Source organism: Acinetobacter sp. YH01004, assembly GCF_013420455.1.
Lineage (GTDB): Bacteria > Pseudomonadota > Gammaproteobacteria > Pseudomonadales > Moraxellaceae > Acinetobacter > Acinetobacter towneri.
The window spans coordinates 173,014-230,684 of record NZ_VOXZ01000003.1; the positions used below are offsets into that span (position 1 = coordinate 173,014).

General features: G+C 41.1%; 48 protein-coding genes and 2 pseudogenes (2 of these 50 only partly in view). 18 read left to right on the plus strand and 32 right to left on the minus strand.

The window, feature by feature from the left end; translation table 11 throughout:
• From FTT71_RS03600 to FTT71_RS03615, 4 genes are all read left to right on the plus strand, one after another.
• Positions 1 to 476, plus strand: partial view of a hypothetical protein gene (locus tag FTT71_RS03600; protein ID WP_131261508.1) — the 3' portion only. Its footprint begins 169 nt before the window's first position; 476 of the gene's 645 nt are visible here — the last part of the coding sequence; the start codon falls outside the window, past its left edge; its stop codon occupies positions 474 to 476.
• A 49-nt stretch (positions 477 to 525) separates the two neighbouring features.
• Positions 526 to 1,659, plus strand: coding sequence for an efflux RND transporter periplasmic adaptor subunit (locus FTT71_RS03605; RefSeq protein WP_004975519.1), 1,134 nt, complete (start codon positions 526 to 528; stop codon positions 1,657 to 1,659).
• Positions 1,660 to 1,722: 63 nt separating this feature from the next.
• Positions 1,723 to 4,827, plus strand: coding sequence for an efflux RND transporter permease subunit (locus FTT71_RS03610; RefSeq protein WP_180061165.1), 3,105 nt, complete (start codon positions 1,723 to 1,725; stop codon positions 4,825 to 4,827).
• Positions 4,828 to 4,950: 123 nt separating this feature from the next.
• Positions 4,951 to 6,666 (plus strand): proline--tRNA ligase, encoded by a 1,716-nt coding sequence (locus FTT71_RS03615; protein WP_179988582.1) that lies wholly within the window; start codon positions 4,951 to 4,953, stop codon positions 6,664 to 6,666.
• A gap of 58 nt (positions 6,667 to 6,724) precedes the next feature.
• Here the strand turns inward: FTT71_RS03615 and FTT71_RS03620 are convergent, their stop codons facing one another.
• From FTT71_RS03620 to apbC, 7 genes are all read right to left on the minus strand, one after another.
• Positions 6,725 to 8,131 (minus strand): hypothetical protein, encoded by a 1,407-nt coding sequence (locus FTT71_RS03620; RefSeq protein ID WP_167846168.1) that lies wholly within the window; start codon positions 8,129 to 8,131, stop codon positions 6,725 to 6,727.
• Between the two features lie 14 nt (positions 8,132 to 8,145).
• Positions 8,146 to 10,392, minus strand: a complete 2,247-nt coding sequence (locus FTT71_RS03625) for a DUF6160 family protein (RefSeq protein ID WP_180160706.1) — start codon at positions 10,390 to 10,392, stop codon at positions 8,146 to 8,148.
• A gap of 33 nt (positions 10,393 to 10,425) precedes the next feature.
• Positions 10,426 to 11,145, minus strand: coding sequence for a hypothetical protein (locus FTT71_RS03630; RefSeq protein WP_180160707.1), 720 nt, complete (start codon positions 11,143 to 11,145; stop codon positions 10,426 to 10,428).
• 13 nt (positions 11,146 to 11,158) lie between these two features.
• Positions 11,159 to 13,249, minus strand: a complete 2,091-nt coding sequence (locus tag FTT71_RS03635; protein ID WP_180160708.1) for a hypothetical protein — start codon at positions 13,247 to 13,249, stop codon at positions 11,159 to 11,161.
• A 242-nt stretch (positions 13,250 to 13,491) separates the two neighbouring features.
• Complete coding sequence (dcd, locus tag FTT71_RS03640; RefSeq protein ID WP_004975507.1) at positions 13,492 to 14,061, minus strand: dCTP deaminase; 570 nt, start codon at positions 14,059 to 14,061, stop codon at positions 13,492 to 13,494.
• 446 nt (positions 14,062 to 14,507) lie between these two features.
• A complete protein-coding gene (locus FTT71_RS03645; protein ID WP_070152620.1) occupies positions 14,508 to 15,101 on the minus strand; it encodes a LysE family translocator in 594 nt (197 codons plus the stop codon).
• Positions 15,102 to 15,473: 372 nt separating this feature from the next.
• Positions 15,474 to 16,727: an iron-sulfur cluster carrier protein ApbC gene (gene apbC, locus FTT71_RS03650; RefSeq protein ID WP_004975505.1), complete on the minus strand. Its 1,254-nt coding sequence runs from the start codon at positions 16,725 to 16,727 to the stop codon at positions 15,474 to 15,476.
• Positions 16,728 to 17,005: 278 nt separating this feature from the next.
• On the opposite strand from apbC, the gene metG reads away from it, so the two are divergent.
• Positions 17,006 to 19,063: a methionine--tRNA ligase gene (metG, locus tag FTT71_RS03655; protein WP_179996045.1), complete on the plus strand. Its 2,058-nt coding sequence runs from the start codon at positions 17,006 to 17,008 to the stop codon at positions 19,061 to 19,063.
• A 179-nt stretch (positions 19,064 to 19,242) separates the two neighbouring features.
• Positions 19,243 to 20,043, plus strand: a complete 801-nt coding sequence (locus FTT71_RS03660; RefSeq protein WP_228278934.1) for a putative phage abortive infection protein — start codon at positions 19,243 to 19,245, stop codon at positions 20,041 to 20,043.
• Between the two features lie 186 nt (positions 20,044 to 20,229).
• On the opposite strand, the gene FTT71_RS03665 is transcribed toward FTT71_RS03660, so the two are convergent.
• On the minus strand, positions 20,230 to 20,853 hold the full coding sequence (locus tag FTT71_RS03665) for a LysE family translocator (RefSeq protein WP_180044327.1): 624 nt from the start codon (positions 20,851 to 20,853) through the stop codon (positions 20,230 to 20,232).
• A gap of 357 nt (positions 20,854 to 21,210) precedes the next feature.
• Here FTT71_RS03665 and FTT71_RS03670 point away from each other — a divergent pair, with 357 nt between their 5' ends.
• From FTT71_RS03670 to FTT71_RS03690, 5 genes and pseudogenes are all read left to right on the plus strand, one after another.
• Complete coding sequence (locus FTT71_RS03670; protein WP_087545413.1) at positions 21,211 to 22,833, plus strand: oleate hydratase; 1,623 nt, start codon at positions 21,211 to 21,213, stop codon at positions 22,831 to 22,833.
• A 134-nt stretch (positions 22,834 to 22,967) separates the two neighbouring features.
• Positions 22,968 to 23,345: pseudogene (locus FTT71_RS03675) on the plus strand (IS4 family transposase); the annotation flags it as partial.
• A gap of 6 nt (positions 23,346 to 23,351) precedes the next feature.
• Positions 23,352 to 23,542: pseudogene (locus tag FTT71_RS03680) on the plus strand (HlyD family secretion protein); the annotation flags it as partial.
• A 67-nt stretch (positions 23,543 to 23,609) separates the two neighbouring features.
• Positions 23,610 to 24,482, plus strand: a complete 873-nt coding sequence (locus tag FTT71_RS03685) for a 1-aminocyclopropane-1-carboxylate deaminase/D-cysteine desulfhydrase (RefSeq protein WP_167846176.1) — start codon at positions 23,610 to 23,612, stop codon at positions 24,480 to 24,482.
• Between the two features lie 53 nt (positions 24,483 to 24,535).
• Positions 24,536 to 25,732: an NAD(P)/FAD-dependent oxidoreductase gene (locus FTT71_RS03690; protein ID WP_180160709.1), complete on the plus strand. Its 1,197-nt coding sequence runs from the start codon at positions 24,536 to 24,538 to the stop codon at positions 25,730 to 25,732.
• Between the two features lie 183 nt (positions 25,733 to 25,915).
• Here FTT71_RS03690 and FTT71_RS03695 read toward each other — a convergent pair whose 3' ends face one another.
• The 4 genes from FTT71_RS03695 to FTT71_RS03710 all read right to left on the minus strand — a co-directional run bounded on the left by FTT71_RS03695 (position 25,916) and on the right by FTT71_RS03710 (position 28,776).
• Complete coding sequence (locus FTT71_RS03695) at positions 25,916 to 26,083, minus strand: hypothetical protein (RefSeq protein ID WP_179988590.1); 168 nt, start codon at positions 26,081 to 26,083, stop codon at positions 25,916 to 25,918.
• A gap of 169 nt (positions 26,084 to 26,252) precedes the next feature.
• On the minus strand, positions 26,253 to 26,423 hold the full coding sequence (locus FTT71_RS03700; protein WP_004975491.1) for a hypothetical protein: 171 nt from the start codon (positions 26,421 to 26,423) through the stop codon (positions 26,253 to 26,255).
• Positions 26,424 to 26,518: 95 nt separating this feature from the next.
• Entirely contained in the window at positions 26,519 to 28,243 is a 1,725-nt protein-coding gene (locus FTT71_RS03705) for a mechanosensitive ion channel (protein ID WP_180079849.1), read from the minus strand.
• Positions 28,244 to 28,497: 254 nt separating this feature from the next.
• The gene (locus tag FTT71_RS03710; protein WP_004975487.1) at positions 28,498 to 28,776 is read right to left on the minus strand and encodes a hypothetical protein; all 279 of its coding nucleotides are present in this window, start codon (positions 28,774 to 28,776) and stop codon (positions 28,498 to 28,500) included.
• A gap of 201 nt (positions 28,777 to 28,977) precedes the next feature.
• Here FTT71_RS03710 and FTT71_RS03715 point away from each other — a divergent pair, with 201 nt between their 5' ends.
• A complete protein-coding gene (locus FTT71_RS03715) occupies positions 28,978 to 29,400 on the plus strand; it encodes a hypothetical protein (RefSeq protein WP_004975486.1) in 423 nt (140 codons plus the stop codon).
• 138 nt (positions 29,401 to 29,538) lie between these two features.
• On the opposite strand, the gene FTT71_RS03720 is transcribed toward FTT71_RS03715, so the two are convergent.
• Both FTT71_RS03720 and FTT71_RS03725 read right to left on the minus strand, forming a co-directional pair.
• Positions 29,539 to 30,159, minus strand: a complete 621-nt coding sequence (locus FTT71_RS03720; protein ID WP_180061258.1) for a hypothetical protein — start codon at positions 30,157 to 30,159, stop codon at positions 29,539 to 29,541.
• A 58-nt stretch (positions 30,160 to 30,217) separates the two neighbouring features.
• Positions 30,218 to 30,979, minus strand: coding sequence for a ferredoxin--NADP reductase (locus FTT71_RS03725; RefSeq protein ID WP_179994130.1), 762 nt, complete (start codon positions 30,977 to 30,979; stop codon positions 30,218 to 30,220).
• 85 nt (positions 30,980 to 31,064) lie between these two features.
• Between FTT71_RS03725 and gigC the strand changes: the two genes are divergently transcribed.
• Entirely contained in the window at positions 31,065 to 31,946 is an 882-nt protein-coding gene (gene gigC / locus FTT71_RS03730; RefSeq protein WP_004975482.1) for a LysR family transcriptional regulator GigC, read from the plus strand.
• A 34-nt stretch (positions 31,947 to 31,980) separates the two neighbouring features.
• Here the strand turns inward: gigC and FTT71_RS03735 are convergent, their stop codons facing one another.
• The 16 genes from FTT71_RS03735 to ndhC all read right to left on the minus strand — a co-directional run bounded on the left by FTT71_RS03735 (position 31,981) and on the right by ndhC (position 48,856).
• Positions 31,981 to 32,562 carry a cold shock domain-containing protein gene (locus FTT71_RS03735; protein ID WP_096901807.1) on the minus strand — a complete coding sequence of 194 codons (582 nt, stop codon included), beginning with the start codon at positions 32,560 to 32,562 and terminating at the stop codon, positions 31,981 to 31,983.
• Between the two features lie 86 nt (positions 32,563 to 32,648).
• Positions 32,649 to 32,942, minus strand: coding sequence for a cold-shock protein (locus tag FTT71_RS03740; RefSeq protein ID WP_004975478.1), 294 nt, complete (start codon positions 32,940 to 32,942; stop codon positions 32,649 to 32,651).
• A gap of 81 nt (positions 32,943 to 33,023) precedes the next feature.
• The gene (gene upp, locus FTT71_RS03745; protein WP_004975475.1) at positions 33,024 to 33,659 is read right to left on the minus strand and encodes a uracil phosphoribosyltransferase; all 636 of its coding nucleotides are present in this window, start codon (positions 33,657 to 33,659) and stop codon (positions 33,024 to 33,026) included.
• Positions 33,660 to 33,785: 126 nt separating this feature from the next.
• Positions 33,786 to 35,279 carry an NADH-quinone oxidoreductase subunit NuoN gene (nuoN, locus tag FTT71_RS03750; RefSeq protein WP_180044322.1) on the minus strand — a complete coding sequence of 498 codons (1,494 nt, stop codon included), beginning with the start codon at positions 35,277 to 35,279 and terminating at the stop codon, positions 33,786 to 33,788.
• A 3-nt stretch (positions 35,280 to 35,282) separates the two neighbouring features.
• Entirely contained in the window at positions 35,283 to 36,896 is a 1,614-nt protein-coding gene (gene nuoM, locus FTT71_RS03755) for an NADH-quinone oxidoreductase subunit M (RefSeq protein ID WP_004975471.1), read from the minus strand.
• Position 36,897: 1 nt separating this feature from the next.
• Complete coding sequence (gene nuoL, locus FTT71_RS03760; protein WP_096901802.1) at positions 36,898 to 38,793, minus strand: NADH-quinone oxidoreductase subunit L; 1,896 nt, start codon at positions 38,791 to 38,793, stop codon at positions 36,898 to 36,900.
• On the minus strand, positions 38,790 to 39,098 hold the full coding sequence (gene nuoK, locus FTT71_RS03765; protein WP_004975463.1) for an NADH-quinone oxidoreductase subunit NuoK: 309 nt from the start codon (positions 39,096 to 39,098) through the stop codon (positions 38,790 to 38,792). The genes nuoL and nuoK overlap by 4 nt, the downstream gene beginning before the upstream one ends.
• Complete coding sequence (gene nuoJ, locus FTT71_RS03770) at positions 39,098 to 39,616, minus strand: NADH-quinone oxidoreductase subunit J (protein WP_171062597.1); 519 nt, start codon at positions 39,614 to 39,616, stop codon at positions 39,098 to 39,100. Before nuoJ ends, nuoK begins: the two co-directional genes overlap by 1 nt.
• Positions 39,616 to 40,158 carry an NADH-quinone oxidoreductase subunit NuoI gene (gene nuoI / locus FTT71_RS03775; RefSeq protein WP_004975460.1) on the minus strand — a complete coding sequence of 181 codons (543 nt, stop codon included), beginning with the start codon at positions 40,156 to 40,158 and terminating at the stop codon, positions 39,616 to 39,618. The genes nuoJ and nuoI overlap by 1 nt, the downstream gene beginning before the upstream one ends.
• A gap of 18 nt (positions 40,159 to 40,176) precedes the next feature.
• Positions 40,177 to 41,196, minus strand: coding sequence for an NADH-quinone oxidoreductase subunit NuoH (gene nuoH, locus FTT71_RS03780; protein WP_004975457.1), 1,020 nt, complete (start codon positions 41,194 to 41,196; stop codon positions 40,177 to 40,179).
• A 3-nt stretch (positions 41,197 to 41,199) separates the two neighbouring features.
• A complete protein-coding gene (nuoG, locus tag FTT71_RS03785) occupies positions 41,200 to 43,884 on the minus strand; it encodes an NADH-quinone oxidoreductase subunit NuoG (RefSeq protein WP_131261530.1) in 2,685 nt (894 codons plus the stop codon).
• Between the two features lie 11 nt (positions 43,885 to 43,895).
• Positions 43,896 to 45,233 (minus strand): NADH-quinone oxidoreductase subunit NuoF, encoded by a 1,338-nt coding sequence (gene nuoF, locus FTT71_RS03790; RefSeq protein WP_004975453.1) that lies wholly within the window; start codon positions 45,231 to 45,233, stop codon positions 43,896 to 43,898.
• Positions 45,230 to 45,739, minus strand: a complete 510-nt coding sequence (gene nuoE / locus FTT71_RS03795; protein WP_004975451.1) for an NADH-quinone oxidoreductase subunit NuoE — start codon at positions 45,737 to 45,739, stop codon at positions 45,230 to 45,232. The genes nuoF and nuoE overlap by 4 nt, the downstream gene beginning before the upstream one ends.
• Positions 45,740 to 45,753: 14 nt before the next feature.
• On the minus strand, positions 45,754 to 47,541 hold the full coding sequence (nuoC, locus tag FTT71_RS03800) for an NADH-quinone oxidoreductase subunit C/D (RefSeq protein WP_004975450.1): 1,788 nt from the start codon (positions 47,539 to 47,541) through the stop codon (positions 45,754 to 45,756).
• An 85-nt stretch (positions 47,542 to 47,626) separates the two neighbouring features.
• Positions 47,627 to 48,304, minus strand: coding sequence for an NADH-quinone oxidoreductase subunit B family protein (locus tag FTT71_RS03805; RefSeq protein WP_004975447.1), 678 nt, complete (start codon positions 48,302 to 48,304; stop codon positions 47,627 to 47,629).
• Positions 48,305 to 48,310: 6 nt separating this feature from the next.
• Positions 48,311 to 48,856: an NADH-quinone oxidoreductase subunit A gene (ndhC, locus tag FTT71_RS03810; RefSeq protein ID WP_004975445.1), complete on the minus strand. Its 546-nt coding sequence runs from the start codon at positions 48,854 to 48,856 to the stop codon at positions 48,311 to 48,313.
• A gap of 440 nt (positions 48,857 to 49,296) precedes the next feature.
• Here ndhC and FTT71_RS03815 point away from each other — a divergent pair, with 440 nt between their 5' ends.
• The gene (locus tag FTT71_RS03815; protein ID WP_096901797.1) at positions 49,297 to 49,653 is read left to right on the plus strand and encodes a hypothetical protein; all 357 of its coding nucleotides are present in this window, start codon (positions 49,297 to 49,299) and stop codon (positions 49,651 to 49,653) included.
• Between the two features lie 124 nt (positions 49,654 to 49,777).
• Here FTT71_RS03815 and FTT71_RS03820 read toward each other — a convergent pair whose 3' ends face one another.
• Together FTT71_RS03820 and prpF are read right to left on the minus strand one after the other, a co-directional pair.
• Positions 49,778 to 50,713, minus strand: coding sequence for a polyprenyl synthetase family protein (locus FTT71_RS03820; protein WP_178866902.1), 936 nt, complete (start codon positions 50,711 to 50,713; stop codon positions 49,778 to 49,780).
• Between the two features lie 194 nt (positions 50,714 to 50,907).
• Positions 50,908 to 52,098 (minus strand): 2-methylaconitate cis-trans isomerase PrpF, encoded by a 1,191-nt coding sequence (gene prpF, locus FTT71_RS03825; protein ID WP_180044320.1) that lies wholly within the window; start codon positions 52,096 to 52,098, stop codon positions 50,908 to 50,910.
• Positions 52,099 to 52,419: 321 nt separating this feature from the next.
• On the opposite strand from prpF, the gene FTT71_RS03830 reads away from it, so the two are divergent.
• From FTT71_RS03830 to FTT71_RS03845, 4 genes are all read left to right on the plus strand, one after another.
• Positions 52,420 to 53,775, plus strand: a complete 1,356-nt coding sequence (locus FTT71_RS03830; protein ID WP_171287414.1) for an amino acid permease — start codon at positions 52,420 to 52,422, stop codon at positions 53,773 to 53,775.
• A 268-nt stretch (positions 53,776 to 54,043) separates the two neighbouring features.
• Positions 54,044 to 55,162 (plus strand): ABC transporter ATP-binding protein, encoded by a 1,119-nt coding sequence (locus FTT71_RS03835; RefSeq protein ID WP_180160710.1) that lies wholly within the window; start codon positions 54,044 to 54,046, stop codon positions 55,160 to 55,162.
• A 21-nt stretch (positions 55,163 to 55,183) separates the two neighbouring features.
• Entirely contained in the window at positions 55,184 to 56,200 is a 1,017-nt protein-coding gene (locus FTT71_RS03840; protein WP_180160711.1) for an extracellular solute-binding protein, read from the plus strand.
• 86 nt (positions 56,201 to 56,286) lie between these two features.
• On the plus strand, positions 56,287 to 57,671 hold the 5' portion of the coding sequence (locus FTT71_RS03845; RefSeq protein ID WP_180160712.1) for an iron ABC transporter permease. The gene runs 238 nt beyond the window's last position; the window shows 1,385 of its 1,623 coding nt (coding positions 1-1,385); its start codon is at positions 56,287 to 56,289; the stop codon falls past the right edge of the window.

Consider the following 57,671-nt stretch of genomic DNA (forward strand, 5'->3'; position numbering starts at 1 on the left):
TTAGTAGTAATGTGACACCTAATCATATTCGTCATGGTTATGAAGCATTAGACCGTAACATGCAAGTAATTCAGCGCGCACGTCCATACAACACCGAAACGGATATTAAAAAAGCCCCACAACGTGCTGCTCAAGCGTATCAAATGGAATCTGATCAGCGTTTGAAAAACGCCTATACCAATAGTCAAACTGCAATCACCAAACGTAATAACGCTTTAGCGCATATTAAAAAGCAAATTATTTTCCAACAAGAACAACTCAAACAGTTGCAAAACGACCGTATTACTTTTAAACGTCAAGAAATGGAATATTTACGCAAGGTCAAACCTGTGCCTGCACAACTAAAAACCAATTTGGACAATAACTTAAAAAACATCGAGCTTAAAAAAGATATGATTCAATCTTTACAAACAAGCTATCGAAATACACAAGCAGAATACGACAGAATTATTACTCGCTTAAAAGCACTTGAATAGTTGATTTGAATTACCTTGTCATTTTGGCAATCAATAAGGACAAATATGCATGCACATTGCACAGCGTATCGCAGTTAGGTTTAATCGGCAGCATTTACCCATTTTTCGTATCGGTGCAATCGGTTTATGTATTTTGCTGAGTGCCTGCCAAAAAACAGAAACTGAAAATAAAACAACAGTATCAGAAAAAATTGAACTCATTCAGCAAGATTTAGTGACACCACAACAAGGCAGCGCAATCAGTAAAACTGCCTTTACAGGCACAGTGCGTGCTGTGAATCAAAGCAGTATTCAAGCACAGGTGACTGCCACAGCAACCTCAGTCTATGTCAAAGTGGGAGATAGCGTACAACGTGGTCAAACCTTGCTACGCTTAAATAATCAGGATAATGCTGCGCGTTTAGCACAAGCTCGCGCCAATTTAGCTGCAACGCAAGCGCAAGCCAACCAAGCCCGCAACATGATGCAACGAAAAAAACGTTTGCTCGATCAGGGTTTTATTTCACAAGTGGAATATGAGCAAAGTCAGTTAGATTATCGTGCGCAAATGGAAAATGTACGCGCCCAACAAGCCAATGTCGATATTGCACTAAAAGCCGATCAAGATGGCACGATTACCAGTCCAATTCATGGTGTCATTACCCAACGTCAAGTTGAGCCTGGGCAAACTGTGGCTGCAGGACAAACCTTATTTGAAGTCGTCGATCCGAACCAATTAGAAATTCAAGCGAAATTACCAAGCGACTTACAAGCCGCACTCAAAATTGGTCAAAAAATTGAATATCAACTCCAAGGGCAAGCAAACACATTTAATGCACAAATTAGCCGCGTTTCCCCAGTGGCAGATTTAGCCAGTCGTCAAATTGAGTTTTTTGCAACCCCGCTTGAGCGTCTTCCCTCTTTAAGTATTGGGGCATTTGTGGATGGTTATATTTTAGCGAACACGACAATTTCAGGGCAAATCATCCCACTCAATACCATTCACGATATCCAAAACAAACCTTATGTTTGGGTGATTCGAGATCAAAAAATTGCCCGCGTGGATATCACAGTTTTAGAACAGCGCTATAGTGACAATACTGCTGTGATTCAAGGCTTACAGAGCAGTGATCTAGTCAGTCGAGTGGTGTTCAACCCCGATCAAATTCAGCAGCAGGTGATCATTCAAAATAACCCTCAATAAATTGAATTTCATCTCAATGCAGTAGTGCAGATGTCCAATAAATAAAAAATCAGGATCGTTGTTATGTGGTTTACCCGAGTTAGCGTCAAGTATCCCGTTTTTACCATCATGATGATGTTTTGTCTAATGGTGCTTGGCTTGGCTTCATGGCAACGTATGGGCGTGGAAGAATTTCCTGACGTCGATTTTCCGTTTGTAGTGGTTTATACCAGTTATCCGGGTGCATCACCTGAAACAGTTGAATCTGAAATCACCAAGAAAATGGAAGATCAGATCAACACCATTTCTGGACTCAAACAACTGGTTTCACAATCCAGTGAAGGGTTATCTACTATTATTGCCGAGTTTAATTTAGATGTTCCTTCGGCAGTGGCGGCACAAGATGTACGCGATAAAATTTCGTCTGTCAGTGCAGGGTTTCGAGATGAAATTCAAGACCCAGTGGTGGAGCGCTACGATCCAACTGCCAATGCAGTGATGTCGATAGTTTTTGAATCCTCACAAATGTCTTTGCGTGATTTAAGTTCCTATTTAGATCAACAAGTTGTACCGCAACTGCGCACTGTGTCTGGTGTCGGAACTGTTAATTTATTGGGTGATGCACAGCGACAAATTCGGATTGAGGTAGATCCACAAAAGTTAATGAGTTTTGGACTGGGTGTGGATCAGGTCATCAACACGCTCAAAGCTGAAAATATTGAAGTACCTGGCGGCACACTCAAACAAGCCAATAGTGAATTGGTGGTCGAAATCCAATCCAAAGTCATTCATCCTCTGGCTTTTGGCGATTTAATTATTGCCAATAAAAATGGTGCGCCAATCTTTTTAAAACAAGTTGCCACAATTCAAGACAGTCAGGCAGAGCTGGAAACCAGTGCATTTTTAAATGGGCAAACTGCGGTTGCTGTCGATATCTTGCGTAGTTCAGACTCTAATGTTATTGAAGTGGTTGATAACACCTACAAAACCTTAGAACGTATTCAGACCCAACTACCTGTAGGCATGACTGCAAAGGTCGTGGTGGATTCTTCTAAAGGGATTCGTGGCAGTATCCGTGATGTAGCGCGCACCATTATTGAGGGTGCGATTCTGGCAGTCCTGATTGTACTGTTGTTTCTTGGTTCATTCCGTTCTACCGCCATTACAGGATTGACCCTGCCAATCGCCCTACTCGGCACACTCACCTTTATTTGGGCATTTGGCTTTACCATCAACATGATGACCTTACTGGCGCTCTCGCTCAGTATTGGCTTATTGATTGATGATGCAATTGTGGTACGTGAAAATATCGTGCGTCATGCAGATATGGGTAAAGACCATGTCACGGCTGCTTTGGATGGTACTAAAGAAATTGGCTTGGCGGTTTTAGCAACTACCCTGACCATTGTGGCTGTATTTTTACCTGTGGCATTTATGGGCGGGATTATCGGACGCTTTTTCTATCAATTTGGTGTCACCGTCAGTACTGCCGTACTGATTTCCATGTTTGTCAGTTTTACGCTGGATCCAATGCTTTCTGCACACTGGGCAGAAAAAGCAAATCCGAATAAAAAACCTGGACGGGTAAAACGCTTCTTAAACTGGATTTCTAACAAACTCGACAATTTAAGTCATCATTATGAAAAACTTTTAAAATTAGCACTACGATTTCGCGTTATCACCTTATTGATTGCCGTGGGTTCATTATTTGCAGCACTCGGATTATCCAAACTGATTGGCACAGAGTTTGTACCTGTACCCGACAAAGGTGAAATTCGGATTAAATTTGAAACACCTGTAGATGCCTCGCTTGAATATTCACAAGCAAAATTAAAACAAATAGATCAAATCATCCGTCAACACCCTGAAGTACGTGCGACTTACGGAGCCATTAACAGCGTAACAGATCGCGGGAAAAATCATGTTAATTTGCGTGTAACTGTCAGCCCACGTAATGAACGTCAACAAACGCTAACCGAACTCAATAACGAATTTCGCCAGCGTCTACAAAGTGTTGCGGGCATCACCATCACCTCTGTCGCCTCTGCCGACGAAACAGTTTCAGGGGGGCAAAAACCTGTGATGGTGTCTATTAAAGGCCCTGATTTAGCAGAATTACAAAAAATCTCTGACCGCTTTATGACCGAAATTGCTCAGGTGAATGGTATTGTCGATTTAGAAAGCTCGCTAAAAGCTCCTAAACCTACATTAGGTGTTCATATTAACCGTGTCCTTGCCAGCGATTTAGGGCTATCAGTAAATCAAATTGCCAATATTATCCGCCCACTGATTGCGGGGGATGATGTCACCACTTGGCAAGATGAACGTGGTGAAACCTACGATGTCAATGTTCGACTTACAGAAAACCATCGTAGCTTGCCGAGCGATGTGCAAAATATGTATTTAACTTCAAAAAAAACTGATGCCAATGGACAAAATATTTTAGTGCCTTTGGCAAGTGTGGCGAAGTTTGAGGAAAGTTTAGGTGCAGCACAAATTAACCGTCGTGATTTAGCCCGTGAAGTTTTGGTCGAAGCCAATACTGCTGGACGTCCTGCAGGTGACATTGGTGTCGACATTCAAAAAATTCAGGATAACTTTAAATTACCCGCAGGTTATAGCTTCGACACTCAAGGCGCCAATGCTGACATGGCTGAATCTGCAGGTTATGCGCTGACTGCAATTACCCTATCTATTGTGTTTATTTATATCGTTTTAGGTTCACAATTCAACAGTTTCATTCACCCTGCAGCGATTATGGCTTCTCTGCCTTTATCGCTGATAGGGGTATTCTTGGCACTGTTTATTTTTAACTCGACCATGAACCTGTTTTCTATTATCGGTATTATTATGCTGATGGGGTTGGTCACCAAAAATGCGATTTTACTGATTGATTTTATTAAAAAATCCATGGATCAGGGCGAGTCACGTTATGATGCAATTATTGCTGCAGGGAAAACCCGTTTACGCCCTATTTTAATGACCACCAGTGCAATGGTGATGGGGATGGTGCCACTCGCACTTGGCTTGGGTGAAGGCGGCGAACAAAGTGCGCCTATGGCACATGCAGTCATTGGCGGTGTAATTACATCCACCCTACTCACCTTGGTGGTCGTACCTGTCATTTTCACTTACTTAGATGATTTTAAGAATTTTATGTTACGCCAAACGCGTAAACTGATTTCTTAAAATCTCACGCAAAGTCACACAATCGTTCGGGCTAAATTTTAACGCAAGTTTAGCCCGATTTTTATTGTATAATCTGGCTTTGAAAAAAATCCATTTAACGCTTCACTTTTTAGGACAGTTTCCATGCGCGCGAGTCGCTTTTTATTTGCTACGTTAAGAGAAACCCCAAACGATGCCGAGGTGATTTCTCACCAGCTGATGTTACGTGCGGGTATGATTCGTAAATTGGCTTCAGGTTTATATACTTGGCTGCCAATGGGTGTGCGTGTGCTAAATAAAGTTGAAGCCATTGTTCGTGAAGAAATGAATCGCGCAGGTGCTTTAGAAACTTTTATGCCTGTCACTCAGCCTGCCTCACTTTGGGAAGAATCAGGGCGTTATGTGCAATACGGTCCTGAATTACTACGCTTTAAAGATCGCCACGACAATCCTTTTGTACTTGGCCCAACACATGAAGAAGTCATTACCGATTTGGCGCGTAATGAATTAAAAAGCTATAAGCAATTGCCAATCAACTTCTATCAAATTCAAACTAAATTCCGTGACGAAATTCGCCCACGTTTTGGGGTAATGCGTTCACGCGAATTTATTATGAAAGATGCTTATTCTTTCCATACCGATCAAGCTTCTTTACAAGAAACCTATGATGTGATGTACGACACCTACTGCCGTATTTTCTCGCGCTTAGGTTTAGACTTCCGCCCAGTACAGGCAGATACAGGTTCTATTGGTGGTTCAGGTTCACATGAATTCCACGTTCTAGCTTCAAGTGGTGAAGATGATATCGCCTTCTCTACCGAATCTGATTATGCAGCCAATATTGAAATGGCTGAAGCTATTTTGGTGGGTGAACGTGCTGCGGCAACGCAAGAACTCAAAATTGTGGATACACCAAACCAAAAAACCATTGCGGAAGTTTCTGCATTTTTAGGCACAAATAGTAACCAATCAGTCAAAGCGCTCTTGGTTCAAGGTGTTGCAGATGAAACAGGTCAAGTGCCTGTGATTGCATTATTCCTGCGCGGTGACCATGAACTCAACGAAATTAAAGCAGAAAAGCATCCACAGATTGCAGCACCACTTACTTTTGCAACCGATGCACAAATTGCAGCGTTAGGTTTAACTGCTGGCTTTGTTGGTCCACAAGGTTTGGTTGAAAAAGGCATAACTGTGATTGTAGACCGTGCTGCATCAGTACTGTCTGACTTCGTTGCAGGTGCAAACCAAGTTGATCAACACGCAACAGGTGTGAACTGGGAACGCGATGCACAATATACTGAAGTTTACGATTTACGTAACGTCGTTGAGGGCGATCCATCTCCAGATGGCAAAGGAACTCTACAAATTAAACGCGGTATTGAAGTCGGTCATATCTTCCAACTCGGTACTAAATACTCTGAAGCGCTGGGCTGCAAAGTATTAGGTGAAGATGGCAAACCGTTTACTGTTACCATGGGATGCTATGGGATTGGAGTCACACGTGTCGTTGCCTCTGCCATTGAACAAAATTTTGATGATAAAGGGATTATTTGGCCTGCAGCCATCGCACCATTTGAAATTGCGATTGTACCAATGAACGCACATAAATCACCTCGCACATTAGAAGCAGCAGAAGCACTTTATGCTGAACTTCAAGCTGCGGGTTATGATGTATTACTGGATGATCGTAATGAACGTCCTGGGGTGAAATTCTCTGACCTTGAGCTTACAGGTATTCCGCACCGTATTGTGATTGGTGAGAAAGGTTTAGATGCAGGTACTTTTGAATATAAAGGTCGTCGTGATGCTGAATCTAGCAACCTAACGAAAGAAGAATTACTCATCAAAATTGCCAAATAAGATTGAAGACTGAGTATAAAAAATCCCGCACAAGTTGCGGGATTTTTTTCATTTGGGATTAGCAGAATTTCATACCACCATAACAGTTAGGGGTAACATTTTGGTTTTGTAAAACCTGATTATTAAGTGTTAATCTGGCTGGTTGACCCGTGTAATATCCTGTGTAACTACCAACATCGATATTCATTTTACGCTCGATTGGTGTACCAGCCAATGAACCTAATGCTTCTAACAAACTTACATCTACATTATGCTTATCTTGCATTAACTCAGAAGTTAATGCTTTTGCGACCTGTGGTAGTACTGCAGAAACATCTACCAAATCCGCAGTTGCCAAATAACCTAATTGCACTGGTTCCTTAAACGACATCCACCAACCTTGTTGTGCAATATCTTTTTCATCTGCACCCATCCACTGCACTGGCTTGCTTTGTAAAGATAAATATCCACCTGTTCCTGTCAGAGGAATATTGTGAATCATATTTAGGGCTTGGACAAAAGTAATATCCATATTCAAATTTTCTAATGTAGAACCCTTACTCATTTTAAAGAATGAGTGATCACCAACAGAACCAAACAATAAAGGAGGAAATGTGACATATAACTGGTCTTTTGAAAAGTCAGGTGTTCCATTTACATCACCAGTATATGTCCCAGACTCTGTTGCTGCTAGCGGAATAGAAGCTAATGTTGAACGGATACCCGTAACTATAGCGGACTCCATACGCTGACCAGTCACTACTGTTTCAGGCATCGTAAAATCAGCTCGCATCGATGGAACGGTAATCCCAGTATGTCCTTCTGCGCCAGGTTTACTTGTATAGACACGATCCTGCCCCAACGCAGTCAGTATCCCACTAATTTTTTGGTCAGAGGCATTACCAAATTTAGCTTCTTTAGTAAATGAATGCCCTTGCGTTTGTGCCATTTTCATATAACCACTGAAACTTTTAATCCCGTCATTTGGGTTTTGCACGTTATCTGTACCCAAAGTCAGTAGACCTAAAATTTCTTCTGCACCTAAGCGAAAACCAACCACTTCACGTGTTGACGCACTATTTCCACTAATCGCAAATTCAATAAATGGATTGGTAATTTGTGCACTGGTACCCGCACGTTCACCATTAAACTTTGGGTTACCTGTTGAATCATAGGATTCATTCAAACCACTTAACGAAATATTAGAAATATCAATATCACATCCCGCTTTACCACCAATCGCGTTATTTACACCGCCACAACCTAATTGTAGCGTTTTAATGTTGGCATTAAGCTCCATGAGTGCATCAACACTTAGTTTATAAAAATTTAACCCTTGCGATTGATCTGTCGCAGTCATCAGGTTCAAAAGTGCCTGACCTTGTACATGAGATAACTGATCATCATTTAAAGCCTGCATCGCTTGAGCAGAATTGAATGAAAAAGCTGTACTTAAAATAGATGCAACTAAAATTGTTTTTTTCATTTTATTTCTATCCTTTAGCGTGGCGTAATGCCCAATGTGCTGCGCATGGTTCCACCTGTAAGTGCGACAGATGCGATTTTCTGCATATTGCCATTGGTAGACATTGCAAAGTTTGTTTTAAAGGGTTGAGCAATATCATTTTTATAATTAAATTTCACTTGATTGTCTAAAGTGACCGTATCTGCACTGACGACGACTTTTCCTTTGACACCTAAATGACCTTCCATACGATTCAAGTTAATAGAAGACGTTTGAACAGTTTCATTATTCACTTGATCTTCATTAATCAAACTAAAATAACTACCTAAATTCTTCGGATCAGCCTGTTCTGTGCTATCTAGACTTCTAAACTTAAAGTTCGCATCAAAAGACAAAAAGTTTGAGTTCGGATTAGTATCGGTTGGATCCATTCCAGGAATTACCAACAATTCACCATTGCCATCTAATTTAAAAGCAATTGTGGTCAACACATCATCTTTCTTAGAGAAATTATCGTAAGGTACAAAACCACCGCATTTAGTTGATCCTGTGACGCAGTTGTATTTCGAACCTGGTAATTGTCCAATCGCTAACTCTGCTTTTGCTGCAACTAATAAATGATCTGCACGAATATAAATCCCTTCATCTTCATAACCAATCACACCGTCGGACTGAATTAATGCATCAATATTTCTTAAACCAGCATAATAGTTGACAGCTTCACCAGCATGCAGGCTGTCTTGCCCGTCAATTAAGATAATAGAAGTGGTACTTGGTAAGCCTGTTTTTGAATCAATGCCATAACCTTCGGTAGAAACAATAGCGTTATAACCAATTCCAGTTTTGTTCGTTCCATCATAAGGTGACAGATATTGTTTACCCGACAAGGCCACATTGGCATTTAAATTATAAATTGGAATCCCAATACCCCAAGAACCACCATCTCCTGTCAATTCATTTAAAGAGTTGTCAGAAATAATTCTAGCTTTGGCTGCAATAGACTGAAAGTCCATACCACGAACAGCGATCAGTGAGAACTGGTCACCTTCAAGCTTACTCGATAGCAACTGGTTTAAAATAGGACTGGTTGCACCAATAGTATTTTTAATATTTTCATTGACTAAAAAATTGAGGTTTTTCGCTTGTACGGTATTAATATAAATATCGCCAAAATCGATATAGGCATTTTTATTGTGTAAATTACCTTGTGCATCACGTGTGGTTAGCGGTCTTAAATTCGAAAATTCAACCGCATAACTGCCTTTTCCTGTGTGCCCAATTTCTAAAGTTGTTGGTAATTGCCCTGTGGCCAAACCTGTCGTATTTTGATTGGTAAAATCGGCAGATAAGCCCAAATGCAAACCACCTTGCCCCACCACAGTATCGTAGCCTGTAACTGCGGTATTTTTAGTTTCAATTACACCATTGACCTTATTCGAAACGTCAAAATTGGCAACATTTTTTTGATGCCCATTAAAAAACAATTTCGCATTGCTTACCGCACCTGATGCACCAAAGCGAATTAAATTTTTATCATCATAACGCAAGTCAATATTGACCCCAGGGTTAGTTGCATTTTGTCGGCTACTAGCAACATCACTCAGGTCTTTCACTCGTCCAAGATTCACAAAATGGTCGGTGGTGCCATTTTTAGTGGTAAAGACCAATCCCTCATCGGCATCAATGTACATATAGCCGTCAGTCGCAAAATTAAAGTTAAAATCATGCATAGATAATTCATGCTTACCTAAACCATGACTAATTTTGGCATTCTGTAACTGGAAGTTTAAATGTGCCGTTTCATTTTGATTGAATAAACCTGCTTTGGTTTCTAATAAAACTTTTAAAGGTGATTTAGTTTCTAAGCCGAACTGACCCAAGCTTTGTGTTTCTTTAGTACAACTATTTCCGACACAGTTTTTTTTGACCAAGTTTAAATCTGCAGTCGATTGAAAAGCATCAATGCTCGCATCGATACGCACACCTGCACCAACATCAGTTTTACCCACATCTAAAGCAAGCTTACTGATAATAGGCTGGTTATTCTGTCCTTTAATTTCTACATTATGTAAGCCTAGACCCAGTTGAGCTCCACCCACTAAATCAGGATCATACCAATTGACTTGATTAATCGTGGCTTTGGACATTTCATGGGTGATTACAATACCATCTTGCCCACTTACATCAGACAAATGCTGGTCTGCAATCAACTCTAAAGCATATACTTGTTGCGCACAAAGTACGCTCAATGTTAATAAATTTAACTGCATTATTTTTTTCATTTTTATTTCCCTATACTGTACTTAATCCTATATTCAACAACGGCTTGCTGCTGAACCTGTACAGTTGTAGCTAAATATTTTCACATTGCCAGACATGTGCATATTGCCGTGAATATTTAAGCCCATAAATCCTTTTTCAGCGCCCTGATCAAACAAAGGGACATCTTCTTGCTCAACTGGGCTATAACTACCATTTTGCTGATAATTTCTTCCTTGAAATTTGGTATATACCTCTGAATTTGCATAACCTTCATTTGCTCCCTGCCCTGTACCTGTTTCGATCGCCATGGTTGCAAAACCCAAATTTCTTATTTTTAATGGCTTATCATCATAAAACTTAAGCTGCATTGCCGTTTGTGGGTCATTTTTATGATTAATAATAGTCGTGCCATCTAAAGAAAATTTATCTATTTGTATGGTGCCTTGAATTTTTTTAAATACCAGCCACTTTTTATTGCCGTTATTATCTTCATGATTATTAGGTGCAATCGCTAAACGACAGAGCACATTATTGTCAGCACAATTTGCACTATAGCGATAATAAACCTCTGTAGGTTTTGTCCTGCCATTAAATTTTGAAATATTGCTGAGTTCTAAATTTTCAGCATATTCATGGTTTAACGATAGTGTCCAACTAAGGTCAGCACCACCTTGACCTGTAGCCTGCGTTAATTCATGATTTTCCAGTGCAATTAAATTGGCATGGGTCAAAGGACTACACATCAATGCAATACAAGACAGTTTTTTCAACATGATGATTCCCCTCTTATAGACCTGTCGTTTTAAATTTAAGGTGCTGAATCAGCACGCCATCAATTGCAACCGAACCTAGATTCTTAGTAGAACCATCTACACCCTTAAATACAACACCTGTGGCATCCGTATGATCTTTGGCACGTAACATATTATTTGGCAAGCGTTCTACAGTACCAATTGCAATACTACTATGCGTCGCATTACGTCCTTGATACATCGCAGCACTGTCATTGACATTGGCTTTTAGCGGTGTGCCACAACTCACCACATTACAGGTAGAACCTGTAAATGCTGTAGAACCTAAATACCCACCCTTTCCATCTTCATAATTTTGATAAATTTTATTGTAAATTTCAGGAACATTCGGAATACGTGTTACTTCTAGCACAATATTATTGCCCTCAGAACCAACCACAAAAGGCTGATACATATTCCCTAAAACTAAATTGATATTCGGACTGTATAAATACAAACCCTCTGTATCATGAAAAACTGGTGCCAATGAACCATCTATTGCTGGTGTGACCGCCGTTCCATCCAAAGTATCTGATTTTGCTGCTGTACTAATGCGGATTCCTTTACTATCTAAGTTTGAATCTGTGAAACTTAGATTCGCAGGATTATCATTGGTATTTAAACGCAATAAACTTGCCATACCCAATGTTTGATGATGATTTGGATTATCAGAGTCTAAAGTCTGAAATAGTCGCATTTGAGAACCATTTAGGCTTAAACCATTGGCAACAAACTGAGTACGTAAACGGTGCTCTTTATCTAAACCAGATTTTGGCGCCCCAGTGCTTGGATCCACCTCTGCACTTGAGTTCAACTGACGTGAAAAAATATCAGTCCAAAAGCCCAGTTTAATATTATTATCACTTTCAGTTGGCGTAGTAGTTGCGAGTGGTGCCTCTAGTGCTAAATAACCAACATCTTTTTCTACATTTTTAAATTGTTTAACTTTTTCTGTGCCTGCACGGAATAACCATGGGTTATCTGCTGAACCCCAGTTAAAGCCTTGATTGCTATAACGACTGCTTAATGAGTTATCACTTTTAGATAAGGCTAAACCATAAATAAAGACATCTGCTTTGGTTCTTAAAGATTGCACAGGAGAACCCGATGCAGCAATTGCCGCTGCCTGTTCAGCCGATTGTATAATTTGAGCATAAATTTCTGCCACAGCAGACTTGGCTGTATCTTCTGCAAGTTGACTCGCATTATATTTAGCCCGAATATCAGCCGATGCTGTTTCTTTGGTTATTTCAGCCTGTATTAATGTGTCTACTTGTGAGCCAACTTGGTCTGCTCGAGTAAAGTTGCCAAGCCCTTTATAAAAATCAGAATTCAATAAATCATTATTAGCTTCTGCCGACCGACTCCCATATAAAAGATCAAGCATTTCATAAGTGTTTGTAATAGCATATTCTTTTGCTTTCTTTTCATACTTTAAAACGCCAGTTGGATCCTCGCTAACTGGTCGTGTGGTATATGCAGTAGTTCCATCTTTTTTTAAACTCTTTCCAATCCCCGAAGTCCCATCCCTATAGTCTGCAAGACGTTGATTGTAATAATACTTGAGTGTCTCATTATTAAAAAAACCTTCACGAACATCAAATGTAAATGTTTCTTTTTTCGCGTCAACATCAGCTTCAATATTTTTAGTATATTCTTGATACAAAGTTGAATATTGATTTGTATAGGTTTGTTCATAAGTTGAACGGTAAGTTTCGTTATATTTATGCTCAGCCTTACCTTTTAAAACACTTTGATTATAAGTATTGTTATAAACCGTATGGTATGCACTTTCTGCCAACTGCACATAATTCTCCCCCGTCGGGATAATACGAATAAAGCCCGTATCATATTGACTAGGGTTTTCTAACCCACGTGCATAGCTCGACCCTGTAGATAGATCATTCGGTTGCTGAAACACCATTTTGAAGTCATCAAGGACTAAAGCAACCCCTTCGCCTGTGGTATTTGACAAAGAGTCATCGGAGAGTGCTTGTAAAGCATAACTCGGGTTCGTCAAAAATAAGCCTATAGCAGTGGCTAAGCAACGCTTACGAAAAGGGAAAGTAATTGCGTGTTCAGTCATCTCGACCTTCCTTTTATCTGATGCTCCGCATCTTTCTTTTATTTATCTATAGCTTGGCTATTTATTTGAGTGTTTTTATCCTTAAAAACGTGATTATGCCAAACCATTCTCATATTTAATTATGCTGAATATTTATGCAAATGCAAAACAAACTGGCTAAACAGCACAGCTTTCCGATGAATGAAAAAAAGCGAGCACATTGGCTCGCTTGTTCAACAGAAAAATTGTGATGGGTTAATCACTTATGCTTTAGGCAAGGTCACGCCTGTCTGCCCTTGATATTTACCACCACGGTCTTTGTACGAGGTTTCACAAACTTCATCTGATTCAAAGAACAACATTTGTGCCACACCTTCGCCTGCATAAATACGCGCAGGTAAGTTCGTGGTATTGGAAAACTCTAAAGTTACATGACCTTCCCACTCTGGTTCCAGTGGCGTCACATTCACAATAATACCGCAACGTGCATAGGTCGATTTACCTAAACACACTGTCAATACATTGCGCGGAATACGGAAATATTCAACGGTACGCGCCAATGCAAACGAGTTTGGCGGAATGATGCACACATCTGACTCAATATCGATAAAACTTTTTTCATCAAAGTTTTTTGGATCGACAATTGCGGAGTGAACATTGGTAAAGACTTTAAATTCACGTGCACAACGTACATCATAACCATAACTAGAAACACCATAAGAAATGAGTTTCTCGCCATTTTCGTCAAAGCGAACTTGGTTTTCTGCATACGGTTCAATCATGCCGTGTTTTTCGCTCATTTCGCGAATCCAACGATCAGACTTAATTGCCATTTATTTTCTATCCAAAATATGAATGTTTAACTGTGCTGTACTTTAACTGAAATCTAAGTTAATGAAAACCAGCCGTTTCCCTCACATCGCTTTTTTAAGTGCAATGATTAGGGGCTGTTGACAATTCGTCTATGTTTGCGACAACGCATATTTTTTAGCTGATATAAGGCATGGGACAGGAAATTTAGTCATTCTAAATGACTGGCACATAACGCAATAGCAGCAAAAAATATGCTTGTCCCCTTGCGCAGCAAACAAAGCAATGCTTTGTTCTCGCTCATGTGGCTAAAACTTTCTCAGATTGCGTTATGAAACTTGGCAATAGACCCACTATTCCCTGCGTTTCATGCCTGATCTGCTCAGTTTTAGCCTACAGCGCAAGCCATTTATGAAATGTCAACAGACCCTATTTCCAGTAGATACAACTTTTAGATACAACGTTGGCTTTATAGACTCAACAAAGCCGAATAACTTAAAGGAATTGAAAAGCTCAGCAACACAATAGAAGCTGTTTTTTGTAGATTGCACTGATTGAGCCAGCTAATTTTATTTTTAGCGAGCACCGAACCAATAAATGTCCAGAAAAAAGCAATCGGCACGATTAAACATAAAAATGCCAACATGTGTGCCACATAATAGTCTGCTTTTACCCATGCAATCGTTGGGAAAATTGCAGAGGCGAACAACAATGCTTTAGGATTCAGTAAAGTCGCTAAAAATAGCTCACTCGCACGGATCGTAGGTTGATTAAAGCTTTGCTCGACTTTAGCCGTGCGCCATAATTTAATCGCCAAGAAAATAATATAGCTTGCACTGAATAATTTTAGAATGGTGGGCAACAACGGGAGATGAGTAGACACCGTACCAATTAAGGCGCCCCAAAGTGTAATAGAAATCAAATAACCCAATGCTTCTGCTGGAATTAATCGGAAAGATTTGCGGATACCAACCTGAATACCTGATGATGCAAGCAAGGTATTGGTTGGCCCTGGTGTCAATAAAATTGTGATCACCAAACCGATAAAAAACCATGAAATCATGCATTGACCTCACTACTGAATGAGCGCAGATTAAAATAGTTCATTGCAATTGGCAAAAAGTATTTTGTAAGACAAATTCTTGATCAGTTTAACATTTTAAATTTATTATTTTATTCAATCACTTATATAAAAAATATTTTTTAATTAAATGGTAACTTATAAGTCATTTTATCTTAACATTTTTAAGGTATTTAGAGATTAAACACCATTAAATCAGATGCTTGTGTATTTTTTAATCAAAAAAAATAGCTCACCGAAGTGAGCCAAATTTTCAAAATATTGTGATTTAGCTTTTAAAGGTGAATCAGTCAAAATTTAAAGGATGATAACTTAATGACTGCAACTGCAATCATTCCAAGCTGAGATCCCTCACTAGAAAATACGATTCTGATCTTTTTCAGCTTTAGGCAGTTTTTTTGCAATTTGCTTGGCAATCGCAATGTAACTATCGGCAGCATCATCGCCTGCAATCACTGACGGCGTGCCTGCATCCACATTTTCACGAATACTGACATTCAATGGTAAACGTCCAAGCAACGGAATGTCATATTGTTCTGCCAGTTTATCGCCACCACCTTGACCAAAAATTTGTTCTTCGTAGCCGCAGTTTGAGCAGATATGGGTCGACATATTCTCAATTACGCCCATCACAGGAATTTGCACACGATTAAACAGCTCGATGCCTTTCACAGCATCCATTAAGGCAACATTTTGTGGTGTAGTCACAATCACCGCTCCCGTTACAGGAATACGCTGTGCAAGGGTCAGTTGAATATCCCCCGTTCCTGGTGGCATATCAATCATCAACACATCTAAATCTGGCCATAAGGTTTGATTAAAGAGCTGCATTAATGCACCTGTGGCTTTTGGTCCACGCCACGCTACAGGTGTATTGTGGTCACCTGTTAAATGTCCGATGGATAACACAGGCATCCCAAAAGCATCCAACGGTACAAACTGCTCGGCTTCAATCATTGGGGTTCTGCCTGCATTGCCGAGCATGGTCGGAATACTTGGACCATAAATATCGGCATCCAATACGCCAACTTTTAAGCCGAGCTTTTGCAAAGCTAAAGCCAAATTTACTGTAGTGGTAGATTTTCCAACCCCGCCTTTGCCTGAAGATACCAAAATTACGTTTTGAATACGCGGATGTTTCGGCACATCACGTTGGTGTGGCGCAGCTTTTTGAATCGGTGGATTATTCGGATCGGCTTCTTGCATTGAACTTTGGCCCGCAGCATCGACCACCGGTGGTAAATGAGATGTTGCAGTCTGTGTGGTCGATGTTGCGCAGCTTTCATCTTCAGCATGTTGATGCCCACAACTTTCTTTTTTCTGTCCAGATTTCTGCTGAATCACATGCATATTAAGTTCTTTAATGCCGCATTTTTCTAAAGCATCTGCCAGTTCATCATGAATTTGTTGTAAATGTTGTTTTTCTTCAGGATAAGTATTGATGGTGATTTGCAGAATATCACCTTGCACATTCACTTGAGAAATACGATCTTTTAAAGCATGTTCAGATTCAGGCAATATATAACTTTGTAGCACGTGCTGAATAGCTTCCTCATTCACCGTATGCGAAGGTGAAAAAACTGATTTAAGTGAAGAAAGCCAAGACATAGATTTACTCCAAAGTTTGGAAATACCGCGATTTTGATAGTGTAACGATAATTCAGTATAAGGTTAAGTCGTGCTATCACTGAAATACTTAATTCTGAGTATATTGCTTGGTTTTTGACATGATTTATCTTCAAATGCAGACCAAGAGCTTGTTTCGATATTGTATTTAGCCTTCTAAGCGGATTTGAAAAGAATTCCTGGAATCCCTTGTGCATCTATGTGCTATCTAAGGTAAAATTGCCCGAATTGCATCGTCCCTATTTGAGAGAGTTATATCCGTGCGTCAAATTTTAGTCACTAACGCCCTACCATACGCCAATGGTCCGATCCATATGGGTCACTTACTCGGTTATATCCAGGCAGATATCTGGGTTCGCGCCATGCGTGCAATGGGACATGACGTGACTTATGTCTGTGCGGATGATGCGCATGGTACAGCAATCATGCTGCGTGCCGAAGCCAACGGGATTAGCCCTGAACAGCAAATTGCCAATGTGCAACAAGAACACATTCGCGATTTTGACGGTTTTGGTGTGCATTTTGATCATTATGATTCAACGCATAGCGACACCAACCGCGCACGTGCCAGCGAAATTTATGTCAAAAACCGTGATGCAGGCAATATTGCTGTTCGTCCCGTCACGCAATTATTTGACCCTGAAAAAGGCATGTTCTTATCAGATCGTTTTATTAAAGGCACTTGCCCAAAATGTAAAGCGGAAGATCAATACGGCGATTCTTGCGAAGTTTGCGGCACAACCTATAATGCGACTGAGCTGATTAATCCAAAATCGACTTTGAGCGGTGCAACGCCAGTAGAAAAATCATCAGATCATTACTTCTTTAAATTGCCTAATTTTGGCGAATATTTGCAAAAATGGACACGCGATGAAGGTCGTTTGCCAGTTTCGATCGCCAACAAATTAGATGAATGGTTTGAAAATGGCTTGAATGACTGGGATATTTCACGTGATGCACCATATTTTGGTTTTGAAATTCCAGACGCACCAAATAAATATTTTTATGTATGGGTTGATGCACCAATTGGTTATATGTCGAGTTTTGAAAACTACGTAAAAACCAAACGCCCTGACCTAAATTTTGACGATTACTGGAAAAAAGATTCAGACAAAGAAGTCTATCACTTCATTGGTAAAGACATCGTATATTTCCACGCTTTATTCTGGCCTGCAATGTTAGATGGTGCGGGTTATCGCACGCCTACAGGTTTATTTGTAAATGGTTTCTTGACTGTAAATGGTCAAAAAATGTCGAAATCTCGCGGCACATTTATTAAAGCAGAAACGTATTTACAGCATTTAAATCCTGAATATTTACGCTATTACTTTGCATCAAAACTGTCTGATAAAGTTGAAGACTCTGACTTAAATCTGGATGATTTTGTGCAGAAAGTAAACTCTGATCTTGTGGGTAAAGTGGTAAATATTGCCAGCCGTTGTGCCAAATTCATCAACACCAAATTTGATAACAAATTAAGTGCAAACTGCGCTGAACCTGAGTTAGTACAAAGCTTTATTGCTGCAGGTGACTCGATTGCCAAAGCATACGAAGAGCGTGAATTCTCTGCGGCAATTCGTGAAATTATGGCGCTTGCTGACCGCGCCAACCAATATATTGATGAGAAAAAGCCTTGGGCTTTAGCCAAAATTGAAGGCGAAGAACAGCAAGTTCATGACGTATGTTCTGTAGGGATTAACCTATTCCGTCAATTGGCGATTTATCTTGCGCCTGTACTGCCAACCTTGGCTGAACAAGTTCAAGCCTTCTTACAGTTAGATAGCTTTAACTTTGAATCACGTAAAACTGTTTTAGTCGGTCATGAAATTGCGTTGTTCCAACCACTCATGCAACGTGTTGATCCGAAAGCGGTAGCTGCAATGGTAGATGCATCTAAAGATTCTTTAGCCGCACCTGTTGAAGCACCAAAAACGGAAAAGAAAAAAGAAAAAGCCAAAGAGAAAAAAGCAGAACCAAAAGTCGGTGAAGCGGAAATTATCACGATTGATGACTTTGTCAAAATTGATTTACGTGTTGCAGAAGTTTTAGAGGCTGCAACCGTTGAAGGTTCAGACAAACTGCTTCAATTAACTTTAAATGTAGGTGAAGCTGAGCCACGTAATGTGTTTAGTGGTATTCGTGAATTTTATCAACCAGAAGATTTAAAAGGCAAATTGGTGGTGATGGTGGCTAACCTTGCACCTCGTAAAATGCGTTTTGGTATTTCTAACGGTATGGTACTTGCTGCGGGTAATGGCGAAGGTGTTTGGGTGATTTCACCTGAATCTGGCGCAAAACCGGGTGATAAAGTGTCTTAATTTTTAGACACTGATAAAAAGCCCTGCTATATTTTAGTGGGGTTTTTTTATAGTTATAAATAATGAATAGATGGATAAAGTTTTTTTGCTTAGTTCTACCAATAGTCTTGATAATTATTAGTTTGCTAGCTACCTATTTTATTTTTACCAACAAAGCTTTTCAAATTGGAGTAACCTCCTTGATTGATCCAAATTTAGGAGCTTCTTTAGGTAATTTGTATGGAGGAGTTATAGGTACTCTCTTAAGTGCATCAAGCATATTCCTCTTGATTTATACAATTATTAATCAAAAAGATGAAGCACAGAAAAATAATTTAAAGTCTAATTTTTTTAAAATGATTGATTATCACAACCAACATTTGATAAATATTTCTTTACCCAATACCAATCCGCAACACCCACCAAAAGAAGGGAAAAAGGCTTTTGTAACCTTCAAAATTCAGTTCAAACGAATTTTAGAAACGATTCAAGAAATTTCTGTACAAGAAAATCTCCAACTCAATAAATCACAAATATTAGATATCTCATACGTTATTTTTTACTTTGGTATAGAGGGAAGTTGGACGACATTTATAGTAAATAAACTATCAAGGTATAATGGATTTAATGAAGAATTAGTTATTAAAATTCAGAAAAGGTTAATGGAAAAGGATTTTAGAGGCTGCTTATTGAAAACCAATCAAACTCATTTAAGCTCTTATTTTAGAAATATGTATAATGCTATAAAAATAGTAGATGAATCAACAATCCTAAGTGATTTTGAAAAATACGAGTTAATAAAAATTTACCGTGCTCAACTTTCAAACCCTGAGCTTTATATCCTTTTTTTCAATGTTTTATCGCGTTTTGGAAAAAAATGGCTCCAAAATAATTTTATAAATAAATATGATTTTATTAAAAATATTCCATTTGAATATTGTGACGGATATGACCCTAAACATTACTTTCCATCTATCAAATTCGAAGAGGATGAATATTGATTTAAGTACTAACGCACAGAAAGGTGACATGGATGTAGCCTGTTCGTTAGGCACACGGACGTGCCCTCTAACGAACAAAGGATTTTTGTTACTTTTGATCCTTTAAAAGTAAGGCAAACATTTTAATTATTAGAATACCCTCATCCCAATCTTCTCCCAAAAGGCATAGGTATCTACACAAATAAATCACTTCATCCCAAAAATTAACTTTAATCCCAATACTGTCATGACCGCCCCTGCTGCACGGTCAAAAATAGCCTTAAACTTAATATAAGCCTGACGCGGTTTTTCTGCAGACAAAGCCACTGCAACCAATGAACACCAACCTGCATCAATAAAAAAACACAGAATTGGCAGCACCACATAAAAATAGTTCGGAATTTCTTTAGGCAACAAAGCCGTAAAAATACTCGCCAAGACAATTACAATTTTAGGGTTAGATAACTGCGTAATTAAACCTGTAGTAAACGCACGGCGCAGTGACATTTGCTGTCCATGTGCAAGATTGGTTTGAATAGGCGCTTTGGCATGCTTCACAATTTTATAAGCCAAAAACAACAAATATAAACCACCACAAATTTTAAGCAGAAAATATGCTGAAGGCACTGCCAATAAAATAGCCTGCAACCCCATCACCGCCAATAAACCAAAAATTGCGGCACCCGTACCCGTGCCTAAAGCCGTAAATAAACCATGCTTACGTGAAATGGCTATCGAATTTTTTGCCACATAAATAAAGGTAGGCCCAGGACTAATTGCCCCCAACATTAATGCCAAAGCAATAGAGCCTAAAATCAATAATGATTCCAAGATAGACCTCAAGATTAGAATAATTTTCAATTATTTATTTTACTTAAAAAACCATAATAGAAGATATAATTTTTTTGATTTATGTTTATAAATTTAAGGATTTTTCAAGCAATTTGATATTTATTAAAAAAACCAAAAATAGAGTAAAAACTCAATTTAATTTCAATATCAAACAGTTAAAACATAGCATATGAACAGTAAAATTTTATTGTGCATCCATTTTTTCTATTAAAGTTTTTTTCTGATAATAATTTATCATCGATTTTTAGCAGAACTTTCATATATTTTTAAAACATATAATCCCATAATAAAATTATGGCTTTAATTTTCTTTAGAACTACAACCGAGGCACATCAGATGCAAAATAAAAGACTGAAAACATTAGACCGCTCTAAATCACATCTTTGGATTGTAGGTGGAGGCATAGCTGGTATGGCTGCTGCTGCTTTTGCGATTCGTGACGCTAAAGTGCCAGCCGAACATATCCATATTTTAGAAGAATTGAATGTTTCTGGTGGTTCGATGGATGGTGGACATAATCCGCTTAATCCGAACCAAGCATGGGTCACACGTGGTGGACGTATGCTAACTGATGAGACTTATTTGTGTACTTGGGATTTATTTTCAAGCATCCCATCTTTAGAAAATCCAGACATTTCTGTTCGCGAAGAATGTCGTGAATTTAACGAACAAGTTAAAACCAATGCTCAAGCACGTTTGATCGACTCAAATCATATTATTGCAGAAGCTCAAAAATTGGGATTATCAACGCTCAACCGTGCTCAAATGTTACGTCTACTGGCATTAAAAGAAGATCGTATCGGTAGTCGCCGTATTGATGAATTTTTTGATGATGCATTTTTCCAAAGTAATTTTTGGCGGATGTGGCGAACCACGTTTGCCTTTCAAAAATGGCATAGCGCAGCGGAATTACGCCGTTATTTTCTACGTTTCATTCAAGAATTACCACGCATCCATACCTTAGCAGGTGTGAAACGAACTAAATACAATCAATATGATTCAATGATTCATCCTCTACAACGCTGGTTGGTGGAACAAGGCGTTGATGTTCGTTTCGGTAGTTATGTCACAGATGCAGACTTTGTCGAAGATGCCCAAACGAAGGAACGTAAGGCAACCCAACTTTATGTCAACATTCCAGAAGGCACTGAACAAATTCAACTGGGTGAGCATGATCTTGCGCTCTTTACTTTAGGTTCGATTACGGCTGATTCACGTTATGGCGATAAATTCGATGTTCCTGAGCTGATTCGTGATCGACAAGATCATGGCTGGCGTTTGTGGGAAACATTGGCTCAAAAAGCTCCTGATTTTGGTCGTCCAATGACCTTCTATGGCAACATTGATGAGCATAAATGGAAATCCTTTACGCTCACCATGCATGATGATGTGCTGCTAAAACGGATTATTGATTACACAGGAAATGAACCGGGTACAGGTGCACTCATGACTTGGTTTGAATCTGGTTGGCATCTATCTGTGGTCGTTCCAGCTCAACCGCATTTTGCTGACTTACCAGAAGGTAAATTCACCTTATGGGGTTATGGTTTTGAAATTGACCATATCGGCGATTACATTAAAAAACCGATGAGTGAAGCGACGGGTCAAGAAATTTTAATTGAGTTGATTCATCAACTTGGTTTCGATGACATTTTGGATCATGTGTTGGCACATACTGACATTACCACAGTAATGATGCCTTATGCCTCTGCCCTATTTGCATGTCGTAAAGCAGGTGATCGCCCATTGGTCATTCCAGAAAATGCAGTCAACTTTGCTTTCTTAGGTCAATTCGTAGAGCTTGAAGATGATGTGGTTTTCACTGTGGAATATTCCGTACGTTGTGCCATGATTGCCATTTATCAGCTCTTAGGTGTCGAACGTGAAATTCCAGAGATTTACAATGGTTTACTCGATCCTAAAGTTGGCTTAAATGCTTTGGAAGCAGTTTTTCATTAAATTTTAAAAAGCCATAGGGTAAATTGCTGCCCTATGGTTATTCAACTTATTTTGATAAAACGATCTTTGTACACGACAAAAAAGATAACTCATTGAAATAATGGCATAATACTTGTTTTCTGACGACGAATATGATCACACATTTCAATGAGTTACATCTCATATTAAACAAATATCTAAAGTGGAACAAGTCACATGTAAAATGTTTTACACTGATTATGCCTGCATTAATTGTAAAACAGACATGTAATCTTTCTTTTGTATCTAAAGCCTTACCCATCAAGTGCTTACCACAATCATTTTATCGACGTATACAACGCTTCTTTGCAGATCAGTATTTCGATTATCGTCAAATTTCTCAGTTAATTTTCAATATATTTTTATTCGATAAAGTCCAATTAACTTTGGATAGAACCAACTGGAAATGGGGAAAACGAGATATCAATATCTTGATGTTAGCCATCATCTATCGTGGAATAGCGATACCTATTGTTTGGACATTGCTCAATAAACCAGACCATGTGGAGCAGATTTCCACTGCTGCGGGCTCATAGTTCAGTGTACTCAAACCTGATAATGCCACAGGCAACTCTTTACCAAAGTGGTGCAACGTATTGCGGTACGCATCGCCATTGATCCAGAACAAAAAGGCATGGAAAACCTACGTCCTGGTATGTCGGTAATCACGTCGGTGGATACCGACTCATAAACCAACACTGACATTCTCAATCAAATACATTTACAATGTGGTCAAATTCATTTCTCGTTCGCAAAAAATGTTTGATCACATTGCTTTTCCTACCCCTTATCAAACATTAGAACTTCCCCAGCCTGTTCAACTGACCATCAAACGCCTTGATCAGATTCATCCCCAGATTTCGGGCAACAAGTTTTTTAAACTCAAATACAACCTCTTGGCAGCACAACAGCAAGGTTTTTCTCAAGTCCTCACTTTTGGCGGTGCATTTTCCAATCATATTGCAGCAACAGCTTTTGCAGCACAGCATTTTGGTTTTCAAAGTATCGGCATCATTCGTGGTCAGGAACTTGCGACCCAAGACTTAAATCCTACCCTACAAACAGCGCAAGATTTTGGCATGCAACTGCATTTTGTCAGCCGAGCCGAATATCGTCTGCGCCATGAAGTAGAATATTTACAACAACTTCAACAGCAATATCCTCAAGCCTTTATTATTCCAGAGGGTGGAAGCAATTCCCTTGCCATTCAAGGGACACAGGAAATCCTCTCCCCTGATGATTTAGAAAATTATGACGTAATTTGTTGTGCCGTGGGTACAGGTGGAACTCTTGCAGGCATCATTGAAAGCAGTTCAGATCACCAGCACATTTTAGGCTTTTCAGCCTTGAAAGGTGATTTTCTCAAACAGGACATTCAACAATGGACTGATAAAAGCAATTGGTCTTTAACCGATGCTTATTGTGGTGGCGGCTATGCCAAAACTACAGCTGAATTATTGAAATTTATTCAAAATTTTGAGCAAAAATATCAAATTCCACTCGAACACATTTATACAGGTAAAATGATGATGGGAATTCTTGATTTAATCCAGCACAATCATTTCCCTGCCCACACTCGAATCCTGGCCATTCATACAGGTGGGTTGCAAGGAAAGCTTAAAGCATATTAAAACCCCCACAAATCTTTTATAATTGCTCGCTTTTCGTCTACCGAGTAATACTCATGGTTCATCAGGTTGATGTTGTTGTTTTAGGTGCGGGTGCATCAGGCTTGATGTTGGCTGCAGAGGCTGGTAAACGTGGGCGTTCGGTTGTGGTACTGGAAAAAGCCAATAAAGTGGGAAAAAAAATTCTGATGTCTGGTGGTGGTAAATGTAATTTCACCAATTTAGAAGTCGAGCCAAACCATTATATTTCACATAATCCACATTTTGTCATTTCTGCTCTCACCCGTTATACCAACTGGGATTTTATTGGTTTGGTCTGCGAATACGGCATTGAATATGAAGAACGTAAACACGGACAATTATTCACCTTAAACGGCGCTAAAGAAATTTTAGCCATGCTCTTGGCCGAATGTGAAAAAACCAATCTGGTCAATATTCAAACTAATTGTGAAGTCAAAGCTGTGAATGCCCTAGATGATCAAGGTTTCCAAATTGCAACGACTTTAGGGTATTTCCAAGCAAGCGCTGTGGTTGTAGCCACAGGTGGTTTATCTATTCCAACTTTAGGTGGCTCTGGAATTGGCTATGAAATTGCTAAACAGTTTGGTCATCGTGTTTACCCGACCCGTGCAGGTTTAGTGCCTTTTACCTTCTCAGACAGCTTTAAAGAAGTCACTACACGTTTAAGCGGTAATGCGGTGGATGCGACTTTATCAAATTCATTAAATAGTTTTACCGAAGCATTGCTATTTACCCATCGTGGTTTGAGTGGGCCAAGCGCCTTACAGCTTTCTAATTATTGGGATGTCGGACAAAGTTTTAAAATTAACTTTTTGCCATACTTAGAACTCTATGACTTTTTTAAAAACAAAAAGCAAAGCAGTCCTAAAGTTTTACTACGCACCTTGCTCAGCGAGCATCTGCCAAAAAGTGTAGTGGCTGAATTACAGCAACTGATTTGGCCTGCACTCTCTGAAACGGCAATTGGCAATATCAGTGATGAAAAGCTAGAACAGATTGCAGCACGTTTAAATGCCTTTGAAGTCAAACCATCAGGCACAGAAGGTTATCGTACTGCCGAAGTCACTTTAGGCGGAATCGATACCCAAGAAGTTTCCTCTAAAACTATGGAAAGTAAAAAACAAAAAGGCTTGTATTTTGTTGGGGAAGTTTTAGATGTAACGGGACATTTGGGCGGCTATAATTTCCAATGGGCGTGGTCATCTGCACATGCAGCATCGGAGTATGTTTAAGTTTGCTTTTAGATGAAACATGCAAACAAATGAATGTGATAAAAATGATTCTAGTCTAAACAGAATAATATTGATCTTGCCGATCAAATTGCAAAATGACAAAAGCCAGTTTTTTCTAAACTGGCTTTTTCTTTAACACCGTCACGTACTATAAAGACTTAGCAATACGTGAATCCTGTTATTTTATTCTAAATAATCGGTACGAAATAATACCAATTGTGGCGTATTTGCCAAACGTGACTCAGTTTGCTGCATTTTAAGCACAGCATTTTGTTGATGCATAGGTAACGAATTTGCCACTTGAACTTTTAAACTGATACGTAATTTGTTTAGCATATTGATTTCTCTCATTATTGTCATCCTTGCGCGAATTTTAAGACTCAAATATTTCAGCTTGGTTAAAACCCAAGTTTTTTATTTTTCCCTTAAACCCTCATCAAGCTTTCCAAGTTATTGATCTGATTTATCCAAATCAGTCTTTGGCTCATTCCTGCCAAAGTTGATTAATTTTTAACATAATTTAAGAGCTTGGTCTATCCTCTTTTGGATGATTTTTCTCAACATTTTCAGTTGGTTTTGCGGTGGCTTCTGGCTTGGCAAAAACAAATTTATAGGCTGCAACAAAAAAGCCGATGGTGATGCCAGCAATCACGATTGGGGCAAAAAACTTATCGGGTGCTGATTTGGACATTATCGTTTCCTCTTTTTTAATGAATACCGAAAAGAAATCGACCAATACGGTGATTGGTCGATCATCTTAGCGATTCAAATCAAAATTTGAACAGGTTATTTCGGGTCATTTTTTGGATGTTCATCAACATCTGGTTCAGCCTCACCTGTCGAACCAAATGGGTTATTGACTGGTGGATGTTCAGGATCAACCTTTAACGTATCTGGCACAGCATGATCAGTTGCCGCTTCAGGTGTTGTAGTCACATCACTTACAGACGCTTGTGGCTGCTCAGTTACGATAGGCGTCATCACACTTGATGCTGACGACGTTGCCGTTTCTGTTTTGTGCAAAGGATTCGGTTGATTCGCCTCACATTTGGCTTTATCAATCAAATCAGTTAACACACGCTCTGCAGGTTGGCGACCACCTAAACCAAAGGCAAGTGCGAAAGCCACTGCAACAGAACCGAGAGTTAAACCAAAGGCCAAGTTCACAATCGAGTCGGCAATACCCATCGCGCGTAAGCCCATGGCTACCACCAAACCCATAATTAAAATACGGACTAAGTTTGCCAACCAACGTGAGCTGTTATATTCACCGCGCTGTACCACTTTGGCGACCAAATTCGCGAGCCAGAAACCCACCACCAAAATGACAGCACCCAACAGGATATCTGCACCAAACTGGATAAACATGGCAATCAAGCCGCTGACTTGATCAAAGCCCAAACGGTTCGCCGCTTCAGATACCGCAAATAGCATGGTAAAGAATACAATCAGATAACCGACTACACATGAAATTTTAGTCGTACCTAAAAAGCGCTGTAAGTCGAGTTTGGCAGGAATATCATCGACTCCTGTACCTGCAACCACTTCCACCACAATATTGGCTACAAAACGCGACACCACATAAGCCAAAATAAGAATCAGACCTGCCGCAATAATATGCGGGATCGCATTCATAATTTCATACAGCATGGCTGTCGCAGGCTGCGAAATGGCTTCAATTCCAAGTGCCTCAAAACCAATAATCAAGGCGGTGATGATCACCAAGGCGAAAACAAACGAACCGAGTAATTTAGGTAAATTTGAATTTTTAAAAATGCCAACTTTTTCAGCATGCTGTTGAATATTCAGGCTGCCTAATAAACCTTCGACAATGCCACGAACAATTTTTGCCAGAATGTATCCGACAAAAACAATCACGCCTGCAATGAAGATGTTCGGTAAATACAGCACAACTTCATTCACCATGTTTTGCACAGGGAACAACAGACCGTTTAAGCCTAAAATTGACAGCACAATTGGCAAGAACAGCAATAAAATCAGCCAATAAACAATTTCACTGATATTTTGACTTAAGCCACTCACACCCACATCGGCACTGAGTTTTTCATCCAACTGGGTACGTGCCAACAGTTTTTGCATCCCCACTTTGACCAGATTTGCCAAAATCCACCCAATAAAAGCAACGGCTACAGCAGCCAGTAAAGAAGGAATAAACAGTAAGAACTGCTGAATCATATTACTGAATGGCCCACTGACACTGGTCAGATTCAACACATTCAGCGCACCAATGACCGCAATAATTAAAATCACCCAAAACACGACCCGCGACACAATCACTTCAATATTTGAACGATGCCCCGTTGCATTTGATAATTTTTGATCGGTACCTAATTTTTGTAGAACCTTTTTAATTCCACCCGCAACCAATAATGCAATCACCCACCCGACAAGTAAAATTGCGACTGCAGCTAAAATGGGTTGAAATTGCTCCCAATAATACATGGCATCAAAACCTCTGCCATGTAGGTTCCCATTAAAATAATCATTCATCTTGTTTAATCCTCATGGTGATTAGCTTCATTTTTAGGTTTGCACCACGGCGCAAAACTGCTTTTTATCGATTCAAATTATTGAGTAAAGCTCTATTCACCATAGAATTTGCATATTTTTTATTCAACCTTAGGATGCAGAATCGCAACAATTCTACAAAGGAGGGACAATAAACCTTGCGAAAATCCACAAAAAAGCCCTGCATCTAGGCAAGGCTGAATTTGTAAATATGAATTTTTGACGCTTAGGCTAAGCTACCGATCTGTTGCTGTTGCAGTATTACTGTCCTCTGCACGTGCTTCATCTCCAGCTGTGCCCGTTGTCGTGCTATTTGGCGTTGCTTGTTGTACGGTTGGATTAGGATGTCCAGGAGGTGCTTCGCTCGGACTCGGATTGCGATCCGCCATCATGTAAATCAGCAATGCCAATAAAAAGATTCCCACCAGTAGAAGCATATAGACTGGAATACGTTTTTTTCGCTTAATGTCTTCAGCTGAGTTTACATGAGGTGGTTTATTGAAATCATGTGGCATGTTCCCCTCACTTATGTATTTATCTGATGAATTTTTATACTAACAAGCTCCTCACGCTTATTGTGTGACAATACATAGCAAGATGGTGAAAAGATGTAATATACCTCAAGTACCACCTATGTTGCCCAATATCGACAAAGCTGCCTCTCACGGGGAAATGCGCTATAATCACGTACCGTTTTTTTGTGTACTTTGAACTTTATGGCGTATCGTCAACAAAGTGTATCGCTTGATCTTGACACTGACGTCACTCATCAATGTGCCTTGCACTATACCCGTGATGGGCATCTCATTGGTATTATTGAATTTAGCAAGCCCAGCTATCTGCTCAAATGGGGCGATTTGGAATATTTCCGTCGTCGTACCGAAGAATTTTCGGTCATGCCATTTCCAGATTGTGTGAATGCCATGATCATTGATATTCGCAACATTGCTGCATTTCTGGATAATGAAGTGCCAATTTTACCGTGGCGCTTACTTGAAGAAGAATGTCCTGTGCGTTTGGTGGTTCCTCAAGAGCGCTTAGAGCATTATGCAGGTTTTTTTGAACCGACTTGGCTAAGTAGCGATGTCGATAGCGCGATTCAGGAAATCCGCGAATATATGGATATGTTTGTGCACTAATTTCTTTGAAGAGTCACTTTCAAGCATTGCGTTCAAAAGTTGCTTTCAAAATTGAATCGCACCAAGCAAAAACCTCATCTGCAGCGTTGTAGATGAGGTTTTTATATGAATGGTGAAGATCACCTCAACAACCAATTTTTAGCGAATTGTGAAAATACATTTATTTTCAAAACTCGATTTAGGCAGCCACAAAACCTGCTTAAAACGCACCTGATCTATGCCAAAACTTCGCATTTTCTTAGATGTATAGCGCCAACCGACACAGTCTTGATATTTTTCATATTCAGGAGTCTGCCCTGCAATGGTTGAGCTTTGCTGAACTTTAATTTTCTGAAAAAAAGCGGTTTCCTTTGCACGGATTGGGCCAATATATTCATTATACATTTGTTCCATTTCGGCACTTTCAAATTGCATTTTTTGCAAACTGCCACCATGCCAACCCAACTGACTACGCAAGTTTAAATATTTTACTTTGCCCGCAGGAAACACATAATTGGCACAAGAAGAAAAGCAATACTGCGCAACTTCTACATTAAGTTGATGGTCAAAGACCAAATTGCCCAAATCAATACCTAAGCCGATCTCGCCACCCCGACTGTTGATTTTTAAGGTATCAATTTTATCTGACTGTTTAAGTAATTCCGCTGCACGTGCGTTGGCTTCAGGGCTAAGTGGCCCATCATAAATGAGTACGTGATCTTGCACAGCAACCTGAGTTTCCACCGTTTCAGCCTGTACGGTTTGTGCGACTATAAACATCAGCCCTGCGCTGGCTATATATTTGAACAGTTGATATTTGAATAGTTGTATCACATCCTCACCAATAATTTTCAACTGCAATATTACCTTCCCCGCGGCGATTCATGGTTAAACCACGTGCTTTTAAGGCTTCTTTGGTATCATCAACCATGGCAGGGTTACCGCATAACATCACATGGCTAGTTTCAGGGTTGAGTACACTGCCTGCAGCCTGTTCCAGTTCGCCATTCGCAATTAATACAGGCAAACGATCATGCAAAGCAGCTTGAGGGTCGCGAGTGATAATTGGGATAAACTCAAAGCCTGTATGCCCTTCGCCAAAAGTTTCGGCAATTTCGTGAATTTTATCGACATAAGCTAATTCGGCTTCGGTGCGCACACTATAAACCAAATAGATATATTGATATTTTGTCCACGTTTCAAAATCTTGCAGCATGGATAAAAACGGTGCAAGACCTGTACCTGTGGCCAACAACCATAAATCGTGTGGCGCAGGCAACTGATAACGCGCCAAGGTCAAAAAACCATAAGGGATTTTTTCCAAGTACAGCTCATCCCCCACTTGAAGGTGCTGCAAGTTAGAAGTAAATGCACCATCTGGCACGACAATCGAGAAAAACTCTAAAGTTTCATCAAAGGGTGATGACACCACCGAATAAGCACGTACTACCAATTCATCGCCCACTTTTAACCCGATACGTGCAAACTGCCCTGCGGTAAATTTAAAATGCGCAGGTCGGGTCATGGTGAAGCTAAACAAGGTGTTGGTCCAACGATGAACCGAAAGCACTTTTTCTAAAGTAAATTTTTCAATTGACATGATTTGAGCGTGGCATGAAAGACTGTGCTCATGTTAGCATGTCGGGGTAATTTATGAATATTTTTTAAATGTTAAGGCTTGATTCATGCGCATGACTTTACGCCAGTTGGCGGTTTTTGTAGCAGTTGCCCAAGAAGGGACAGTAACCAAAGCCAGTGATGCCGTTAAACTCACCCAAAGTGCTGCAAGCATGGCCTTAGCAGATTTGGAAGATGGCTTAGGCGCTCCACTGTTTGACCGTTTGGGTAAGCGCCTACAGCTGAACGATTTAGGTCGTTTTTTATTGCCACAAGCCTTAGAAATTTTGGGTCGTTGTGAAGCATTTGAGCAAGCCGCTAAAGGCGAGCTACAAAGTATTGATTTGCGTTTAGGTGCAACTCTTACCATTAGTGACTATTTGATGCCTGATTTAATGGCAGACTTTTTGCAAATTCAGCCGCAGGCGCATTTACAGTTACAAGTGGGCAATACCCGCCAAATGATTGAAGCTGTAAACCAATTTCAGCTAGATTTAGCACTGATTGAAGGTTCTTGTCACTTACCCCAACTCCAATGTATTCATTGGCGTGATGATGAACTTGCAGTGTGCTGTGCGCCAAGTCATCCTCTAGCGCAGTTAAACCGTGCTTTAAGCATTGCAGATTTTGAAGATGCCGAGTGGATTTTACGTGAAGAAGGTTCAGGTACCCGTGAAGTGTTTGACAATGCAATTTTAAAAGACCTGCCTGATGCCAATATTCGTTTAACTTTGGGTCATAACGAAGCGATTTTAAAAATTGTCGCAGGTGGGATTGGTATGTCGTGTATTTCACGATTGGCGATTGAACCTTTACTAGAAAAAGGTCAATTGGTGATTTTAGATACACCTTTCTGGCAACTGACGCGCCCGTTATTCATGTTGGTGCATCGTCAGAAATACCAAGGGCCTGGCTTAAAGGCATTTATGAAGTTTTGCGACGCGAAATAGTTTATAAAAGAGTACCGATGATGGTACTCTTTTTTTAGCGATTAAACTGACTCTCACACGGTATGCCGTCACCATCACCGTCCATTTTAGTATTTGGACAATTTCGTATAAAGAATAATGCTTCTTCGTAAGACGTCATTTGACTACAGTGCTCACGCCCATCACAAGTAAAGTTCTGTTCAACAACAGGAACTTCTACTACTTTTTGTACTGATAAAGCTTCAGGCTGACTATTTTGCCAAGCTTGGTACTTATTAAATACTGCATAAGCCAAGCCGAATATAATCAATATACCAATATAAGTAACAAAATTGGATGAGTTATTTTCAGACTTCTGCTGTCTTTTATGATTCTGCTTTGTCGTATGAATTGCCCTTGATTGAGGTGTATGCCTTTCGACTGCAACCTTAATATCTAGACGGACAATATTATCTGCTTTGAACTTGCCATTTTCTTCTACTTTACGAAATTTTAGATTTTCTCCCACTTTTAGTGGAATATTTTTATTGGGAAAATCTTTAATATGAAAAAATAAATCTTTAGGCTCTCCTTCTATTTGAATAAAACCAAAGCCTCGTTCTTCGTTATAAGTTTTTATTTTCCCTTCTAAAAACATAAATTACTCTTTTCACGTTAATTTTTGATTATTGTACAAAAAAAGAGGCGAAAATGCCTCTTTTCTGTACATGAAAACATTTAAAACTAACGCTTTAAGTTTGATAACAATGCAGACGTAATCGACGTATTCGCAGCAACCGCTTTGGCTTTTTTTGCTTTTTTGGATTTATCTTCTACAGGTTCAATATTAATGGCTTTATAACGATCACCATTTTGAACCACATTAAATTTAACGCGATCATTGCGCTTTGGCTCGCCTTCAGCCGCAGGAAAATCCGAGATATGGAAAAACACTTCACCTTCAGGTGCGGCAATAAATCCATAGCCTTTTTCGGCATTATATTGTTTGATTTTCCCTTGATATTGTTCAGATTTCATGGCTTAACCTTTTACGAGCTGCACTTTATATGAGTATATAAAAAAGAGGCAGTTAATGCCTCTTTTTCACCGACATTCGGCTTAATCTTTTTGCACTGAACCAAAAATTTTATCGCCTGCATCACCCAAGCCAGGCACAATATAACCATCTTGGTTTAAACCTTCATCTACCGATGCAGTAAAGATCACCACATCTGGATGCGCGGCTTCTACACGTTGAATGCCTTCTGGCGCTGCAACCAAAACCATCACACGAATGTCTTTACAACCACTGGCTTTGAGCAAATCAATCGCTGCCACTAAAGATGAACCTGTGGCAAGCATAGGGTCAATAATCATCGCAATACGGTTTTGTACATCTGGTACTAATTTTTTGTAGTACGTACGCGCTTCTAAAGTTTCTTCATCACGTTCCAAGCCAAGTACAGACACTTTGGCACTTGGAATCAAGTTTAAGAAACCATCTAACATGCCAATACCTGCACGTAAAATAGGCACAACCGTAATTTTTTTACCCGCAATACGGTCTACAGTGACTGCACCATTCCAACCCGCAATTTCGTGCTCGACCATAGGCAAATCTTTGGTCGCTTCATAAGTCAGCAACATGGTGACTTCTTGTGCCAATTCACGGAAGTTTTTGGTACTGATATCAGCACGACGTAATAGCCCTAATTTATGACGAATAAGCGGATGTCGGATTTCATGAATAGCCACGGGAGAACACCTAAAAGGAAAGAAAAGCAAATATCATTTTATTATATGCTGTTTTTATTGTGTATATAAACCAAAAAGCCCTCAATTTATGAAGGCTTTTTGACTGAAAGTTAAACTTCTTTCAAATTATTGCTGTGACAGCATGAAATGGATTGGTGACAAAATTTCAGCTTCAAGTGCAATTTTGATAATTGGGTCTGGATAAACACCAATCACCAATACCGCTAAAGCTGCAGCCAATACCATAATACCGCCCACTTTTTGACCCCAATGATCAACAGCGTCCATTTTTGGTTCATCTGGCGGTGTCATATACATCACCACCATAACGCGCAAGTAGTAGTACAAACCAATACCTGAACCTACGATGATCATCGCAGCTAAGAACCAGTGCTGAGTCGTTACCGCAGCCATCACCACCAAGAACTTACCAATGAAGCCTGCAGTTAATGGAATACCTGCAAGAGAAAGCATCATCACGGTTAATACAGCAGTCAATACTGGACGACGCCAGAACAAACCACGGTAGTCAGCCAAACTTTCAGCTTCTGCTACGTTGTTGTATGGGCTAGACATTAATGCCACTGCACCAAACGCGCCAATAGTCGTCAAGACATAGGTAATCACATAAACGCTGACATTACCCAAGCTTGCATAAGTCATGCTGATCAAACCAATCAACAAATAACCAAAGTGTGCAATTGATGAGTAAGCCAAAATACGTTTCAAGTTCACTTGACGTACAGCAAGGAAGTTACCCACCAAAATTGAAAGCACGGCAATAATGGTCATGATAGTTACAATCGAGTCGATCAGGATTGCCCCTGAACCCAAAATGTAACGCACGAACAAACCAATGGTTGCTACTTTCGCTGCAGTCGCAAGGAAGGTTGCGATTGGTGCAGGCGCACCGTCATAAACGTCTGGTGTCCATTTGTGGAATGGCGCCAAAGACAGTTTAAATGCCACAGCAAAGACAATTAAGCCTAAACCTAAAATTACCAAAGGTTGCTGGATGTTTTGCATTAATGCTTGAACAGAGTCATAGAACGACAATGAACCTGTGTACGCATAAATGTACGCCATACCCATAAGCAACATTGCTGATGCAGTTGCAGACAATACTAAGTACTTCACACCCGCTTCTAAAGATTTAGAACGCTGGTGGGTATATGCCAATAAGCCATAAACAGGAATTGACATTAACTCAAGGCTAATGAAGAACGATGCATAGTGCGAACTTGACACCATCAACATAGCACCCGCTACAGAACATAACATCAAGATGTAAAGTTCTTCGCGGTTGTCTTTATAGGTCTCAATATAAGCATGAGACAAAGTAGAACATGCCAATGCTGCGATCAGAATCACCAGTTGATATAACAAGGTGAACGGATCAATCATAAACATGCCCATCACGCTGGCAGGAGCAAAGTTCCCACCAAACATCATGAGTAAAAGGTAAGCCGCAGCGAGGTTCAAGCCCACCACTGATGCTGTAGCAATTAAGTTATGGTTACGCTTAATTGCAGTAAGGATCATCACGACAATCGCAGTTAAAGCCACGATCATCACAGGAGCTAAAGGCATAAGCTCAGAAAATGACATTGTGAAGTTCATGGCTTATTGGATCTCCACATTTTCGAGTTGAGCTGTTACTTCTTGCGTAACTTCAACTACTTCTTGAACTGGGATGTAGCTATTTGCTAACCACGCCATACTTGAATTTGAAATATCAAGGAAGGTTTGTGGATACAGACCAAGCCATACTAGACCCAGCGCACAAATTGAAAGAATCACAACTTCACGTGCATTTAAATCTTTTAACGGATTTGCATAGTGCTGTTTTTGCTCTTCATTTGGTACACCAAACAAAGCTTTGTGAATCAGGATTAAACCGTAAACACCTGCAAAAACTAAGCTGATTGCCGCAATAATTGTGAAGGCTGGGAACTGTTCAAATGAACCCATTAAAATCAGGAATTCACCAATAAAGTTACCTAAACCAGGAATACCGACTAACGCAGCCACAAAGAACATGAGGAAGAATGAAAGGTATTGGAATTGACCACGAATACCGCCCATTAAACGCATGTCACGTGTATGTACGCGCTCGTAAATTTGACCACACATAATGAACAATGCAGCAGATGACAAGCCATGTGCCAACATCATGATCATTAAGCCTTGGTAAGTCAGGATATTACCTGCATAAATTGCAAGTAATACGAAGCCCATGTGCGAAATTGAGGTATAGGCAAGTAAACGCTTCATATCGGTTTGCTGGAAAGCACACCACGCGCCGTAGAACACACCAATTAAACCCAAAATAATGGCGATGTCTGCAAACTGAGCAGAAGCCGCTGGGAAGAATGGAATCACGAAACGTAATAAACCGTATGCCGCAGTTTTAATCAAAATACCTGCAAGGTCGACAGAACCCGCTGTAGGCGCTTGTGCGTGTGCATCTGGTAACCAACCATGTAATGGGAAAACTGGAAGTTTTACCGCAAAACCGATGAATAAACAGATCATGAAGGCATAAGCGACTGCTGGTAATTGTGCGTCAAGTGTATTCGCTACAGCCAATAAATAGTTGTAGTTGAATGAAATTGTACCTGACATCATGTATCCGTAGATCACTAGACCTAAGATACCAATCAACATGATTAAACCAGCAACTTGCGTGTAGATAAAGAATTTGGTTGCAGCGTAAACACGTGAACGACCGTTTGAACCTTTATGACCCCATAACGCAATCAGGAAGTAGATTGGTACAAGCATCATCTCCCAGAAGAAGAAGAACAGGAACAAGTCAATCGCAAGGAATACACCAATTACCCCTCCCAAAGACCATAAAAGGTTAAGATGGAAGAAACCGACGTTCTTTTGAATTTCACCAAATGAACAGCCTACCGCTAAAATACCTAGTAATGCTGTTAAGCCCACCATGAGTAAAGATAAGCCATCCACCGCTAAGTGAATGTTGATGCCTAGGGTTTGAATCCAAGGCAACATAAATTCAGCCGACCAAGTTGGAACTTGAGCGCCTAATTCATAGTTATAGCTAGCACCTTGCCACAATGCGACAGTTAAGCCCAAAGTAACAAGCATGCCCACTAAAGCAATGTAACGCGGTAATTTATCGTCGAGTTTATCGACCAACCAGCAAATAAAACCTGCAATGAACGGAACAAGGATCAGCGCGGGTAGAATTAAATTGTTTGGAGTATCCATCTTATTTCCCCACGACCTGAATCACGATCAAGATCATTAGTAAGACCACTACACCAAGTGCCATACTTGATGCGTACTCACGCAATGAACCTGTTTGACGTGAACTTGTGAAGCTATGACCACCTTTCACCAGTGCAGGCAGTACCAACCACATACCATCAACTGGATCACGACCTAATAGTTTGGCAATCAGCAAGAATGGTTTTACAAATACGATGTCATACAACGCATCGAAACCAAGTGCATTACGGCAAATGTTGGCAAGACCCGCACCCAATGAAGTTTGCGCGAAACCTTTTACAGCGTTGTAAGCAAAGGCAAATAACACCACGCCTACAGCTAAACCAGCCAAAGCCACACCAATTGCAACATACTCTGCACCATGTGCACCTGCTTCTAATGCTTCAGGAATCACAAATGCTGGGATTTTTGCAGCATCAAGAATGCTCATCACAGGTGCTTTTAATACAATCGCTAAACCAGTTGAAAGTACTGCAAGCACTGCCAATGGGAACCAGTAAGTTGCGCCTTTGATCTCGTGATACGGTGTGTTTTCTTTACCAAAGAATACAACCCAAATTAAGCGGAATGTATAAATTGACGTTAAGAATGCACCTGCTACACCCACCCAATATAAGGTGTTATATAGCGGAATACCTGCGATATGACTTTGCGTCCAAACTGCTGCCAAAATAGCGTCTTTTGAGAAGAAACCAATGGTCAAGAATGGAATCGCTGCCAATGCACCGCCACCAATTGCGAAACATGCAAATAGGAATTTGTTCTTGTAGAACAAGCCACCCATTTTGAAAATGTTTTGTTCGTGATGGTAAGCCAAAATCACCGCACCAGAAGACAAGAATAATAATGCCTTGAAGAATGCGTGAGTTAACATGTGGAATAGACCCGCTTGGTATGCTTCTGCACCAACTGCCATAAACATATAACCCAGCTGACTCATAGTTGAGTAAGCCAAAATACGTTTGATGTCGGTTTGAACCAATGCTGCAAAACCAGCAACTAGCAAGGTCACAGCACCTGTAATTGAAATGAATAACATCACTTCAGGTGCAAGTTCAAATACGCTGAACATACGGCAGCATAAGTAAACACCCGCAGTTACCATGGTTGCAGCGTGGATTAATGCAGATACAGGTGTAGGACCTGCCATCGCATCGGCTAACCAAGTTTGCAACGGAATTTGTGCAGATTTACCCGCAGCACCCAAGAACAACATTAACGCTGTCCAAATGGTGATCGACGAGCTTTGAGTCATTACATTGGCTGCATTTTCTACGATGTATTGTGTGTTCAACGTACCAAATTGTTGATACAACAAGAACAACGCGATCAGTAGGAAAACGTCACCCACACGTGTTACGGTAAATGCTTTGATTGCTGCAAAACCGTTTGCAGGGTTTTGGTAGTAATAACCAATCAGCAAGTAAGAGCACAAACCTACACCTTCCCAACCTAGGAACAATAACGCCAAGTTATCGCCAAGTACCAACAACAACATGCTCGCAACGAACAAGTTGAAGTAAGAGAAGAAACGTGCAAAGTCTTCTTCACCACGCATATACCATGATGCAAAGATGTGAATTAAGAAACCCACGCCTGTAATCATGCCCAGCATGAGCAAAGATAAACCGTCTAAGTGCAAGCTAAACGCAGGTGCAAAACCACCCACATTGAACCAAGTCCATAAATGTTGAGTCGTTGCAACCGAACCGTTGTTCACAAAGTCCATGCCTGCAATTAGCGCAAATAATGCAGACAGACCCACTGAACCTACGCCAATAATCGCAGCAACTTTTTCAGGTAAGTTGTTACGCCCTGCCGCTAAAAGGATAAAACCAATGAGCGGAAACAATACTGTTAGATATAAATAACTCATCCGCGCATCTCACTAGCAGCATCCACATCCAAATGATGGAAGCGATGATAGAACTGAAGGACGATCGCAAGACCGATACACGCCTCTGCCGCAGCAAGTGTCAAGATCAGGATAAACATGATCTGACCATCTGGTTGTACCCATGCACTACCAGCCAAGACAAACGCCAATGCCGCAGCGTTCATCATGATTTCAAGGCCCATTAAAATAAATAGTAGGTTGCGTCGCACCATCACACCGTAAAAACCGAGTGCAAAAAGAATGGTCGCGACAATCAAACCATGTTCTAAAGGGATGTTGCCCATTATTCTTTTTCCTCTTCTGCACTTGGTTCACGTTTACCGATGTGGAAGCCTGCAACCAAAGCTGCAAGTAATAACATTGCGGCAACTTCAACCAACAATAAGTACTGAGTAAAGAGTGCTTGACCCACTGCTTTTGGACCCACCATTTCGGTGCCCATAAGCGCGCTTGGTGCAGTGTAGTCTGAGCTTAATGACCACACTAAAACCAAACCAATTAGGAAGCTCATCAAAGCTGGGTATGCCCAAGTTGATGAAGTCAACCATTTACGCTCTTGCTCAACAGTTTGCTGACCAAGGTTGAGCATCATCACCACGAATACGAACAAGACCATGATCGCACCCGCATAAACAATGATTTCCAAGGCACCAGCAAATGGTGCACCCACGATCATGAACATGCCTGCAACCGCAAGTAATGACACGATCAAGCTTAATAAAGCATGTACTGGGTTCGCGTTAGTCACTACACGAACCGTAGAAACAATGGCCACGAGTGCCATCAAGTAAAACGGCCACATCATGGTAATAGACTCCGTACATCAATAGGTGCGCTTTCACGTTGCGCTTGACCTTTGTCTTTACCTGTAACAGCCATACCCGTTACACGGTAGAAGTTGTAGTCAGGATATTTACCAGGACCTGAAATGAGTAAGTGTTCTTTCTCATACACCAAGTCTTGACGCACATATTCACCTAACTCGAAGTCAGGTGTTAACTGAATTGCAGTCGTTGGGCATGCTTCTTCACACATACCGCAGAAAATACAGCGTGAGAAGTTGATACGGAAAAACTCTGGGTACCAACGACCATCTTCCTGTTCTGCTTTTTGCAGTGAAATACAACCAACTGGACAGGCAACTGCACAGAGGTTACATGCTACACAACGCTCTTCGCCATCTGGATCGCGTGTTAACACAATACGACCACGGAAGCGTGGAGGTACAATTTCTTCGGCTGGCACTTCCGGATACAAAATGGTGTCACGTTTACGTGTCACGTGTGAGAAAACCATCCACAGTGAACGTACAATTGACCCAAACCCAGCTAGAAACTTAAACATATTGTTCTCCCTGCTGTCTTAGGCCGAATGATTCATAAGAATCACAGCACCAGTTACCAAAAGGTTAACAAGCGCCAATGGCAAGCAAATTTTCCAACCAAAGTTCATCACTTGGTCATAACGTGGACGCATTAAAGAACCACGAGCCAAGACAAACATCATCACAAAGAATGCTGTTTTGATAATGAACCAGAAAGCTGCTGGAATGAATGGAATTTCAAGGTTAAACGGCGCTAGCCATCCACCGAAGAATAAAGTCACGATAAGCGCAGAGATCAGTACCACGTTGACATATTCTGCAACGAAGAACATCCCCCACTTCATACCGCCATATTCGACGTGATAACCTTCAGCCAATTCTTGTTCTGCTTCTGGTTGGTCAAATGGGTGACGGTGAGTTACCGCAACGCCTGCAACCACGAAAATCAAGAAACCTAAGAATTGTGGAATCACAAACCAAACATCACGTTGCGCTTCAACAATTTCACGCATGTTGAATGAGCCTGCAATAGCAACCACACCCATGAGTGAAATACCCAAGAACACTTCATAAGAAATGGTTTGAGCGGCTGAACGTAAACCACCAAGCAATGCGTATTTGTTGTTTGATGACCAACCACCAAATAACACCGCATACACTGCGATACCTGCCATTGCCATAAAGAACAACAGGCCAATGCTCATGTCTGCCACACCTAAATAAGGTGATACAGGAATAACCATGAACGACAGTACCGCAGTTGCCATTGCAACTGCTGGTGCCATACGGAACGTAAGTTTGTCGGCAAATTTTGGTGTCCAGTCTTCTTTGAACATGATTTTCAGCATGTCGGCAACAATCTGGAACATACCGCCTGGACCTACACGGTTCGGACCATAACGGTCTTGCCATAAGCCCAGTAAACGACGCTCAATAAAAGACATGAGTGCAGCAATCAATACCACAACCAGTAAGATGACAATCGCTTGAATGACTGAATAGGCAATTGGCCAGTTCTCAGCCCACAGCGGCGTCTGACGGATTAATTCTTGTTGCATGAATTACACTCCTACCGCGACTGAAACAGGCTCTGCAAGAGATACCGTTGGTGCAAGACCAATTGGGTAGCCAATATAACCTGTAGGTAAATATTCAATCACTTGTACTGGCAACACGATAGATGTTTCGCCTGCTTGTACAGTAATTGTTTGACCATCTTGTAGATTCAAACGCTGCGCATCCTGCGTACCTACAGCAAATACTGCTTCAGGAATACGTGATTCCATTGCAGGAGTTTTCACCGTAAATTCCCCCGATGCAAAAATGTGATGCATTGGAATTAAACGGAAGCTGTCTGGATTTGCAAGTACTGGTGCAGGTGCAACATAGCTACGTGCAGGACGTTTCGCCAAACGGTCGAATAAACGAATACCTGCGTCACCACCTTTTAAGTGACCACCCACGTTGTCTTGGAATTTGTTCCAAGCTTGTGGCGAGTTCCAACCTGCAGACCAAGCAAATGGTACAAGTGCCGCTGGCGTTTGATTACCCACATAACCTTCCATAGAGAATGTTAATGCTGAATCTACATCGACAGGTTGTTTTGGTTCGTGAATGGATAACGGTGCACGCATAGCGGTACGACCTGAGTAACGACGTGGTTCACGCGCAACTTTTAAGCCATGTACACGGAAACCTGCATCTGGTGCAACATCTTGAATTGCTTCAAGTGCTGGAACATTCTTCACTACAGATTCAATCACGTCATCTAAAACAGTCCAAGCAATTGCTTTGCCTTTTAAGCCTGTTTCAAGTGCGTGTAACCAGCGCCAAGATTCTTTAATCGCCAATTCAGGTTTGTAGTAGCTTGGGTCATAAACTTGGAAGAAGCGTTGTGCACGACCTTCCTGACTCACCACCGTACCATCACCTTCCGCGAAGCTTGCTGCAGAAAGTACGATATTGGCTTTTTGCACAGTTGCGGTTTCAGCATGATCTAGCACGATGACATCTTGTGCTTTCGCTAAAGCTGCATCGACTTGTACTGCAGGTAAACGACGATATAAGTCATTTTCAACCACAATCACAGCATCATAATCTTGTGCAAATGCTTGCTCTAAGCTTTGCCCACCAAATATAGCCAAGCCCATTGAGTTCACTTCTGGCACAGTTAAGCTTAAACCTGCGTTTTCACCCAAGTTTTGTGCCACTTGTGCAGCCGCTTCCATAATGGCAGCGTCTAGTAAGCTTGTACCTGAAATCACCAATGGTTTTTTCGCAGCTTTTAACGTGTCAGCAATGGTTTGTGCAAATGCTTTCGCATCGTCATCTAAACCTGTGATCACGTCACCTGCAACCGCAGCAGCAATGGCAAAACCTAAACGTGCGATATCATTTGGAGAAGCAACCACTTCACCTGTTGCGACATCAGCTAAACGAGTTTGCGTTGCAGCCAAAATGTAAATTGGTGATTTTGCATCTTGCGCAATACGTTGCACAGGTTCAGCCAACCAATCTGGCGTACGACGCTCTGCCGCCATTTCTTTGGCTTTGTTTTTCGCCGCTTGACGAACAGACAACGCCATACGTGGTGCAGTTTGGGTTAAATCTTCACCCAAAATTAACACAGCATCGTAGTCTTCAATTTCACGCATACCCGGGTTGTAAATCCCTTCGGTTTGCATGATTGAAGCTGCAAGTTCAACCAAGTTTTGCTCTTTTTGCGATAAACCTGTTGAGTAGTTGTCTTGGCCAACCAACTCACGCAAAGCAAAGTTTGATTCAAGCGATGCACGCGGTGAACCAATACCCAAAACTTTTTTGCCTTGAACTTTGGCAATAATCGTATCAAGTGCAGCATCTACAGAAACGGTTTCTACGCTCGCACCGTTACGGAACTGAGGCTGACGTGGACGATCTTCACGGTTCACATAACCTGTACCGAATCGACCTTTATCGCATAGGAAGTATTGGTTGACTTCACCGTTAAAGCGGTTTTCTACACGACGCAATTCGCCATAACGCTCACCCGGAGAGATGTTACAACCTGAAGAACAGCCTTGGCATACGCTAGGCGCATACTGCATGTCCCACTTACGGTTATAACGCGCAGAGTGAGTTTTGTCGGTGAATACACCTGTTGGACAGACTTCAGTCAAGTTACCTGAGAATTCAGATTCCAAAGTACCCGATTCAGGACGACCAAAGTAAACACGTGATGCGTTGGCATAGACACCAAAGTCTGTACCGCCTGCATAGTCTTTGTAGTAACGCACGCAACGATAACACGCGATACAACGGTTCATTTCATGCGCGATGAACGAACCAAGCTCTTGGTTATAGTGAGTACGTTTAGTAAAGCGGTAACGACGACGATCGTGCTGTGTCATTACAGTCATATCTTGTAAATGACAGTGACCACCTTCTTCACAGACTGGACAGTCGTGTGGGTGGTTGGTCATCAAGAACTCTACAATTGAAGCACGGAACTCAGTTGCTTCCTTGTCTTCAATCGAGATATAGGTATTGTCAGCAGCAGGTGTCATACATGACATCACCAAGCGACCACGAGTATCTTCAGGGTTCGCATATTGGGTCACGGCACATTGACGGCAAGAACCGACAGAACCTAAGGATGGATGCCAACAAAAGTACGGAATGTCGATCCCAAGGCTCAAACATGCTTGCAGCAAGTTTTCCGAGCCATTGACTTCGTACGATTTTCCATCGACATGAATTGTAGCCATAGTCGAATTCCTTAAGCTTGTTCTACGTTGCTAGCTTGAGCAGCAGGACGGCTATTTGCCACTTTTGCTTCAAACTCGCCACGGAAATATTTGAGTGCGCCCATTAATGGCTCCATCGCACCTGGTGCGTGAGCACAGAAGGTCTTACCAATCCACAATTTTTTGGTGAGTTCTTGAAGATGTTGAATGTCTTCTTCTTTCCCTTCGCCATTTTCAATTGCTTTGAGTGCTTTTACAGCCCACGGTAAACCATCACGACATGGGGTACAGAAACCACATGATTCGCGCGCAAAGAATTCTTCTAAGTTACGGGTTGCAGAAACCATACATTGGGTTTCATCGACCACCATAAGCAAACACGTGCCTAAACGTGAACCTGCCTTCATGATGCTTTCTGCATCCATAGGCAAGTCAATGTGTTCTGCTGCCAAGAAGTCGGTAGATGCACCACCCGGTAACCATGCTTTTAGCTTCAAGCCATCACGCATGCCACCCGCATAGTCTTCAATTACTTCACGTGCAGTCGTACCAAATGGAAGCTCCCATAGACCTGGGAATTTCACCTTACCAGAAGCACCGTAAATTTTTGTGCCAGGGTCTTTCGATTTACCTGCAGATAAACCGATATACCACTCTGCACCACGCAACATGATTGCAGGTAAGTTGTTATAGGTTTCTACGTTGTTGACAATCGTTGGACGACCCCATGCCCCTGCAACTTGCGGGAATGGTGGTTTAGTACGTGGGTTAGCACGACGACCTTCAAGCGAGTTAATCAATGCGGTTTCTTCACCACAGATATAACGACCTGCGCCCGTGTGCACGTATAGTTCAAAGCCCCAGTTAGTACCTAAAATGTTTTCGCCCAAATAACCTTTGGCACGAATTTGCTCAATCGCTTCATTTAAGTACTGTGCAGCTTCGATGTATTCGCCACGAATAAAGATATAGCCGTGGGTTGCTTCAAGCGTGTACGCAGCAATCAGCATACCTTCAATCAGTTGGTGTGGAAGTTTTTCCATCAACAAACGGTCTTTGAAAGTACCCGGTTCCATCTCATCGGCATTACAAATCAGGTAACGTGGACCTGAATTGTCGTTTGGTGCCATCAGTGACCATTTGATCCCTGCTGGGAAGCCTGCACCACCACGACCTTTCACTGTCGCAGCTTTAATGACTTCAAGCACATCTTTAGGCGGCATAGAAATCGCTTTCTTAAAGCCTGCATAGCCTTCTAGTGCTTCGTAATCATCTGCATTACGCACGTGCTCTTGCTTGCTTAAACGCCAAGTTAATGGATGCGTTTCTGGGTTACCGTCACCATAAATTGGTCTTGGTTCGGTATTCATACATACTTCTCCAATAACTGTTGCACCGATGTCACCTCAACTAAACCGTGAGTATCTTCATCAATCATCAAGGTTGGACCCTTATCGCAATTTCCTAAACAGCAAATTGGCAATAACGTGAAACGACCATCTGCAGTCGTTTGACCAAACTGAATGCCTAATTCACGCTGGAATGCTTCTGCAAGTGTTTCTGCACCCATCAAAAAGCATGCAATCGAGTCACACAATAAAATCACGTGACGACCTACAGGCTGGCGATAAATACGGTTATAGAATGTTGCGACACCTTCTAAATCAGCAACGCTGATGGTTAGAAGCTGTGCAATCGCATTTAACTGCGCATCATCTACCCAGCCATTACGGCGCTGTACACACTTCAAGGCATCTAAAGATGCTGCACGTGGGTACGGATAATGACCAATGTGATGTTCAATTTCATGGATTTCTTCCGCAGTCAAAATCCCTTCAACATTCACACGTGGCTTTTTATCAGTCAAAATCATCATAATGCGTTTACCCCTTAGCGATCCACGTCTGCCATTACGACGTCAATGGTCGCTAAATAAATGATTAAGTCAGATACCAGACTGCCGTTAATCACAGAAGGCATTTGCTGTAAATGCGTGAAAGTTGGTGTACGAATACGGGTACGGTAACTCATCGTTGACTTATCTGAAGTCAAGTAGTAATTCGATGCACCTTTCACCACTTCTGCCATTACAGATGCTTCACCAGCAGGCATTACAGGACCCCAAGACACGCTTAAGAAGTGCGTAATCAGGGTTTCAATATCTTGTAATGTCTTGTCTTTTGGTGGTGGAACAGCCAATGGATGGTCTGCTTTATATGGACCAGATGGCATGTTATCTAGACATTGTTTGATGATTTTCAATGACTCTTCGATTTCACGGAAGTGAACCAGTACACGTGCGTAAGCATCGCCTTCGTACTCTACAGGTACTTCGAAGTCATAGTTTTCATAACCACTGTATGGACGGTATTTACGCACATCAAAGTCGATACCTGTTGCACGTAAACCAGTACCTGTCACACCCCAAGCCAAGGCAGATTTCGCATCATACTGCGCTACGCCTTGCGTACGACCCATGAATACCGAGTTGCGTAATGCCGCAGTGTAGTATTCGTTCATACGTTTTGGCATCCACTCTAAGATTTCACGAATCAGGTGTTGCCAGTTGTTTGGTAAGTCGTGTGCGGTACCACCGATACGGAACCATGCTGGGTGCATACGGTAACCGGTAATAGCTTCAATCGCATCGTAGATTTTTTGACGGTCTGCGAACATATAGAATACAGGGGTCATACCGCCCGCATCCTGAATTGCAGTACCAATGAACAATAAGTGGTTATTGATACGGAACAATTCCGACATCATGACACGGATACATTGTGCGCGGTCTGGCACAGTAATGCCTGCCAGTTGTTCCACACCCATGACATACGGCATGTTTTGCGCACAACCACCCAAGTAGTCCACACGGTCTGTATAAGGAATGAATGAATGCCAAGTTTGACGCTCAGCCATCTTTTCCACACCACGGTGGTGATAGCCGATATCTGGCACACAGTCTTTCACTTCTTCACCATCCAACTGCAAAATTACACGGAACGCACCGTGCGCAGATGGGTGGTTAGGACCCAAGTTCAGGAACATGAAGTCTTCGTCTTTATTACCGCGCTTTAAGCCCCAATCTTCAGGCACAAAGCGAAGGTGTTCTTGCTCGAAGTCTTGTTTGGCTTGGTTCTGCATATACGGTGTATATTCCGTTGCACGTGCAGAATACTCTTTGCGTAACGGATGACCTTCCCAATATGTTGGCAACAAGATACGACGAAGCATTGGATGCCCTTCGAAGTTGATACCAAACATATCGTAAGCTTCACGCTCGTACCAGTTGGCATTTGGCCAAATGTTGGTTGCTGTTGGAATATTGAGATCACTCTCATTCAACGCAACTTTAATACGAATGTCCGTGTTACGCTCTAGCGATAACAAGTGATAGAACACAGTAAAGTCAGACGCAGGTAGACCATCGCGGTGAGTACGCAAACGCTCATCTACCGCAGACAAGTCGAACAACATCACGTATGGACGTGACACTGTACGCAAGAACATTAAAACTTCTTGTACACGTGCGCGCTCAACCCAGACTGTTGGAAAATCTTCAAAAGTCGTTTGCACATAGAAGTTCTCACCAAATTTGGTTTTGAGCTCTTCTACAATTGCAAATGCTGGGCGTGAATCAACTGCTGTTGATTCTGGCATAGCAATGTCAGTTTCAGCCATTGGCTTGGCTTCCTATTTAATACAAATTCAGTCAACCTAAACGACAACTACACCCGTCGGGTGCATCAATATTTGTACGTTTAAATTATTTAATTTCATCCATAGAGCGTAAGTTTTTCACCGCAATACGCTGCGCATTCTTACGGTCACGTTCTGGCATCATCTTCGGCTTATATACTGGCTTAAGATCATCACCAATCACCGCAGACAACGGACGACGCTCTAATTGAATTTGGTCTTGTAATAACATCAATGCTTGGATTAATGCTTCAGGACGTGGTGGGCAACCCGGAATGTACACATCCACAGGAATGATTTTATCCACACCTTGCACAACTGAATAAATGTCGTACATACCACCTGAGTTTGCACATGCGCCCATTGAGATTACCCACTTAGGCTCAAGCATTTGCTCGTACAAACGTTGAATTACAGGTGCCATTTTCACAAAACACGTACCTGCAACAATCATCAAGTCTGCCTGACGCGGTGAAGCACGAATAACTTCTGCACCAAAACGTGACAAGTCATGCACACCTGTTAAGGTAGTTGCATACTCTACGTAGCAGCACGATGTACCAAAGTTAAACGGCCAAACTGAGTTCTTACGTCCCCAGTTTACTGCTGTATGTGCCAAGTCCTCTAAACGAGTCATGAACACATTTTTATTCACTTCTTCTTCAAGCGGATCGGTTACGATCTGACGCTCTTGAAGTGGATATTGATCAGCATCGGGATTCGCACGGGTTAAGGTATATTTCATCCCGAGTTACTCCTTGTCAGATGAGGTAGTCGCAGATTTTTTTACACGACCAGAGGATTGAGCTGGAATTTGACCGGTAGGGTCCGTTACCAATTCTTCAATTGAGTTAAAGCGTGTGATTTCTGCAAGATCCATATTTGGCGAACCAATTTTAGGTTTAATCCCTGCTGCTTTACGCTTATCAGATGGAGCCCAGTTCAGCGCACCAGTTGATAATTCATAAATTAAGCCAACGAGTAAAACTAAAATAAATACAGCAGCCGTTGCAAAGCCCACCCAACCTACTTCACGAACAGAAGCTGCCCATGCGTATAGATAAAGTGCTTCTAAGTCGAAAACAACGAAGAAAATTGCAACCAAATAGAACTTTGCAGATAAGCGGATACGTGCTCCACCAGCACCTACAACACCCGACTCAAACTGCTCTTGCTTCGCACGCCCCCATGATTTACCCCCAAGGAGTAAAGGAACGGTCAGCATAAAGACGCATAAAAATGTAACGCCGATCACGAAGGCAATAATTGCCCATTCGTATGGAGTAATGGCACTCATGCGGGGATAACTCCTGGCAGGCCTATTTATTAACAAAGAATGTATGTATTGGCCTTCAAATACACCAAACACAAAATTAATCACGCCAATTGTACCTGATTTATGATTTCACTTGCTAGTTCATAAGTCTTAGTCTTTCGGATGATTTTTTATTCAAATACTTGATATTTTAGAATTCCACTACTCCGTAGGGCTCTTAATCGCTTTAACAAATAGATAAGTCAGTTGTGATTATTTTTTCCAAAACACCAATTGAGCGGTTCGTTGCAAAGTTTTTAAATTTATAGAGAGATCATCGCAACTTCAGGTTTCAGCTTAGTTTAAGCCGCACAAAATTTTGTGTAGTTTTTGCAACTTAGACCCTGAGTTTCTTTAATTTTTCACCCAGAGTGTGCTATTCCTAGTAAGCATTAAAAATTTGAATAATAAGGAGTAAACACATGAGCTTAGACTATACCCACAAACCAAATTACTTTATGTTTGCGCAATTATTTATTCGTCATTTGCAAAATTATTTTGAAAAACATCCTGACGCACAAAATGCAATTTTTGACCTGCGTGATATTTACGAGTTATTTCGCCAAGACAAAGCATCTGCCACCATTAATTTAGACGGCATTATGAATATTGCAGATGAATACCGCCTTGAAACCTTACAAGGCGATCAAAAATTAATTAGCCGTTATGCGATTGATCCACAAAATAATTCTTTGTTGGTAGATTTTAACCGCGAGGCTTTAGACAGCTTAAAACAAGGCAAAGCAATTTTACCACCTGATGCAACGCTACAAGAATAAAGCCGTATAGAATCTGCATTAAAGTGTGTCGCTTAAAACAGCTAACACTTTCATAAAGCACAAAAAAGCGAGCATCTGCTCGCTTTTGAGTATTGAGAGCCACAAGCCCTCCATCTAGAATAATTTAGCTTTTACGTGACAATAAAAACTCGGAAATTTGCTGTAACTCTAAGACGGTATCAGTTTTAAAATATGCCAACGCAGCAAAGGCTTGATCGTGCAATTCTTGTGCATAAGCTTGTGCTTTTTCCAAGCCCATGAGTGCAGGATAGGTCGATTTTTCAACTTGTTCATCTTTCCCTGCAGTTTTACCTAGTACTTCAGTATCCGAAATAATATCTAAAATATCGTCTTGTACCTGAAAGGCTAAACCAATCGCCTGCGCATATTCACGCAATTGCGGAATCGCTTTATCTCGTCCATCAAACACGGTCACAGCGGCCATCATCACCGCTGCAGAAATTAACGCCCCTGTTTTATTACGGTGGATATTTTCCAAAGTCGCCTGATCTACCTGTTTACCTTCAGACTGCAAGTCTAAAACCTGACCACAGACCATTTTTGAAGAAGCGGTGGCTAAAATTTGCATCTGTTTGAGCACAATGCCTTGATCTACTGCAACAGCCTGATCAAACAAACGACTGCCTAAAATTTCAAATGCCATCGACTGTAAAATGTCGCCTGCCAACAATGCTGTATCTTCACCATACGCTGCATGGCACGTCGGTTGCCCACGACGCAACAAGTCATTGTCCATACACGGCAAGTCATCATGTGCCAATGAATAGCAATGAATCAGCTCAATCGCAACTGCAGCACGGCGTACCGCAGCAGAGTTTTGATTCGGTCTTAATGCTGCGGTGGCATAACACAAGGCAGGGCGAACACGTTTTCCACCCAACATGACGGCATGATGCACGGCAGACTTTAACGGTTCTGGCAATGCAAAAGCCTCTAAAGCGGTAAGCAAGTCTTGCTGAATACGTTGTTGGGCTGCGGTTAATGCATGCGCCTGTAAATCGTGAAGTGATGACACATTCGCCTCGAGTGGTTGGTTCATGTCTAATAAGCAGTAAGCTGCCTGTGTTGCAGCATTGTACCTGTAATTCAAAGTTTTTTAAGCCTTAACTGAACTGATATAACATTTCAGCCATAAGAAAGCCCCTATCGAAATAGAGGCTGTATTTAGTTAACTAGAGTCTATGACACTTCGTCTATCCTATCCTTCACTGCGCCTTGCACTGCAAACAAAACTTATTCTAATGTTTCCGCAGGTACACGCACCCAACCTTCCATTAATACACGTGCACTACGGCTCATCACAGCTTTTTTGACTTGCCATTGTCCATTTTCCTGCACGGCTTGCGCACCCACACGAAGCGTACCTGATGGATGTCCAAAGCGCACTGCTTCACGCTCTCCCCCGCCCGCAGCCAAGTTGACCAATGTTCCCGGAATGGCTGCAGCTGTACCAATCGCGACTGCTGCTGTACCCATCATGGCATGGTGTAATTTACCCATCGACAATGCACGTACCAATAAATCGGTATCTTCAGCCTGAATTTGTTTACCACTTGAAGATACATAACTTTTTGGCGCAGAAACAAAGGCAATTTTTGGCGTATGTTGGCGTTTTTCAGCTTCAGCAATTTCCTGAATCAAACCCATTTGTTTAGCACCATAAGCGCGAATGGTTTCAAAACGTGCCAAAGCTTGTGCATCACCATTGATTGCATCTTGCAGTTCTGTGCCTATATAACCAATTTCTTCTGCATTTAGGAAAATTGTTGGAATACCCGCATTAATAAAGGTCGCTTGGAATGTTCCTATATCTGGCACATGCAAAGTATCCACCACATTTCCAGTTGGGAACATTGCCCCACCTTCTTCGCCATCATCGGCAGGGTCTAAGAATTCAATTTGTACTTCTGCGGCAGGAAAAGTCACGCCATCCAACTCAAAATCACCCGTTTCCTGCACCTGACCATGCGCCATAGGCACATGCGCAATAATGGTTTTTTCAATATTTTTTTGCCAGATACGTACAGTACAAATGCCATTTTCTGGAATTTTACTGGCATCGACCAAGCCATTGCTGATCGCAAATGCACCGACTGCAGCTGTTAAGTTACCGCAGTTGCCACTCCAATCGACAAATGGCTGATCAATCGAAACTTGCCCAAACAAATAATCGACATCGTGATCGGGTTGAGTGCTTTTGGCTAAAATTACGGTTTTACTGGTACTTGAGCTTGCACCGCCCATTCCATCAATTTGCTTGGCATAAGGGTCTGGACTGCCAATCACACGCAATAAAATTTGATCTCGAATTTTGCCTGGCAGCTGCGCTGCTGCAGGTAAATCATCAAGTTTAAAAAATACACCTTTACTGGTACCGCCACGCATATATGTTGCTGGAATTTTAACTTGTGGTGCAAAACGCATGAATTTTATTCCCTTGTTTTTTGATTGTTATGGCCATATAAAAAGACCCTTTTGCATCATAACGGTTTTTATTCAAAAGGTATCGCGGTCTTGACTTAAGTATAAAAAAACAACATTTGGTAAATTTCACCCTAACCAGTCATCTTGATTTATAAGGCAAAAATAAAATTAATATATTGATTCACTTATCTTTTATACAAATAAAAACCATAAAATATTTTAATATTTATTATAAATTTATTTCATTATTGCCTAGCTACTAGGCTAATGAAATTTGATCTATTACAATCTTGTCACTTTTTCCTTGTCGGGCTGAATACTTTGAACAACGAGTCTTCACAACTTCAGCGTGGCTTAAAGAACCGCCATATTCAATTGATTGCCATGGGTGGCGCAATTGGTACAGGCTTATTCTTAGGTTCCGCGCAGGTCATCCAATCTGCTGGCCCTTCTATTATTTTGGGTTACGCCATTGGTGGTCTTATTGCATTTTTAATTATGCGCCAATTGGGGGAAATGATTGTTCATGAGCCCGTTGCAGGATCATTCAGTCACTTTGCCTATAAATATGCAGGTAAATTCCCCGGCTTTTTAGCAGGTTGGAACTATTGGATTTTGTATATTTTGGTGGCAATGGCAGAACTCACCGCAGTTGCCAAATACATTAACTATTGGTGGCCGCATATTCCTGCTTGGACATCGGCACTGTTCTTTTTCATTGTGATTACCATTATTAACTTGGGCAATGTAAAGTTCTACGGTGAATCAGAGTTCTGGCTAGCAATCATTAAAGTCGCTGCTGTGGTTTCGATGATTGTGTTTGGTTTATATCTCTTACTTTCTGCAGATGCCAATTCAACCGCATCATTCAGCAACCTTTGGGCGCATGGGGGGTTCTTCCCGAATGGCTTTGAAGGTTTGTTCTTTATGCTGGCATTCCTCATGTTTGCCTTTGGCGGCATTGAGTTGATTGGTATGGCAGCCGCAGAAGCGCAAGATCCTGAAAAAACCATTCCTAAAGCCATTAACCAAGTGGTGTTCCGTATTCTAATTTTCTATATCGGTTCACTCACCATTCTATTGTCTTTAGTGCCTTGGAATCAGTTAGATTTAGGTGGTTTAGATAAAAGTCCATTCGTGATGATTTTTAGTCAAATGGGCATTGAATGGGCAGCGCACTTACTGAATTTCGTGATTTTGACTGCGGCACTTTCTGTGTATAACAGTGGGATGTATGCCAACAGCCGTATGCTGTTTGGTTTAGCCAAACAAGGTAACGCACCAAAAATTTTCCTAAAAGTGAATAAACAAGGTGTGCCAATTCCAGCAGTATTATTCTCTGCGGTATTAATTTTCGGCTGTGTATTGTTGAACTACTTTGTACCTGAAGAAGCTTTAAGCCACCTCATGTATATTGTTGTGGGTGCATTGGTTTTAAACTGGGCGATGATCAGTTTGACTCACCTTAAATTTACCAGCACACTGAAAAAATTAGCGATTCCAACTAAGTTCCCTGCGCTATGGTCACCATTTAGCAACTATTTGGTTTTAGCGTTTATTGCAGTGGTACTTTATATTATGTGGACTCAAGGCTTTAAAGAATCAGTCATTATGATTCCTGTATGGGTGGTCTTGATGTACATTTTATTTAGAGTGCTTAATGCGAAAAAACCTTAATTTGCATAGTACGCATAGTACAGATTTCTAAAAATTGAAAAGTTATTGCTTCGGCAGTAACTTTTTGCTTTTAAGCCCCCCCTTTTAATAGCCCATAAATAAAGTGCTGCACTTAAAATAATTTAAATTCCAACCTATTGTTTTCAGTTGATATTTCAACTTTTTGTAGCAAAAACTACATCATTTACATTCTAAATGATAAAAAGACTCTACATGAGAAGAGTTCTTAGTTATCATTTGAGCACAAAATTTGTCGTGTGAATAAACTATGAATGCGTACGCTGCTCAACCTGCCAATGTCTTGACGATCCAACAGCTCAGTAAAAAGTTTGGTTCGCGTTTTGCAGTGCAACAAGCAACATGGTCAGCGATGAGTGGACAAATTGTGTGTTTATTAGGTCATTCAGGCTGCGGCAAAACCACAATGCTACGTCTGATTGCAGGCTTGGAAACACCAAGCAGCGGCACAATCCAACTGGAACAAAATACCTTGTGGAGTGAACATGCACAGATTCCTGCAGAAGCTCGCCATATTGGTTTAGTCTTTCAAGATTACGCACTTTTTCCGCATTTAAGTGTGTTAGACAATGTTATCTTTGGCTTAAAGAAATTTCCCAAAGCGCAGCGGGAAACTATTGCCAAACAAGCTTTAGCGCATGTTTCCATGTTGCATCATCAAGACAGCTATCCATATACACTTTCAGGCGGCGAACAACAACGCGTTGCCTTAGCACGTGCCTTAGCACCAGAACCACAAGTCTTGTTAATGGATGAACCTTTTTCAAATTTGGATCATCGCCTGCGTGATCAAATTCGTCAAAACACCATTCAACTGCTCAAGCAAACTGAAACGACTACGGTTATCGTGACACATGACCCAGAAGAAGCACTGCAAATTGCCGATCAAATTATTTTGATGCACCAAGGGCAAATTATTCAAATTGGTTCACCGAAACAACTTTATTTACAGCCGAAAACGTTGTTTGCTGCACGATATTTTTCTTCGTTGAATGAAATTCCAACGCGCATCAAGCAGCAAGAAATTCATACCGTATTTGGCAAGATTGATTTACCAGAACATGCAAACACTCAAGATTCACTGGTCTGCTGCTTGCGCCCGCATCAATTGCGTGTCAGCCAAACACCAAGTGAAAATGCGTTGCCCGCAAGCGTTGTGTCATCAAGTTTTATGGGACATGCGCAACAACTGCGTCTAAAACTACGCGATCACGATCTCACTCTTTTGGCGCAAGTCAGTCATCTTCAAGATATTCAGCCCGCTGAACAAGTCTATGTTTCTGTCAATTTAAACAGCTGTTATTTCTTGGCGTCTGATGAACAATCACCCACTGCTTCATCTTCTACTCAAGCTGCTGTTCAGGTTTAAATTTTTAATTAGGAATACTGCATGAAACCACTGTCTAATTTATCATTGCTTGTTACAGGTTTACTTGCATTTGGTGCAAGTGTCGCACAAGCAGCGGAAGTCAATTTATACACCACGCGCGAACCTGTGCTGATTCAAACCTTATTAACCGAATTTACCCAAAAAACTGGGGTAAAAGTCAATACGGTTTTTATTAAAGATGGTTTATTGGAACGTGTAAAAGCAGAAGGTCGTCTTTCTCCTGCCGATGTGATGCTGACTGTAGATTTTGGCAATTTGGTTGATTTAGTAGAAAGTGGTTTAACCCAGCGCGTAAGTTCTAAAACCTTAAATAGCGCAATTCCTGCCAATTTACGAGCTGCCAATGGTCATTGGTATGCTTTGTCGATGCGTGCACGTGCAGTCTACGCCTCTAAAGACCGTACACCGCTTAATGCGATTACTTATGAAGATTTAGCCAATCCAAAATGGAAAAATAAAATCTGTATTCGTTCAGGCAACCATCCATATAACACTGCTTTAATTGCAGCGTATATTGCCCATCATGGTGAAAAACAAGCCGAAACTTGGTTGCGTGGTGTGAAAGCCAATTTAGCTCGCCCAGCCAGCGGTGGTGACCGTGATGTGGCACGTGATATTTTAGGAAAAATTTGTGATATTGGCGTAGCCAATACCTACTATGTCGGCACGATGCGTACAGGCGATGCCGAACAACAACGTTGGGGCAATGCCATTAACGTGGTACTTCCGCGTTTTAAAAATGGTGGAACGCATGTCAACGTATCGGGTGCAGTGGTTTCAAAACATGCACCAAACCGCAAAGAAGCCGTGCAACTGCTTGAGTTTCTAGCTTCAGATCATGCACAAGCCATCTATGCACAAAACGGCTTTGAATACCCTGTCAAACCTGGGGTAAAAATTGACCCGATTATTGCTAGTTTTGGCAAACTGAATATTGATTCAATTCGTTTAAGCGATATTGCACGTCACCGTAAAGCCGCCAACTTATTGGTCGATAAAGTCCAGTTTAACCGCTAAAATTTTCTGCTTTTGTCTTACAGTGCAGCGCTTTGCACTGTAAGATGCTCAACTGATCCCTCCCCTTATTTAGTACCTCTATTGCAATGCTTAAAAATAAATTTAATTTTTTATTTTCGCTCAGTGGGTTATTGACGCTACTCGCCTGTTTACCTGTGCTCGCTTTAATTTGGACAGCATTACAAGGTGATAGCGAAATTTGGGGGCATCTGCTGCGTTATGTAATTCCACACACGTTGGTAGAAACAGGGATTTTATTGTTGGGTGTGGGTATTCTCACCATCCTGATTGGTACAGGCAGCGCATGGATTGTAACAGCGTATCAATTCCGAGGTCGTGCATTTTTAGATTGGGCCTTACTGCTGCCTTTAGCCGTACCAACTTATATTATTGCGTATAGTTATATCGACATTTTGCACCCCATTGGCCCTGTGCAAAGTATCCTGCGGGATGGGTTTAATTTAGAATTACAACAGTTTTGGTTTCCTAATATTCGTACCGTTTGGGGCGGCATCTTCTTGCTTAGCTTTGTGCTGTATCCGTATGTGTATTTAAGCACCCGTGCAATGTTTCTGATGCAATCGGCCAGTTTAATTGAGGTTGCACGTACATTAGGATTAAAACCCGATCAAGTGTTTTTACGTGTTGCAATTCCACTGGCACGTCCTGCCATTGCTGTGGGCACCAGTCTAGTTTTAATGGAAACTATTAATGATATTGGTGCAACAGAATTTTTAGGCATTAAAACCTTAACTTTGTCGATTTATTCAACCTGGACCAATCAGTCCGATTTAGCCAGTGCCGCACAAATTGCCATTTTCATGTTGATGATTATTACCTTATTGGTCTTGGTAGAACGTTTAGGACGACGTAAACAGCGTTATATGAACTCGGCTCAACGCAGCCGTTTAATGCCTGCACAATCGGTCAAAGGGCTTAAAGCGCTTGTGTTACTAGGCTTGGGCTTAATTCCTGTTTGTATTGGCTTTTTAATTCCCACCAGTCACTTACTTGTAGAATCTTATAAACGCATTCAATATGCAGGCTTTTCAGATTTTCTAATCCAAGCATCCATCAACACACTGACACTTGCTAGTCTTGCAACTGTGGTAACTATTTTGATTGGTTTCTTTATTGTCAGTGCTGCACGTTTTAGTAAACACACCTGGTTTAGCCGCATTTCTAGCTTAGGCTATGCCATTCCAGGAACAGTTTTAGCCATTGGTCTCATGCTGGCTTTGGGCAAAATTGATCATGCCGTTGCAGATTTTTTAGAATTTAAATTAGGGATACATACAGGTTTATTATTCCTCGGCACCAGTTTTACCCTTATTTATGCTTATGCAGTGCGTTTTTTAGCCATTTCAGTAGGTGGCATTGAGTCAGGCTATAACCGTATTCATGGTGTTTTTGATGATGCTGCACGCAATTTAGGGCAAAACAACTTTGCATTGTTGTGGCGTGTACACCT

Coding starts and splice junctions, on each gene's coding strand:
- FTT71_RS03605 (WP_004975519.1), top strand. CDS start 526: ATGCACATTGCACAGCGTATCGCAGTTAGGTTTAATCGGCAGCATTTA.
- FTT71_RS03610 (WP_180061165.1), top strand. CDS start 1,723: ATGTGGTTTACCCGAGTTAGCGTCAAGTATCCCGTTTTTACCATCATG.
- FTT71_RS03615 (WP_179988582.1), top strand. CDS start 4,951: ATGCGCGCGAGTCGCTTTTTATTTGCTACGTTAAGAGAAACCCCAAAC.
- FTT71_RS03620 (WP_167846168.1), bottom strand. CDS start 8,131: ATGAAAAAAACAATTTTAGTTGCATCTATTTTAAGTACAGCTTTTTCA.
- FTT71_RS03625 (WP_180160706.1), bottom strand. CDS start 10,392: ATGAAAAAAATAATGCAGTTAAATTTATTAACATTGAGCGTACTTTGT.
- FTT71_RS03630 (WP_180160707.1), bottom strand. CDS start 11,145: ATGTTGAAAAAACTGTCTTGTATTGCATTGATGTGTAGTCCTTTGACC.
- FTT71_RS03635 (WP_180160708.1), bottom strand. CDS start 13,249: ATGACTGAACACGCAATTACTTTCCCTTTTCGTAAGCGTTGCTTAGCC.
- dcd (WP_004975507.1), bottom strand. CDS start 14,061: ATGGCAATTAAGTCTGATCGTTGGATTCGCGAAATGAGCGAAAAACAC.
- FTT71_RS03645 (WP_070152620.1), bottom strand. CDS start 15,101: ATGATTTCATGGTTTTTTATCGGTTTGGTGATCACAATTTTATTGACA.
- apbC (WP_004975505.1), bottom strand. CDS start 16,727: ATGTCTTGGCTTTCTTCACTTAAATCAGTTTTTTCACCTTCGCATACG.
- FTT71_RS03670 (WP_087545413.1), top strand. CDS start 21,211: ATGCAAAATAAAAGACTGAAAACATTAGACCGCTCTAAATCACATCTT.
- FTT71_RS03685 (WP_167846176.1), top strand. CDS start 23,610: ATGTTTGATCACATTGCTTTTCCTACCCCTTATCAAACATTAGAACTT.
- FTT71_RS03690 (WP_180160709.1), top strand. CDS start 24,536: ATGGTTCATCAGGTTGATGTTGTTGTTTTAGGTGCGGGTGCATCAGGC.
- FTT71_RS03695 (WP_179988590.1), bottom strand. CDS start 26,083: ATGAGAGAAATCAATATGCTAAACAAATTACGTATCAGTTTAAAAGTT.
- FTT71_RS03700 (WP_004975491.1), bottom strand. CDS start 26,423: ATGTCCAAATCAGCACCCGATAAGTTTTTTGCCCCAATCGTGATTGCT.
- FTT71_RS03705 (WP_180079849.1), bottom strand. CDS start 28,243: ATGAATGATTATTTTAATGGGAACCTACATGGCAGAGGTTTTGATGCC.
- FTT71_RS03710 (WP_004975487.1), bottom strand. CDS start 28,776: ATGCCACATGATTTCAATAAACCACCTCATGTAAACTCAGCTGAAGAC.
- FTT71_RS03715 (WP_004975486.1), top strand. CDS start 28,978: ATGGCGTATCGTCAACAAAGTGTATCGCTTGATCTTGACACTGACGTC.
- FTT71_RS03720 (WP_180061258.1), bottom strand. CDS start 30,159: ATGTTTATAGTCGCACAAACCGTACAGGCTGAAACGGTGGAAACTCAG.
- FTT71_RS03725 (WP_179994130.1), bottom strand. CDS start 30,979: ATGTCAATTGAAAAATTTACTTTAGAAAAAGTGCTTTCGGTTCATCGT.
- gigC (WP_004975482.1), top strand. CDS start 31,065: ATGCGCATGACTTTACGCCAGTTGGCGGTTTTTGTAGCAGTTGCCCAA.
- FTT71_RS03735 (WP_096901807.1), bottom strand. CDS start 32,562: ATGTTTTTAGAAGGGAAAATAAAAACTTATAACGAAGAACGAGGCTTT.
- FTT71_RS03740 (WP_004975478.1), bottom strand. CDS start 32,942: ATGAAATCTGAACAATATCAAGGGAAAATCAAACAATATAATGCCGAA.
- nuoN (WP_180044322.1), bottom strand. CDS start 35,279: ATGAACTTCACAATGTCATTTTCTGAGCTTATGCCTTTAGCTCCTGTG.
- nuoM (WP_004975471.1), bottom strand. CDS start 36,896: ATGGATACTCCAAACAATTTAATTCTACCCGCGCTGATCCTTGTTCCG.
- nuoL (WP_096901802.1), bottom strand. CDS start 38,793: ATGAGTTATTTATATCTAACAGTATTGTTTCCGCTCATTGGTTTTATC.
- nuoK (WP_004975463.1), bottom strand. CDS start 39,098: ATGGGCAACATCCCTTTAGAACATGGTTTGATTGTCGCGACCATTCTT.
- nuoJ (WP_171062597.1), bottom strand. CDS start 39,616: ATGTGGCCGTTTTACTTGATGGCACTCGTGGCCATTGTTTCTACGGTT.
- nuoI (WP_004975460.1), bottom strand. CDS start 40,158: ATGTTTAAGTTTCTAGCTGGGTTTGGGTCAATTGTACGTTCACTGTGG.
- nuoH (WP_004975457.1), bottom strand. CDS start 41,196: ATGCAACAAGAATTAATCCGTCAGACGCCGCTGTGGGCTGAGAACTGG.
- nuoG (WP_131261530.1), bottom strand. CDS start 43,884: ATGGCTACAATTCATGTCGATGGAAAATCGTACGAAGTCAATGGCTCG.
- nuoF (WP_004975453.1), bottom strand. CDS start 45,233: ATGAATACCGAACCAAGACCAATTTATGGTGACGGTAACCCAGAAACG.
- nuoE (WP_004975451.1), bottom strand. CDS start 45,739: ATGATGATTTTGACTGATAAAAAGCCACGTGTGAATGTTGAAGGGATT.
- nuoC (WP_004975450.1), bottom strand. CDS start 47,541: ATGGCTGAAACTGACATTGCTATGCCAGAATCAACAGCAGTTGATTCA.
- FTT71_RS03805 (WP_004975447.1), bottom strand. CDS start 48,304: ATGAAATATACCTTAACCCGTGCGAATCCCGATGCTGATCAATATCCA.
- ndhC (WP_004975445.1), bottom strand. CDS start 48,856: ATGAGTGCCATTACTCCATACGAATGGGCAATTATTGCCTTCGTGATC.
- FTT71_RS03815 (WP_096901797.1), top strand. CDS start 49,297: ATGAGCTTAGACTATACCCACAAACCAAATTACTTTATGTTTGCGCAA.
- FTT71_RS03820 (WP_178866902.1), bottom strand. CDS start 50,713: ATGAACCAACCACTCGAGGCGAATGTGTCATCACTTCACGATTTACAG.
- prpF (WP_180044320.1), bottom strand. CDS start 52,098: ATGCGTTTTGCACCACAAGTTAAAATTCCAGCAACATATATGCGTGGC.
- FTT71_RS03835 (WP_180160710.1), top strand. CDS start 54,044: ATGAATGCGTACGCTGCTCAACCTGCCAATGTCTTGACGATCCAACAG.
- FTT71_RS03840 (WP_180160711.1), top strand. CDS start 55,184: ATGAAACCACTGTCTAATTTATCATTGCTTGTTACAGGTTTACTTGCA.